Source organism: Methanoregula sp., assembly GCF_050010295.1.
Classification (GTDB): Archaea; Halobacteriota; Methanomicrobia; order Methanomicrobiales; family Methanospirillaceae; genus Methanoregula.
Genome location: NZ_JBEKLH010000004.1, coordinates 115343 through 173013, shown reverse-complemented (window position 1 = coordinate 173013; position 57671 = coordinate 115343). Strand labels below are relative to the sequence as shown.

Below are 57671 nucleotides of genomic sequence, written 5' to 3'. Positions count from 1 at the left end.
GAAGGGACAAAGAAAGGGAGCTTTGTGTTGAACGGCAAAACGATACCGCTCGTATACGCAGACCCGATCGGGAGCGATCCCCTGCTTGCCGATCTCATGATCAAGAACGCGACAAAAGCGCTCGCACTCCTCTGACGTATTTTATGCGCATCCTGGTACTGGACACAATCCATGGAGGAAAGATAATAAGCAAGGCTTTTGCAGCCCGCGGAGACGCGGTGGACCTTGTGGATGTGTACCGTGGAGAAACGGCAGTGGATGAAAAGACTGCCCTTTCAAGAACCTATGACCTTATCGTTGCCCCGGTCCATCTCGACCCCGATCACCCGCTCCTGAAACATGCAACAGTGCCGGTAATCAGCCACCATGAGGCGGTCCGCCAGCTGCTTGGTGACGATATCCCCAGGCCCATGATAGAGATTACCGGTGCCCGGGGAAAGACGACAACCGCCCATGCCCTGGCATCCCTGCTTCCTGGTAAAGGAATCCTGCATACGTCGAACGGGACATTCAGGTTCCCGGAAAAAACCTGGATCTCCCGGTCCAGTATTACGCCCGGTTCGGTACTCGAAGTCGTCCGGTTGGCCAAGGAGATCCATGGGTGGCTGGTTGTGGAGGAATCTCTTGGCGTCACCGGAGCAGGGACCCTTGCCGTTATCACATCAGATGAGGATTATTCTTTTGCAAGCGGGAAGAAATCAGCCGTCAAGGCCAAGCTGGCGTCAACAAAACACTGCCGGCACCTCCTTCTTGCGGAAAATATCCGGGCCGGTTATCAGGATGGTATTGTGCATCTTGAGGACATTGCATCCTGTGATGGAATTGAATGCGTCCTCACATTCGATGGCAAAACCCGGCGGTTCAGTTCACCGCTTCTCGCGCTGCCGGCATATAATGAACCAATACTGCTTGCCGCAGCGGCAGCATTGATGCTTGGACAGGACCCGTCCCCGCTCTCATCGTTCGCCTCTCTGGCCGGGCGGATGTCAGTTTCCTACGAGCAGGACCTGCTGGTGGTGGATAACGCCAACACCGGAACAAATGTTGTGACCACCATTGATGCAGCCCGTTATGCACGGAGCACCTCGGCCAGTGAAGATATGACTCTTGTCATCGGGCAGCAGGAAGGCGACGGTGCGGTATGCGAAGGTTTCGCCCAGGACCAGATTCTTGCGGCTATAGAGGAAATCCGCGCTCAAAGGCTTATCTGGGTCGGAAGGTTCCCGAAGCCGGGCACGGATGAATACAAACGTCTCGCCCCGCTCATAACTGCGCACGCTCAGACGCTTGACGAAGGGTATTCCCTTGCCAGGAAAAAGACCGTGCGGGGATCCATAGTCCTCTCTGTCAAGATGTGGAGATAAGTGATACGGATGAAGTATATGCACCCCCGCCCGAGTTCCATTGTCGCAGCCCTGTATACTGCCCGCGATCTCAATGTCGACGTTGCGATCCTGCACGGTCCATCCGGCTGTTCATTCAAACATGCCCGGCTGCTCGAGGAGGACGGGATGCGGGTTCTGACCACTTCGCTGGCTGACAACGAGTTCATCTTCGGCGGCCAGAAATCCCTCGAGGATGTGCTGCGGTATGCCGAGGATACATTCTCACCCAGCCGGATGGCGGTGGTAGGCACGTGTGTTGCCATGATTATCGGTGAGGATCTCCAGTCCGCAATTGACGGGGCCGGTATCACGACTCCCACCATAGCGGTTGATATTCACGCAGGGTACCTGGAGAATATTGCCGGTGTACTTTCAACGCTTGAAGCAGCCGAACGGGCCGGATGGATATCAGGCGATGAACTCGCCAGGCAGCGTTTCCTGATGGAGAAGGCCAATGAGGTCGAGCGGGTGCGGGGGGCTGCATCGCAACCCTATATCGAAGCGTCCCGGGGGGATCTCAAACATATCGCTGCACGGGAGCTCGTCAGGCTGGCCCGGGGAGGGGCAAAAGGGATTGCCATCATGAACGCGAAAAAGGAGACGGCATATATGTTTGCCGATGAACTGATCGCACTCCACGATGTGTGCCCGGATGCCGACATCACATACCTGGCAAATCTTGAACCACGCGGGCTGCCGAAGACCCGCGGTGACGCAGCGCGGATTGCGGAGGAGCTGGAACAGCGCGGCGTAAAATCCGAGTATATCGGGGCACTCGATGAGTATGGTGCCAATGGTGACGCCCTTGGAAAGCGGATGCGGGAGATCGACCCTGCGTTTGCCCTTATTGCCGGTGTGCCCCATGCAATCCCCCCTGAATACACTGCCGGAATTGAGTGTTTCTCCATCACGAACGGGCCACGGCAGGTCGCACCTCTCCGGAATATCGGGCACCGCCACGTCATGGTCGAGATCGACCTGCACCCGAAGACTCTCGGAGTGCGGGAGATTATCGGGAGCGAGTTCGGGGCTGTCCTGCGGAGCATTGGATGAAAGCTCTCCTCATCACAGGAGACCGGTCCGGCAGTGGCAAGACCAGCATCACGCTTGCCCTCGCAGCTCTCCTTTCGAAAAGCAACATGGTCCAGACCTTCAAGGTAGGGATGGATTATATCGATCCTTCGTATCTTGCTGCAGTATCGCACCGTCCCTGCCGGAACCTTGACAGTTACACCCTTGACCGGCACCAGATACAGGATATTTTCCGGTTCGGGTGCCGGGGTGCGGACATCGCTCTGGTGGAAGGTGTGCGGGGGCTCTATGAAGGTGCCGATGCACTGACCGATACCGGCAGCACAGCGGCAATAGCCAAGGAACTTGACCTGCCGGTAGTTCTTGTCGTGTCGGCGCAGAGCATTACCCGGAGTGCTGCAGCGATCGTCAAAGGGTTCCAGGAGTTCGACCCGGCCATCCGGATCGCGGGGGTCATCCTCAACAATATCAAAGGTGGCTCGCACAGGACAAAAGCGGTCACAGCCATTGAGCACTATTGCAATGTACCCGTTGTCGGGGCGATACCCCGTATGGAAGAGATGCAGCTTGCGATGCGCCACCTTGGCCTTGTGCCGTACCGCGAAGGTTCCGGGCACGGAGATTTCGATGCACGCATAGCCACGATAACCGATATGATAAGCCAGTATGTCGATCTTGAACGACTCCGGTCGCTGATGAAAGAGATCGGATTTGCGGAAAAACCGGCTACCATTTTTGACAGGACCCCGGCACTGGAAGTCAGGATAGGTATCGCGATCGATGAGGCATTCAACTTTTACTATGCGGACCTGTTTGATCTTCTCAGGACCTTTGGCGCTGAAACGGTCCCGTTCAGTCCTGTCCACGACCGGTTACCCGAAGCGGACGGCTATATCCTCGGCGGGGGATATCCGGAACTTTTTACCGGCGAGCTGGAGGCCAACGACAGAATGCGTGAATCAGTCCGGGAAACCTCCCGGAACGGTGTCCCTGTCTATGCCGAATGCGGCGGGCTGATGTATCTTACCGGGCGCATGACCCTGAAAAAAGGATGGCAGGGAGTGGAGAAGGAGCGCGATTCAGAGATGTGCGGGGTGTTTTCCGGGGAGACCCGGATGCCTGCGCGGAGGGTGGTAAGTTATGTCGAAGGGACAAGCGATGCCGATTCCCCGGTGGGAAGTGCGCAGTTCCGGGGGCACGAGTTCCATTATTCCGAAGTCATACTGAAGAAGGATACCCGCTTCTCCTATACGCTCTCCCGCGGCATCGGCATCCGGGACAATCTCGACGGGGCTGTCGTGAACAACACGCTCGGCAGTTATACGCACCTGCACCCGGTTGCAAGTGCCGGGATGTTCCGCCATTTTGTTGGCCTGTGCAAAAAAGTTCGGTGATGAAATTACCTGGCTCCTCATGGTTGGCACACCTGGCTCCTGGTGTCCGTTTTAACCGAACAAAAGAAAAAACTACAAAACCCCCTACACCCCATCAACAGCTATGATCATCTACTATGATGGGAGATACCTGCCGGACGACCAGGCAAAAGTTTCGGTGTTTGATCACGGGTTCCTCTACGGTGATGGCGTTTTCGAAGGGATCCGGGCCTATAACGGAAGGATATTCCGGTTGAAGGAGCACATTGACCGGCTCTATGATTCCGCCCAGACCATCGATCTCCACCCGCCCATCTCCAAGGAGGAGCTGACTGAAGCCATCTGCGAGACCCTGCGCAGGAACATCCTGATGGATGCCTACATCCGCCCGATCATAACCCGGGGCGTCGGGGACCTCGGGCTCGACCCGCGGAAGTGCCCGAAAGCGTCGGTCATTGTCATTGCCGTGACTTGGGGGGCGATGTACGGGGACCTGTACGAGAAGGGCCTCCGGGCCGTCACGGTCTCGATCCGCCGGAACCCGGCGGAGTCCCTGCCCCCGAATGTCAAAAGCCTCAATTATCTCAACAACATCCTTGCGAAGATCGAGGCAAACTACAAAGGAGGGGACGAGGCGATATTCTTCGATACGAACGGGTATATATCCGAAGGTTCCGGAGACAACCTGTATATTGTCAAAAACGGGGAGATCATCACCCCGCCCACGCTCAATAACCTCCGTGGTATTACCCGCATGGTACTGCTGGAGATCTCAAGGTCTCTGGGAATTACCGTCAAAGAACAGAACATCGGTTACTTTGACCTGTATACCGCAGATGAGATGATCTGTACCGGGACCGCAGCTGAAGTTGCACCCATTACCTGGGTTGACGGGCGGACGATAGGCTCCGGCAAGCCCGGCCCGGTGACCCGTCAGCTGATGGCCGCGTTCAAGGCAGTCACGGAAAAAGAAGGGTATCCCATTAATAAGAAATAATTTTTCCGGAATTCCGTTCATTTCAGCAGGGCAATGTGCTCGTACTTGATCTAGTTATTGAATAAGTAATTCGTAATAATGCCGGTTTTTCTTACACGTTCCGGATGGTCCGCGTTATGTTCGTGCTTTTCACGCATTGAACTTTTTTACCGCTCTCAGGAATTCCTGGAGGGAGCTTGTGTGGTTACTTGTATTTCCATAACCTATTTATGACGTTACGTGAAACTACATAGAGCAACGTGTGCTGCTATAGTGTAGACCGGCCAATCATGCGGGCCTTTCACGCCCGCGACTGGGGTTCAAATCCCCATAGCAGCATCCTGTTCTCCGGTTAGAATCCCTAGGGATACCTATTTCCGCAATCTTGGCAATTCGGGCGACGTTGCACCCGGTACTGGGGTGAACCTTACCAGCGGATACTATCCGGAAATTTCAACCGGACCCTGTCCGGATTTTTTTTCGTTTTCCGGATCGCGATCGAAAATCATTTCCGGATCACTCAAACATTGGTTGAAAATTTTCAACCGGACTTTGACTGAAAAATTATGAGCAGACCTTGGTAAAAAATTTTCAATCAAACCTTGCCTGGAAAATTTTGATTGCAATCGTGATCGCGGTTGAAATGGTATTCGGGATCAACCGGACCTTGCTGGATTTATTCCGGCAGGGCTTGCGGTGAAATTGCGATCAGCACCATCCTTAAAAAAGGGGGTTCTTGTACCTGCCCCCTCACCACCTTCTGCACCTTGGGGCGGCCCGAGATCGTCTGACCAAACAGATCTATACAGGCCGGTTTTTCTCTTCGTAAAACATCCCCTTTCCTCATCAGAGGCGAAAATGGGATTTCCCGGAAAACTGCCCCCAAAAACCCCAGAAACAGGCCGGTCGGGGGCCGGGTAAAAATGCCAATCCGGGGTCATTTCGAACCCGGATGGGTAAGTTGGGGGGTGCAGCCCTTCATAGGTGAGGTATCCCGGTTTTGGGAGGACGTTCCGTCCAACGGCCCGATTGAAGCAAAATGAAAAGAATAATTATTCGGTCTGGCCGCGAACAAGGACAACGGTAATGGTACCGTCACTCCCGGAAGAGAGCGCTTTTTGGATCAGTTCTTCGCAGGACGCTTCGAGGTTACTGCCATTCTCCATAATAATATCCTGGATGGTGTCTCTCTTCACATAATCGTATAAGCCGTCCGAGCTCAGTAACAGGAACGAGTCGCGTATGTTCAGTTCAGTAAAATCATTGTCCTTCAGGACCCGCGGTTCGCCGAGTGCATGGGAAACCATTTTTGAAAGCGGGGGGTTTTGTCCGGTCTGCTCCCGCGAATGACTGTCCCGCCCTTTGGTTTCAGGGGAAGCATGGTCTCGTGGGGTTGTAATTCCATCTGAATTGATAATGTAGATACTGCCGTCACCGATATCGAGGGCCGTGCAGTCCAGGTTGTCATCAACCAGGCATGCAACGATCTGCGTACCCATACCCGATCTCTCACGGGACTGTTCGGATTGCCGGTGGATCTCTCTATCTGCATCATGGACCGCATTCTCCAGGATCGTTCTCGGGGATACATCACTTTTGCGGATTGCACGTATCAGCGACGAAATTGCAATATCACTTGCAATCCTTCCTGCAGGATGACCGTCAAGACCATCTGCGACTGCAAACACAGAGAAGTTGCCGATTCTCTCAGCGCAAAATGAGTCCTCGTTCGTGTCCTGGATCCCTCTTTCCGATAGTGCGATGAAGCGGACCGGGGCCATACCATCCGGATGTCACGCGGTAAAATAATCCTTTTGTTGTTGCCAAAAACCGGAGGGACCCAATACCTTTTGGAATTCGTATATAATTTTTTGGTGATAATCAGGAAAAATATTCCACAAGGATAGAGCGGAGTAGCATTATTAAGGATACCGGGTTTGTCCGGAATACCAGGATCCGGCAGTTGGGTCTGTAAGCGCCTGCGCAATGCCTCAATTGGCAGAAAAAAGATTTAGTGAGTCGAAGTCGTTGTAGCGGTAGTATTTACCGTTGTTGTTACCGGGATAGGAATTTTTGTCGGGGTTGGCGTAGGAGTCGGGGTTGGTGACGGTTTGAGGTTTGCCTGGATATCAACGGTCCCTTCCGGTGTATTGGTTGATTTCTGCAGCACCAGGCTGCCATCCTTATAAAGTTCCACCAGAAGGCTGTCGGCCGAACCATCCGATTTCCTGACGGAAGCAACAACCGTTCCCTCGCTCGTGGATATCTGGTATAACTGTTCACCGGAGCCGCCAATCTCGGTCAGGCTTCCGGGCGTTCCCACCGATCCCGCGAAATTATGGGGATACACGACCCGGACCCAGACCCCGGTACTAGGAATTATGACCTGCGGTGTTGATGAAGGGGTCGGGGTTACCACAGCAGATACTGTCGTCGGGACCGGGGATGGTGTGGGTGTTGCAACCGTTGTGGCAACCGTAACGGGCAATGGTGTAGGGGTAACGGCAGGTGTCCCGGTGTTTCCGCCAGCGAGCGGGTGTACAAACAGGAAAACCCCGGCAACTACTGCAATGATAATAATGGCAAGTACCCCTGCCACAAGGTATCTTGAACGCTTCCGTCCCGGCGATGGTACCGGGAGATGCGGAGGTGGTGAGGCTGGTGTTACGGGCGGGGTGACCGGAACTGCAGACGAATCTCCGGTCGCAATTACCGGCCATTTTATGTCAGAGATAGAAGTTTCCGACTGCGTGACCTCCGGAATATGTCCGGCCTGTGGGATCGGATGGTGTTTCGGGATGATGGGAGCAGGTTCTGTACGGGGGACGGAATCTTCGATGAGGGGTTCGATTGAATGAATTACCTGTTCGATAGGCCTTTCCTTTTTATCAGCAGCAGTGCCGAAAACCGGGGGGAGCGGGACCTGGACCTGCGGAACGACCGGGGCCGGAGCCACTTCCTGGGGTATAACCTGGGGAGGGACCGGAACAGGGGCCATTTCAGCAGCGGGAGTTCCCAGATCTGACTCCTGTACGACGGGTGTCCCGCAGCGGTTACAGAAAGCGGATTCCGGGGGTACCCGGTTACCGCAACGGTTGCAGAAGGAGCCTGTTGGCAGCGACGTCGTCTCAATGGGTTTTGGCATGGCAGGTACCGAGTCAACAATCTTTTTCATCGGCCGGGAGATCTCAATCTTCTTTTTTGGTGCCTGGATTGTCGGTGCCCCGCCAACTTCTGATCGTGGCGGGACCATCTCTTCATGTTCCGGTACCTGTTGTGGCTCTACGGACGACGGGGTATCCTGCGGTACCGGATGCTGGAATACCGGTGACAGGTGTTGCTTAAGAATCCCGATCCATTCATCGCACTCCCTCTTTCGTTCCCCACCGCTGGTTTTTGTGAACGTCAGGATCATCTGGCGGGTCGCGCCACTGCTGGTGATGAGCGAGAGTGTGATGGTCGGGTCACGGATAGCATTCTCACCTTCTTCCACATTTCTGAGCGTTGCAAGCAGGATCTCCTGGGGCGGGATCAGGTGTTTTTTGCTGTCAACAAGAATGAGACGTCTGTTCGTCAGTATGGCTTCAAATGATACGGATTTGACCTTGACGTTCTGCGCATTCAAAAGGATTGATTCGTCATGATACAGATCAGGATATGCCATGCAACCACTCTCTCGAATATAATTACGTCACCCGGATACAATAAGTGTTTGTGAAAGTTCGGACCATGGCTTTGAGTCCGCTTCAGAGAATTTCACGCCCGTTCATATAGGGCCGGAGGATATCCGGTACCCCGACCGATCCATCTTCCTGCTGGTAATTCTCCAGGATTGCACGGAGTACCCGCGATGTTGCGATAGCAGTCGAATTGAGGGTGTGGACGTGCCGCTTTGTCTCAAAATCGCTCTTGTCCCGCACCCTGATATTAAGGCGCACGGCTTGGTACGTGGTGCAGTTGCTGCAGGAGACCACTTCCCGGTAGGCCCCTTCACGAGGCATCCATGCCTCAATGTCATATTTCTTCGCAGCAACCGTGCCAATATCGCCGGTACAAATGTTCACGACCCGGTAGGGGAGGCCGAGATTCCGGAATATCTCTTCGGCATTCGCCAGCAGTTCCTCATGGATCTGCCAGGAGTCTTCCGGATTGCAGTACACGAACTGTTCGACTTTGGTGAACTGGTGAACCCTGAAAAGTCCTTTCGTGTCAAGACCGTGCGCCCCGATCTCGCGCCGGAAACACGGGGAGATGCCGGCAAGCTTCAGAGGAAGATCTTTCTCTTCAAAGATCTCGTCCTGGTACATCGCACCGAGGGGGTGTTCGCTGGTAGCGATCAGGTAGGCATCATCGCCGTCGATCTTGTACATGACCTTCTCGAAATCCCCGAGATCGGTAACACCTTCGTAGGATATGCGGTTGATCATGTAAGGAGGAATAACCGGGGTAAATCCTTTCTGTACAAGCAGGTCGATTGCGTAGCGCTGGAGGGCCATATCGAGAAGGACAAGGCTCCCTTTCAGGAAATAAAACCCTGCCCCGCTTGTCTTTGCAGCCCGCTCGAAATCAGCCCAGCCCTGTTCGGCAGCCAGCTGGCCATGGTTTTTGATCTCGAAACTGAACGTTCCCGGGGTCCCGTTCCTACGGATCTCAACATTTTCGGTATCGTCTTTTCCTACGGGAACACTGTCATGTAACATATTGGGGAGGCGCATCAGGTACGAGCGGATTGCCACCCGGATCTCTTCCTGTCCGGTATCATAGTCCCTGATCTTCCGGGGCAGCTCGGCTGCTTCAGCCAGCAGTGCCGTTACCTCACGGCCGGCTTTTTTGCCGGCATTGATATCCCGTGCGATGGTATTCCTCCGCTGGCGGAGTCTGTCAGCCTCGACCTTGAGTTCACGGGACCGGGCATCCTTTGCAAGCAGGTCATCGACCCATGCGATCTTTTCGGGATCGTTTCGTTTCCTGAGATCTGCTTTTACACTATCGGGGCTGGCCCGCACGAACCTGATATCAAGCATGGATAATTCTCCTGTCCTGCTCTCTTGTTCAATAGTATATGCGTTCCATCATAATTAATCGCCTTCTCCGGAATGTCCGGGGCTGGATTTCATGGTACTATGAGAGAACAGACAATAAGGAAAAAGAGATGGCGATGGGTCCGTTGACACGATCTGCAGCGCTGATGGAACTGCGTTTCAATACCATCCCGCGTCTGCACTGCCGACCCAGGTATGAAATAAACGTTCCTTGCCGTGGGGAAGATCACCACTCGACAGCGGTAATTCTGCGGATGATCTCTGCTGCAAATTCTTTTGAGGCTGCCGGGCCGTTCGCCGTTATAATCCTGCCGTCAGTAACCACGGGCTTGTTCACGAGAACGGCACCACCGGTCTTCATCTCCCGGAATGATAACGGGTTTTCATAATACGTGGTTTTTTTCCCTTTCAGGATCCCAGCCCGTGCAAGTACTACCGGGGCGAGGCAGATCGCAGCCACCACCTTTCCTTTCGGAGGGAAATATTTTGCAATCACCCTCAGGACGTCATCTTCCCACAGGTGAACCTGGGAGCCGGATCCGCCAACGATAAGGAGAGCTTCGTATTGTTTCGGATCAACCTCTTCAAAAGATAACGTAGCCGTTGCGCGTGCACCGAGCATGCCAACACAGGATCCCCGACGGGTCGAAGCGATCTCATATTCTATCCCGGCCTGCGTGAGTGCAGCCACAGGCTCGGCCAGCTCCTCATCCCTGAATTTCTCGGGAGCGATGGCGATCAGGATCTTCATGATCAACGGGAGATCTTTTGTTCATATAACTGTATTGGTTTTTTGCTCTGGTGTGAAAAATCATGGAACGTTTTTTGCGGAACCGTTCATTGTCGGGAAACCGTTTTTATTGCGGTCGCACAAACCGGAGAGCCTGCTGATGGTGAAACGCCGGAAGAAAGAGAAGAATGCGACAAGAATTCTGATTATTTCATTTCCGGGGAACCGATGATCCGGTTCGACGAATGCGGACGGAGCGTGGTCCTACTGGTATTATGCAACCGGCAGGTAATGGAAAAACACCGCTTTGATTTTTTCCCCGCATTTACGCTTGTTTCTCGGCTATTTTAGGCTTTTAAATCATTTTTTTGGGTTTTTACTCATTTTATGACAAAATTTAACCCGGAAATCCAAACAAGGCGCGTTGGTACGAAATTATTATAAACGTCCGATGTCTATCCATATGCAGGACGTCATCATTGGTGACTTTCTTCAACTGCCATTCAGATCGAGTGGATCGAATGGGGGGATGACAGACACAATGAACTGAAAAAACACTATAAGAAAGGGTATACCATGGATCTTTTATCGAAGTTTTATTTTAATTACAGCAAGCTCATCAAGACCATCAAGATCTACCTGCTGCTTGCCGGACCAGGCCTCATTGTCATGATCGCGGACAACGACGCCGGTGGGATCACCACGTACGCCGCAACCGGCGCAAAGTTCGGGTACGGCCTCATCTGGTTCCTCGTCCTGCTCGGGCCGGTCGCATATTTTGTACAGGAAATGACGGTACGGCTGGGAGCCGTCACCAAGCATGGGCACGCAGAGGCGATCTTCAGCGCATTCGGCTCGTTCTGGGGATGGTTCTCGCTCCTTGACCTCACCGTTGTCAACTGGCTGACGATGGTCACCGAGTTCATCGGCATGACTGCGGCGCTCAGCATCTTCGGTGTTCCACCCGCCATCACGGTAGGCATAGTCATCCTCGTGATGTTTGGCATCGTTTTGTCTGGGAGGTACTGGACGTGGGAGAAGATTACTATGGCCTTCTGTCTTGTCAATCTCATCTACATACCAGCGGCGATACTCGTCCACCCTTCGGTCCCTGATATCCTCCGGAACGGGATCGTCCCCAACTTCCCGGGAGGGTTCAATGGCGAACTCTTTTTCCTGCTGATGGCAAACATCGGGACTACGATCGCGCCCTGGATGATCTTCTTCCAGCAGAGCGCCGTCGTTGACAAGCAAATGAAGGAGAAGGATATTCCTTGGGGGAAATTCGACACGGTTGTCGGTGCAATCTTTACTGTTCTCGTCGCGGTCTTTATTATTATCGTGACCGGGACCCTGCTCTACGGTATGAACATCGAGAGTGCCGCCCAGGCCGCCCAGGTCATGATGGGAATGCACCCGTGGGTGGGGACGCTCATCGCCATCGGTCTCTTCGATGCCGGGTTCCTGGGAGCAATCTGCATTGCGCTCACCAACTCGTGGGCATTCGGGGAAGTCTTCGGATGGGCGCACTCGCTGAACTACAAAGTCAGAGAGGCTCTCTGGTTCTACGTCTTCTACTTCATCGGCCTTGTCACCGCCGGGGCGGTCGTGCTTATTCCGGGAGCACCGCTGGTGCTGATCACGCTCTTCGTTCAGGTGATCGCGGTGACCCTCCTGCCGGCTGCGCTGGTATTTTTGATCATCCTCCTGAATAACGAGGAGATCATGGGGAAATACAAAAATACCCGCTTCGACAATATAGCGAACATAACAATCGTCGTGTGCATCATCGTCGTGTCTTCACTGTACGGTATCAGCACGCTTTTCCCGAATTTGTTCGGGTAAGGGGAGATGAGAGAATGGAATCAATCGAAAGAGTATTCGGGGAACGGATCGGAAGTATCATCAGTGAATCGACGGGGAAGATCCGCAGCATCAATCAGAAATATGCAACGCCGAAGATCAAACTGACGGGAGGGGCAAAATTTGCGCTCCTCCTCCTCAGGTTCTACCTTATCTTCCTGGTTGTCCTGCTCGCGTACAAGTTCTGGACGATCGTTCACGGGAGTGCATGATGGCGCAGCAGGATAGCGCGAACAGCTCTGCGATGGCAGGAGACCTCGTGATCCTTCTCTCCGATATCCTGAATGTCCCTGTCCTGCGTTCCGGGAAAAAAATCGGTTCGCTCACCGATCTGGTGATCGTAGAGACTGCGAAGATCCCTGAAGTGCGGTCCCTGTACGTCTCCCGGTCGTTCGGCAACCCGAGCCTTCTCATCCCGTGGGAGAATGTCCACACCCTCACCGGGAGGGGGATCGAGGTCATCATCAGCGACCTCAAGCCCTATGAGGCGGAACCAGCCGAGGATGTCATCCTCCTCCGCGACTACGTACTCGACAAGAAGGTCATCGATCTCGAGGAGAACGAGGTGGAGGTGGTGTACGACATCCGGCTCGTCCTCCGGAACAAGAAACTCTATGTCACCGATGTCGATACCGGGAAGGCAGCCCGTCTCCGCAGGCTCGGGTTCGGGTTCCTCGCGAAAGTTCTCTATTCCTCTGTTGATCCCGAGGCAGAGCAGATGATCCCCTGGACATGCATCCAGCCGCTCCCGACCAACATCGGCCGGTTCAAGGGCAACGTCAAGCTGAATGTCTTAAAAGAGAATCTTTCGGAGATCCATCCCGTCGATCTCGCAGACATTCTCGAAGAGGTGGACCACGACCAACGGGTCATGCTCTTCTCAACCCTTGATCATGAGCATGCGACCGATACTCTCGAGGAGATCGAGCCGAAGGTGCAGCGCGAGATCATCTCCTCGCTGTCAACGGAGAAGGTCGTCCAGCTCATCAACGATATGACCCCCGGTCAGGCGGCCGACATCCTCTCGGGCCTGCCGTCGGCGGAGGCCCATGTCATCCTTGACGCCATGAACGCTGAGAGCGCACGGAAGGTCCAGGCTATCATCAACCGGCAGGAAGAGAAGGTCATCCACTATACCACCCAGAAGATCCTGAAATTCCCTCCGGACACAACCGTCGAGTATGTCCAGAATGACTACCCTCGCCACGCCCGGGACAAAGATGTTATCATGTACATCTACGTTGTCGACGAGAACGATCGCCTGATCGGCGTCATCGATTTAAAGGAGCTCCTGCAGGCCGATGACAAGGCATTCCTCCGGGACGTCATGGTCGAGAACGTGATCAGCCTCCCGACCGGCAGCACTCTCAAGGAAGGTGCACAGGAATTTGCGCGGTACGGGTTCCGTGCCCTGCCGGTTGTCGATGAGGAGAACCGTCTCGTTGGTGTAATCCCGTACCGGGACGTCATGAACCTGACCCATCACTTCGTCGAGTGACCGAGAGGTTATCAAACCTCGAGGTGGAGAATGCTTCATCCTTTAAGGATGAAGCAGAGGGATTTGAAAAATCCCTCTTCTCGAAGGTCGCCAGACCTGAGAGAAGAGAAGAATGCATCAGCATTCTTCGACTGATTTCCGAAGGAAATCTTCGACCAGCGAGAGGTTATCTGAAGTCGAAGAACGCGTATGCGTTCTTCTCCTCTCCGAGAGTTGACAAACAAAAGAACCTGATATGTTCGGTCGAAGAACATGATGGTTCTTCTCCTGCTTCGGGTCTGACGACCCTCAGCATTCTCCATCCAGCCCTTCCCCCCGGGAATCTGAGTGGTTCATCAGAACCTCGAAGATGAGAAGAATTCAGAGGAATTTTTCGAATGGCAGGCTCCCCAAAGCAATAGTCTATCTGCCCAAAAATCTTACAACTGGGGCAGGAGATACAGGACGTGAAAATTGCTGTCGGCGGGAAGGGAGGTGTCGGCAAGACGTTCATAGCAGGCGGTCTTGCGGCGTACTTTGCCGGTTCCGGGCGCCGGGTCATCGCAATCGATGCCGATGCGTCTCCCAACCTCGCGCTTACCCTTGGCCTGTCCGCTGATGAGGCCTCCCGTATTATACCGATAGCGGAAAACAAGGACCTGATCCAGGTGAAGACCGGCACCGGTTACTCCGGTGTATTCCGGCTCACGTTCACGGTCGATGATATCATCGGCAGGTATGCAGTCCCGACACCGGCTGGAGTGAATCTTCTTGTCATGGGCACCGTAAAATCCATGGGAGGGGGGTGCACCTGCCCGGCCCATTCCGTGGTGAAGGCACTGATGCGCCATCTTGTAGTCGAGCGGGACGAGATTGTCATCCTTGATATGGAAGCCGGGATCGAACACGTCGGCCGGGGTACTGCAGAGCATGTTGATACCCTCCTTGTTGTCAGCGACGCAAATAAAAGATCGCTGGATGTTGCAGCCACGATCTGCCGGCTTGCGAAGGAATCGGATATTCCCCGCATAGGCCTGGTGGGAAACCGGGTCTCCGATCCCCGCCATGAGACCGCGATCCGGGATTTTGCCGGAAAGTACGACCTCCCTGTGATTGCACTCATCCCCTTTGACCAGGTGATCGCAGACGCCGGTATCTCCGGTGAACCAATTGAACCATCGTCTTCTGTCGCACTTCAGGCAATCGGGGATCTCGCGCGAAACCTGGAGGGAAATTTCAATGAATGACCTATCCCGATATCCGGCTTTGCAGGACGGAGACTGATGCAGACGATCGTCACCATGGGCCGCGGGGGGACCGGAAAGACCACGTTCGTGGCCCTTATGGCGAAGTACCTGACGGAGCAGGGATCGGTCCCGCTGCTCCTTGTCGATGCCGATCCCGACCAGAACCTTGCGGAGATGGTAGGGGTAGATCTTGAAACTTCCGGAAAAAAGACCATAGCTGAACTGCTGACCGAGACATTCATCGCACGGGGTGGCACGACAATCGGCATTCCCCCGTCACGAAGGATCGAAAACCAGATCTGGGAGCAGGGACTCTATGAAGGAAAAAACTTTGATCTCATCTCGGTCGGCACCAAGTGGGTGGAGGGGTGCTATTGCCTGCCGGATGCTGCACTCAAGAATGCCCTTGCCGCGATCACACGCCAGTACCGCTACATCCTCATCGATTCACCCGGGGGGCTCGAGCACCTCAACCGCAAGATTGCACGCGATGTTGATATCATATTCGACGTGATGGGGCCGTCCAGTAAGTCCTTTGCCCATGTACGGCGGGCTCACCGGGTCATCCAGGAAGTAGGGATAACATTCAGGAGGTTCTACGTCGTCGGGGGGTACGGGTTCCCGGCGGAACTCGCTTCACGGGCTTCGGAGGAGACGGGGCTTCCATTCATCGGGAAGATTGCCGATGACCCTGACCTTGCCCGGCAGGTGCTGCTCGGGAAATCGCTGATGGATACACCAGAGGATTCTCCCGCGTACCGGTCGGTTGCGGGGATCGTGGGGAAGGTGCTCGCGGGAGGATAGGATTTTTCAGGAAAAACACGGGGAGGCTGTCGGGAGAATTGTGGGCCTCTTTTACTTTACGGGATTTGGTCCTCCCCCACTATCGATCTTTGTCAGGGGCTTGAACACGGCTATGAAAATTTTACAAAAATCTTTTCCGGAAATTTTTTCAACATTTTCTGAACCGTTTCTCCCAAAAAATATTTACGATGCTCCCCCTCCCCGCTTCGCGGAACCGACCCTAGCATCAGAGAGGGTCGATTGGAGAAGCCATCAGGCTTCGAACGTTTTGCGCGTCAGGCATCGCAGACAGCTATCAGTTTTTCTCACTCCTTCGTCAAGGCGGCTACCGTGACTTTCAATTTTTTTCATCAAAGAATTGCCCTTTCCGACGTAAGCCCGAGGTCGAAGAACCCTGCGGTTTCTTCTCCATAAGATATGTCCTGACGGACATACCTTCTTCTCCAAAAAAGGGGGTTCTTTTCATTTTGTGGTGTCTTAGCCTGTTTTCAAAGAGATCGGCCCGCCAAACGCTGCTAAATAATCCCCCTGATTCTCCGACGTGAAATTGAGGTTAATGAGTCGAAATAGTCCCCTATTTTCTCGAATTATTGCCTCTCCGGAGGGTCGGGGAGGACGCCGGTCAGGAGGTCTCCGACGGAGAGTGAATGATGGGAGAATGCAGGTCCTCTGGTCGATCTTTTGCATGCATATGCTACTCACCCTCACCGTCGATGCCCGACGGGTCCTCCTCATCATACCAGGAGTGCCAGGGACCTGCAAATCATCCGAAATATAACTGTAGTCGAAGACTACGTCTTCTCCAGCTCTTACCTTCCTTCGGAAAGTAATCGCTTCGTAAAATGCCCTGTTTGGCAAAAGGAGCCCGATTTGAAAGACCGATTTTTCGATAGTCGCACTTTTTAGCGAATTACAGCACACCGGTTTTAAAATAAGCACGCATCTTTATCCTTTTTCCAGATTAAGGGCATTTCAGCCTCTGAAAAACGTCTAATTGTTGCCTTTTGGATGAGCGAGTGCTGCCCGATGGGTAGCAGGAGCTTGAGAAGAAGGCTGGAGGCCTTCTTCGAATGATGATCGAAACGATGATTTTCCCTGCTGGAGCCCGTCCGGGGAAATGGCAGGGGGGATCCGGGGCCCGGGATCCACAGGGCTGCGGTGGGAATTATCGGCATGCGCCTCCGCCCAAAACCAGAAGGCCCGACCATTCAGGAAAAAACGAAGAGGACTACGATTCATCTTCAAAATTTTTTCATGAGACCTTCAACCATCTCCATTTTTCACATTCCAACTTTTGTTTTTCATCGTTGCTCTGAAACCGGACGCTGCCAGAAAAATTTCAAAGAGAGGTACGACTCAGCCTCAAAAATTTTCCAATGCCCTCATCCCCTTTCTTATCGCCAGTACTGATCGATCGACCCAACCCTCAACGACCCCGGGCCTCCTTCAATATCGTGAAGCCCGAAGGGCTGAACGAAGAGAAGAAACCAAAGGCTTACCTGTGGTTTCTTCGATTTCGTGAAGCTCGGCATTGTGGCTTCAATTATTTCGAAAGAGCCGAGCGAATAGAAGATCTTATCGGTGTACCGATGTGATGTTCGATAACCTTATCTGACTCATCCCTCAATGTATAAATGAATCTGCCGTGGTGAATCATGTGAGCAGGAAAGGTGTCAATGTCCAGATAAAGGAATTAAATTCCGATTTTGCACACTTCCGGGATCTCAGTATCACCATCGGTGCCATCTCCCGTGAGAAGTGGGAAGAGCCGATGGGCCCGACCCCGTTTCCCTCTCTTACCACCCTCCGCCCTTGGGACCAGATCCTGCTCCGGAAGTACAAACCTTTCTATCTCCCGTTCTGCGACCTCTGCTGTCTCTGCACCTATGGCAAGTGCGATCTCACCGGCACAAAACGCGGGGCATGCGGTATCTCCATGCCGTCCCAGCAGTCCCGGATGGTCCTGATCACCGCCTGTATCGGGGCTGCCACCCATGTCAGCCATTCACGCGACCTCCTCACGTACGTCATCGAACGCTACGGCAGGGACTGCCCGATCAATGTCGGGGATGTGGGCGTGGAAGTCGAAGCCCCCGTGGTCCGGCTTGTCTGTGGGATAAAGCCCGAGACACTGGGCGACCTTGAACCGGTCCTGGACTATTGTGAGAACCAGGTGACCCAGCTCCTGGCCGTCACCCATACCGGTCAGGAAGGAAACAACCTTGATTTTGAATCAAAAGTCCTCCATGCCGGCATGATCGACCAGGTGGGGATGGAAGTAGCCGACATCGCCCAGATATCGGCACTCGGTTTCCCGAAGGCTGATCCGGAAACCAGCCTTACAGATCTTGGTCTGGGGACGGTCGACATCAAAAAACCGGTGATCCTCGTCATCGGGCACAATGTCCCGCCGGCGACCGGGATCATCGATTACCTGAAAACCAATGACCTCACATCGGACGTGGAAGTGACTGGCATCTGCTGCACAGCGCTCGACGTAGCGCGGTACTCCCCGAAGGCAAAGATCATCGGGCCGATCTCCTGGCAGCTCAGATATATCCGGAGCGGAGTTCCTGACGTCATCGTAATTGACGAACAGTGTGTCCGCACGGATACGCTGAGTGAATCGGCACATATCCGGGCCGCCCTGATTGCGACCAGCGAGAAGAACTGTCTCGGGCTTCCCGACCGCACAACCGATCCCGTTGATGACATTGTCGACGGTTTCGTGAGCGGTGACGTGCCTGGCGCTCTCATCCTCGACCCGGAAAAAGTGGGCGAGGTTGCCGTGAAGACCGCCCGCGCAATCGCACCGCGGCGCGAGAAACAGAAGTCCCTTCCCTCGAAGGAGAACCTGGTGGAACTGGCAAAGAAATGCACCCTGTGCATGCTCTGCCGGAGGGCGTGCCCCAACGACCTGCCGGTTGCGCAGGCCGTGAAGGCAGCGGCCGGGGGGAACCTGTCACTGCTGGACGAGCTGTACGATGACTGTCTCGGGTGCGGGAGGTGCGAGCCTGCCTGCACGCAGAAGATAGCGGTACACAGCCTGATCGTGGCCGCTGCAGAACAGAAGACCCTGAAAGAGACCTACTGCATCCGGGCCGGGAGGGGCGCGATCCGCGACGTCGAGATCCGCAAAGTCGGCGGGCCTATCGTCCTTGGCGAAATTCCCGGCGTGGTTGCATTTGTCGGGTGCGCCAACTACCCGAAAGGTTCCCGGGAAGTTGCGGAGATGTGCATGGAATTTGCAAAACGGCGGTACATTGTCTGCACATCCGGTTGCTCCGCGATGTCGGCGGGGATGTACCGGGACGAGGAAGGAAAGACTGCCTACGAGCGGTATTCCGGATCGTTCGAGGCCGGGGGGATCGTAAACGTCGGATCGTGCGTTGCCAACGCCCATATCGCCGGTGCGGCAATCAAGATCGCGAGCATCTTTGCAAAACGCCCGCTGCGGGGAAATTACGAAGAGATCGCCGATTACGTCCACAACCGTGTCGGGGCTGTCGGGGTCGCATGGGGTGCCATGTCGCAGAAAGCTGCGGCGATCGCTGCAGGGTTCTGGCGGCTGGGAATCCCCGTGGTCGTCGGGCCCCATGGCACGAAGTACCGCCGCATGCTCCTGGGGCGTGCGGACAGGGAGGCCGACTGGTACGTGTACGATGCCCGCAGCGGGGAGAAGGTGTATGGCGGCCCGGTGCCCGAACACCTCTTCTTTGCCGCCGAGACCAAGGAGGAGGCGATGGTGATGATCGCAAAACTGACCATGCGCCCGAACGACACCAGCAGGGGGCGGGCCAACAAGCTGGCCAACTACGTCGACCTCCACAAGCGCCTTGTCGGCGGTATCCCTCCCGACATCCACCAGCTTGTCCGGACCCCGGCCGATATCCCCCTCACCATGAAAGATGAGGTACTGAAAGACCTCCACCGCCACGGGTGGAAGGAGCACCCGATCCCCGACCCGACGCTCCTTCCCCGCATGATCCATACCAGGAAGGAGTGATACCGATGCCGATGAACGAATCCTGGCAGACCGCGGAGATCCCCGGACCGAAAAAGGCATCCCTCATCATCAAGCCTGACATTGCGGACGCGATAATCCTGCGGGCAAAACGCCCGATCATGATCGTAGGCCACGGCATCATCGAATATGAAGTCGAGGGGAAAAAACTGATCGACTGCCTCATCGTACTTGCCCGGAAAGCGAAGATGCCGGTCGTTGTCACTGCCAGCACGAGCAGGGAGTTCACTGCCCGAGGGTTCGAACCCGCTGCCCGGATGCCGGCAGTGGATATCGCCAACCGGCTTACGGACCCTGAATGGAAGGGGCTTGACGGGAAAGAGCATTATGACCTTGCAATTTTTGTCGGGCTACCGTATTCCATGGAATGGACGATCCTCTCCGGCCTGAAGCATTTTGCTCCCGGTGTGAAGACCATGACCCTTGACTGCGTGTACCAGCCGAATGCGAGCTGGTCATTCCCGAACAGCACGATAAAAGACTGGGCCGCAAACCTCAAGGGGATCGTGTCAAACCTCGGTGACTGACCGGAGAACAGATCATGTTTGAGACGATCCCCGTTGAAGTGGGCCTGATCCATGAAGGTGAGCGTGTCAGGAAAAATGATCTGCAGGTCGAGCTGGGCGGCCCGTCGGAGAAAGAGAAGTTCGAGATAGTCCGGGTACGCCAGCCGGAAGAGATCGAGGATGGCGCAATCCGTATCATCGGCCCCGATATCAGCGGGATGGAAGAAGGTAAGCACTACCCGATCGGTATCCTCGTCGAGATTGCCGGAAAAAAGGTCGAGCCCGACCTTGAAGGCGTGGTTGAACGCAGGATCCACGAGTACAGCAACTATATCGAAGGGTTCATGCACCTCAACCAGCGGTACGATATCTGGATCCGGCTCTCGAAAAAATCCTTTAAGAAAGGGCTGGACTCGTTCCGGTTTATCGGGCAGGTCATGCACGAGCTCTTCAGGAACGAGCTCCCCATCATCGAAAAAATCCAGATCAGCTTTATCACGGACCCGGAGAAGATCAAACCTCTCTACGAGGAAGCACTCAGGACCTACGAAGCCCGGGACGCCCGTGCACGGGGGCTCTCGGATCAGGACGTGGACACGTTTTACGGGTGTGCACTCTGCCAGTCGTTTGCCCCGACCCATGTCTGTGTCATCACCCCCCAGCGGTACGCGAACTGCGGGGCGATCAGCTGGTTCGACGGGAGGGCTGCTGCCGGCATCGACCCGAAAGGGCCGATCTATGCCATCGAGAAAGGGGAATGCTTGGACCCGGACAAAGGCGAATATACCGGTGTCAATGAGAGTGCCCGGAAGCGGTCGATGGGTGAAGTGAGCCGGATCTACCTTTACTCGGCGTTCGGGTACCCGCATACATCCTGCGGGTGTTTTGAAGGGATCGCTTTTTACATACCGGAGGTCGACGGTTTTGGCATCGTCCTTCGCGGTTTTGGCGCGCTGACGGTAAACGGGCTTGCGTTCTCAACGATGGCGGACTCCACGGCCGGGGGGCGGCAGGTCGAGGGTTTCCACGGTATTTCGATAGAGTATATGCGATCAAAAAAATTCATGCACGCAGACGGCGGTTACGACCGCGTGGTCTGGATGCCGCATGAGACCCGCGAACGGCTCAAAGAGTTCATTCCTGAAGAGGTGTATGAGGCTATTGCCACGGAGAAAGATGTGGCAACCGTCGCAGAACTGAAAACATTCCTGCAGGAACACCACCACCCGGTCGTACAACGATGGGTTGCCGTCCCGGAACCTGAGAGCGGCCCTGTCCGCCAGATGACGGTCATTTCCGGAGCGGACATTCCCCTTACTTCGGGTGGTTTCAGGATCATCCTCAAGAATGCTAGGATCACCGCAGAGAGCGTAATCATCCAGCCTATCAGGCCGCCACATCCATCTGGAGGCGAGCACAGTGCCGAAAAAAAATACTAGACCTGCCCTTGATGCAGAGCAGCTCCTCTCACTTGCCCCTCAGCTCCGGGATCTGCTGAAAGGTGTGCACCAGGTGGAACTGAAAAATTTTTCCATGGAGATCGGGAATCTTGAACTCTTCATCCCCACCTCAGGTTTTGCATCCCCGGCCAACCCTGTCCATTCCGCCGGCCTGTACATACCGGAAAAACCCTCCGAACTGATCAGGGAGTCCTATGCTCCGGCCAGTTTTGAATTTCCCGGCAGGATCCGTGAAGTGACCCTTGGCGCGACGCGGTCCGGGGGAGGGACCCGGGGGAAGTCAATCACCATCGGGGGTGCACAGGCACCTGCCTATTCTGATCGTATCCACCTCCCGGTCCACCCGCCGGCGATCTCACTTGATGTCTTTGACATGAACATCTCCCTGCCAAAGGTCCTGCGCGAGAATGTCTCGGAGGTCATGGAAGACCCCGCTGAATGGGCACGTATGAACGTCAAAAAGTACGGCGCTGACGTGGTGACTATTCACCTCATGAGTACGGATCCCCTGTTCCGCGATGCGTCCCCTCGTTCGGCAGCAAAGACCGTAGAGGAAGTGCTCCAGGCCGTTGACGTGCCTGTCATCGTCGGGGGTTGCGGTGACCCGAAAAAAGATGCCGAGGTCTTTCTGGAGGTAGCCGAGATGGCTGCTGGCGAGCGCCTCCTCCTCAACTCGGTGACCCTCGACATGGTGGAATCAAAGACACTGGACCGGGTCGCCACTGCAGCACGGGACCACGGGCATCTCCTCCTTGCATTCACGGGCCTTGACCTGAACAATGCCAAGGAACTCAACCGCCGCCTGTACGAGTATATTCCTCCCGAACAGATTGTCATGGACCTGACGACCGTGGCGCTGGGCTACGGTCTCGAGTACTCGTTCACTATTCATGAACGTGCGCGGTATGCCGCACTTATGGGAGATCCGGAACTGGCACACCCGGTGATATCGGCCGCAACCAATGCATGGGCGGCACGGGAAGCCTGGATGAAGATGCCGCCGATGTACGGGCCACGGGAACTGAGGGGGCCGGTCTGGGAAACGATCAATGCCCTGACCCTGCTGCTGGCGGGAACCGACCTGTTCATGATGATGCACCCCGCAGCAGTACTGACGCTCAGGGATGTTATTCACCGTCTGGGCACGCCGGGGACCGGGCATGCCGAACAGATAGCCGGCTGGGCCGGGGTGCGGCTATGAACGTGACGGATCCTGCCCCGGAAAAGAAGCAGAGAAAGGGGATCAAAGAGATCAGCCCGATCGATGTCTACAAGCTCCTCCCGAAGACAAACTGCGGGGAATGCGGGGAAGCCAACTGCATGGCTTTTGCCACCCGGCTTGTCAATGGCGAACTGGTCCTTTCCGGCTGCCTCCCCCTCCACTCTGTCGAGTACCACGATGCCTTCGGGGAACTTTCCCGTCTCATGGCGCCCCCGGTCCGTACTGTCACCCTGGGTACCGGTGACCATAGCATCAGCATCGGTGGAAAATATGTGCTCCAGCGCCATGACTTCACGTACCATAATCCTGCACCAATCGCCATCGATGTCAACGATCACATGCCCGAGGCGGAACTTCTCGAGCGGGTCAGGCAGATTGAAGCCTTCTCCTACAATTACATAGGCAGGACACTGGTACTGAACGCGATTGCCATCCGTTCGGTCTCCGGGGATCCCGTGATTTTCGGGGCTGCAGTAAAAAAAGTGGCTGCGGCCAGTCACCTGCCGTTCATACTCTGCTCGCTCGATCCAGCAGTGATGGAGGCCGGCCTCCGGGAGGCCGCGGACCGCCGCCCGCTCATCTACGCTGCCACTGACAAGAACTGGAAACTGATGGCTGATCTGGCCCTTGCCCACAATGCTCCCCTTGCGGTCTTTGCGCCGGGCGATCTCGGTCTCCTCCGGACGCTCGCCAGAACCCTCATGGCCTGTGGTGTCCATGACCTGGTCCTTGACCCCGGAACATTTACCGAAGACGGGCTGTCCGACACCATTGCGAATTTTACTACAATCAGGGCAGCTGCCACAAAAAATTTTGATGAGCTGTTCGGCTTTCCGATCCTTGGCGTCCCGCTCACCGTCTGGACCGGGGAAGAGCTCTCAGAGGACGTGCTCAAATGGCGTGAGGCGACTACCGCGTCCATGCTCCTCTCCCGGTATGCGGACCTGCTCATCATGCACAGTCTTGACGGATGGGTCCTCCTCCCCCAGCTGATCTGGCGTTTCAGCCTTTACACGGACCCGCGAAAGCCGGTCTCGGTCGAAGCAGGAGTAAAGACGTTCGGCAGGCCTGACGATACCTCGCCGGTCCTGATCACGACAAATTATGCTCTCACGTATTTCACCGTGGAATCCGATATCAAGGCCGCCAACCTGGACTGCTATCTCATTGTCGTTGATACCGGAGGGCTCAGTGTCGAGAGTGCCGTTGCCGGGAGGTATTTTACTGCCGATTCGGTACAGAATTCCCTGAAGACCTATGATGTAGCGTCCCTCGTCAGCCATAAGATTCTCATCATACCGGGTCTTGCGGCACGGCTGAGCGGGGAGACTGAAGAATCGACCGGCTGGAGGATCCTTGTCGGCCCCAAGGACTCGTCGGGGATCTCCCAGTTCCTCAGGGACCACTGGCCTCCTGCAGAGTAGCATGAATTTTCGCGGCAAAACGATATCCGCTTCCGGGTCTGCATCCGCAGCCTGCCGGTACGGCTTACGGCAATTCAAGGTAAGGCAATTCAATGGCTGAAATGTACCGTGTCGTTTTCCACCCCCTGAGCAGGATAGTTTCCGTACCTCCTGGTTCGACAGTCCTTGAAGCCATCCGGAACGCTGAGATCCAGTTCGAGAGTATCTGCGGCGGTAAAGGAGAATGCAACAAGTGCAAAGTCATTCTCCTGCAGGGCTCGTGTGATGCCGGCACGCCGGAGAGCACCCGGGGCCTGACTGCCGATGAGATAGCCCGGAACTACTGTCGAGCCTGCCAGACGCACATCACCGGAAACTGCGAGTTTATCATCCCGGTTGAGAGCCGGATCGATGCACCAAAAATTCTCCAGAACCATGCTGAAATCACCTCCGGGTTGTACCCCCTGGTAACAAAACACCGGCTAGCAGTGCCCGGGAATCATCATCATTCGCACGGGCCCCGTTCCCTGAAACTCGAAGGGTATTCCGGCACCCGCCCGCACATGACGCGCGAACAGATGGGCCGGCTGGCGGTTTCGGAGGGAGGGCAGGTCACGGTCGTTGTTACCCGGTCGAACGGGTACCCGGAGGTTCTGGGAATCGAGACAGGAAACACCTCAGCCGAAAATTACGGTATCGCCCTTGACCTTGGGACAACAACGGTTGCCGGGGTTCTTGTCGATTGTGCAACCGGCCGGACCTGCAGCCAGGCATCATCCCTGAACCGTCAGATCACCTATGGCGAGGAGTTGCTCACCCGGATCGCTTTTGCAAAAAAACCCGGCGGGAAAGAAAAACTCCGGGCTGCGGCCGTTGAGAGTATCAATGCGGTCATCGGGCAGCTCCTCTCGTCTGCCGGGGTGAGCGGGGATTCTGTCTATGACCTCTGCATAGGCAGCAATACGGTTATGAACTACCTTCTCTTTGGCCGCGATACGGCAGCCCTTGAGATCGCGAATGCTGATATCTCCCGGAGCCCCTTCCTTGCCCGGGCACAGGACCTCGGGCTCCGGGTAAATCCACTGGCGTATGTGTACTGTCTTCCCAACGTCAGCCGGTTTGTTGGCGGGGATGCCGTGGGAGATGTCATTGCATCGGGGGTGCACCTGTCTCCCGACCTCTCCCTGATGATAGACCTTGGTACAAACGGCGAAGTTGTTCTCGGCAACAGAGACTGGCTGGCTTCTGTCTCATGTGCATCCGGGCCTGCTTTCGAAGGTGCCGGGATCACCTCAGGTATGCGGGCGATGCGGGGAGCGATCGATCATATCGGTATCGACCCTGCCACGTTCAGGGTTTCATGGACAACGATCGGAAATGAGCTTCCCCGGGGGATCTGCGGATCGGGAATCATCGATGCAGCGGCTGCGATGGTGCCCTCGGGTATCGTGGATTTCACCGGCAGGCTTGTGGAGGAGAAGCCTGGCGTGCGCCGTGGTAAGGAAGGTCTCGAATATGTCCTTGTTCCCGGCGAAGAGACAGCAACCGGCCGGGATATCGTGATCACGAAGCAGGACCTTGCCTACCTTATGGACTCAAAAGCCGCAGCATGCGGGGCGATCGGGGTCCTCTTAAAAAAATACCGTATCCCGGTGAGGAGTGTCCGCAATGTGTACTTTGCCGGGGCATTCGGTGCCTATGCAGATCGGAACAAAATTGTGACCTTCGGGATAACCCCCGATTTTCCCAATGCAGAATTCCATGCTATCGGGAATGGTTCCCTCACGGGTGCACGTGCCACCCTGCTGTCCGGGAAAAAACGGCAGGAAGCGATGGATGTTGCGAAGAAGATGGTGTATATCGACCTGCTGGTCGATGCGGATTTTATTGAGGAGTACGCGTCGGCGATCTACATTCCCGGCAAACCTGAATATTTCCCCCGCTGACGGTCATTCGAAGAGCCAGCCGAGGTCCTGAAGTTCTTCAATCTGCGCCAGCTGGACGTTGATATCGGTTTTTTTTGGGATCTCCAGTTTTGCGACGATCTTGTTCGAACCGCCGAACGTATCCAGCGTTGCGCCAAGTGCCACGAGGTCCCGGAGGATCTCGTCCTGCATCTTCTTGCGGTCCCCCTCACCCAGTTCCGCTATGAGCTGGAACTCCGGGTGCTTCAGTATTGCCGTCTTGTTGATGGTGACACCGCTCTGGCTTTCGAGAACGGCATCGAATGCCTCGCGCCGCATTCGCTGGTTCTCCATGTGGGAATAGATGCGGTACCCGCTCTTGATGGAAGAGGCGATCCCGTCGATCTTGGCAACCACCTGCTCCACGATGGTCTCGGGCTGATCCTGTGCATGGGTGATGGCAAAGAGGTGGAAGTCATCAGAATAGATCCACTGGATCTCGGTCGTGTTCGCCTTTTTGTAGATCTGTTCGGTGACGACCCAGTCCCCCCGCCGGAGCGTGAATCCCAGGATCCGGAAGTCAGGTCTCTTTTTTGCGATCACCGGGTAGACCTGGAGATCATCGATAAGGGATACGTTCTTGTCCCGGTATTCGGTGATGACGAGTTCGAAATAGCGGGTCTTCGGGTGAGGGGGTTTGAGGATAACACTGTCGTAGACCTTCCATTTGTATTCCATGACCTGCTGGATCTCGATCTCATCCCCGACATCGATAAGGTACGAATGGCCGATGTGGTGCCTGTCAACCTTCTGGTATTCATGATACACCACATCGATCATGGGATGTCTCGTTAATGCCGTTGTCTCGTAAAAGAACCCTTACGACGATAAATTTCCGGGAAAATTTTCCTTTTCGGGGCTGCTTAATATATATTTTCCTATGCATTTATTTGAGTCCTTTGGTCTGGGTTTCCTCCGTTGGCAGGTATACATGAACCAGAGTGGCTGGCAGGTCCTGCCATACCTGTCAACAAGCTGTTATCTTGTCAAACGTGAAAACATGACCGGCAGGACTGATACACCGGTGCGGGTAAATCCTGATGCATGGGATGAAGAATATTCCCGGAAGGGCAGGCTCTTCGGTGGTTCCGTGTTCACCTTACCGGGTCTCCTCCCGGGCCCGGACGTGCTCGAACTCGGGTGTGGCGATGGCAAGACCCTGTCAGCAATGGTACACCGGGACTGGAAGGTGACCACCTTGGATTTCTCTACCCGGGCAGTTATCCTTGCCCGGGATGCAGCTGGATTATCGGCGAATCTTGTCATCGGGGACGCCCGGGCTATACCGTTCAGGCCGGAAACATTTGACGCAGTCTTTGCTCACCACATCCTCGGGCATATGACACAGGGCGACCGTGAAGAGATCTCCCGTGAGATATTCCGGGTCATCAGGGCGGGCGGGAATCTCTATTTCAACGATTTCTCTACCCGTGATTTCAGGTTTGCGAAAGGCTCTGAAACGGAACCAGGAACGTTCAAGCGGGGAAACGGGATCTGCACGCATTATTTTACCCCCGGTGAAGTGGCCGATCTTTTTTCCCGCCTTGCCGTGGTTTCCGTGGATTACCGGGACTGGAATATGCGTATACGCGGGAGGGACCTGCCACGATCCGAGGTGACCGCAGTGTTCAGGAAATGCCGAACCCCGGAGGGGTGAGGCAGGAGAAGAACCCGAAGAATTCAGATAAATTCTTCGGCTCTTCGAAGTTCTGATGAACCTCTCAGAACCCGGAGCGTTCTTCGACCTGTCGAGGTTCAGCGCCGGGATGCCCACAGACTGCGTAACAGGCAAGTGCGATCAGCGCAGGCGCCCCGTCAAAACCGGGGAGGGGACTTGTCCCGGTTGCCGTAGTCCCGGGAATATACCCGAGAATGGCCGATACCTGGACCGTGCTTCCCGTTGTGACATTGACGGTCTTTGTGACCGGTTCAAAATTATCTTTCTCGAACCGGAAGGTATGTATGCCGGCCGGGATCTCGTCCAGTGTTACTGGTGCATCACCGGCATAAGAGCCATCGATATACACCCGAACTCCAGAGGGTGACGATATCACCCTGGCCGCACCGGTAGTTGGCAGTGTGGATGCAGAAGCTGACTTTGTGGGATCAATTACCGTATGTGAAAAAGCAGGAAGTACATCAACGTTGGTGAATTGCCGGGTGTATGCGTCCGGGAAGGTCACGGTTATCGTTGCCGGAGAAAAGTCGGCGGTGATGACACTGCTGAGTGCGGAATTCTTCAGGGCGATCTCTGCCTTTTTGAAGTTCATAGAAGCGGTTCGGTATTCAGTGCCTTCAGGAACATCGCCGGTATCCGCAAATTTGCTCATGAGGAGAGTTGCAGCTGACTTGTTCATGGAAATGATCTCCGGGGGATCGGAACTGCTGGCAAGTCCTTTTTTGAGCTCGTCCTCCAGAATGGATTGCGGGATGGCATTCTCAAGGATCCCTTCCAGCGTGAAGCGGAAGATTGCCGTGGCATCCCCGGTTTTGCTGATGGTGATATCAAGCGAGTTGGCAGTGAATGCCTGGACCGGTACAGCAACAAGAAATGCAGTACAGAATACGAGCAGCATGGAACGAAGGAAACGTGATGATTCCAGCGACAAGATTATTTCTCCTCCATGGAACCGGGAATTGTGATGTGCTGTATCCAGATCTGTTGTTATTACCGATAAGCGTATCATCGCCGGTCCTGAACCCGGTATCTGCTCGTGCAATCCCGTTACCGGCACGGTTTTTCACTCAAATTAATTAATATAGCGTTGAGGCGCATATTTCAGGCAGCTATGATAGATTCGGTCATAACAATAGTACTTCATCTTGACCAGAACATGACGGCAGTTGTCCATCAATATGGCATGTGGACGTATCTTATCCTGTTCTGTATCATCTTCTTCGAAACCGGGTTTGTCATCATGCCATTTCTTCCCGGGGATTCGATCCTGTTCGTCGCTGGGGCTGCAGCGGCGAGTGGTATTCTCGATCTCCAGTGGCTGCTTATTGCAATTGTCCTTGGTGCGGTCCTCGGCGACACCGTGAACTACTGGATCGGAAATTACATCGGGCTCCACGTGTTTCTCGAACGTTTCCCGAACCTTGTCAAAAAGGAATACGTTGACCGGACCTATGGGTTTTACGAAAAATATGGCGGTACTACCATCTTTATGGCACGGTTCTTTCCCATTATCCGGACGTTTGCACCCTTTCTTGCCGGAGTCGGGTCCATGCAGTACCGGCGGTTCCTGTTCTATAATGTCCTGGGAGGGACCGCATGGACCTTCTTTGTTGTCCTTGCCGGTTATTATCTTGGTGCATTTTCCATCGTGAAAGAAAACATGAGCCTCCTGATTATCGCCGTTCTTGTCGTGACGGCTGCTACGGTTATTGTTATTGCAGCCGGTATTCTGTCAGCCTATCTCCGGAAGGAACCTGCAGTTCAGGAAAAAAACCAATAACCTTTTGGGCGTCGCTAAAAAAATGATGGGCCTTTGTTTTCCGCTCTCTGCCGGCTACTATTTTTGAAATGTTTTCCAGGACGGTCTCCGATCGCAGCTGCAAGGCTGATGGAACGTAACGAAAGGAATTTTCCAGACATCATTCTTTGGTTGTCTGGTAAATGAAAGAGATATCAGAAAAAAAGATTACTTTTTCTGCCGGGCAACGAGTCCCCTGTTATCAACTTTTGTCACTATTGCGATCTTCAGTCCCAGAGGGCGGATGAGTTTTTCAACTGTCTTTTTGTCCAGTTCTGTCACGACAGCGATGGAAGGACCGACAGAGCTCATGCCAATAAATTCCAGTCTCTTTTCCCGGAGCATGCTCATGTAATGATAGATCTCAAAACTGTGGTGCTCCACTTCCGCACGTTTTGACCCACGGAACTCGATCTCCCAGATCACGTCTCCCGCCTTCCTGACGTCCCCCTTCTCGAGTGCAGGGATGAGGTCCATCAGGAAAAGGTACGCCTTGAGTTCCCGGTCACGGTAATCGAGGGTTCGGGCCTTGTTCATCAGGAGGTCGAATTCCTGGGTGCCGGCAGAGGAGATGTCCGTGGGCGGGATGATGATATAGACATTCATGCCTTCAGCAAAGGGGTGGTGGTACACGAGCGAGAGCTCGTCTCCCATCACGGCCATTCCGCCATACGTGCTCACCGCGGGGCCGACCCCGGTCTCAAATCCGAACGCGATGTTACCATCGGCAGTCTCCTCGACATAGTTGTGCCCGATAAGGTGTCGCAACTGGGTGTTTGCCAGGGGCGAGCCGACCGCCTGGTTCAGGGCAGTTGCGACCGCAATCATGACCGTGCTGGTGGAGCCAAGGCCCACATGCTTGTGTTCATGGTCCGTGACTTTGATCCGGAACCCGCCCTTGTACCCCGTGACGTTCCGGAAGACCTCGACAAAGTTCCGGACGATGGGTGCCCGGTTGTAATCGATGACCACCTCTTTTTTCGTGCAGCTGACTTCAGCGGAACAGTAGCACTGTATCGCAAACCCGATTCCTCCCCCTCCCGGGTGGTCCGGTGCAAACCGGTTCATGTCCAGCACGGTCAGGTGGATTCGCGCCGGGGCCTGAACAAAAACCGTTCCTTTCACGGGTTTCAGTGAGTATCTTTTTTTCTCGAGGCCAAGCGTCTTGAGGTTTTTCCCCGGTAGGAACCCCTTGAACTCGTATTCCACAAGGTCGAGATCGCCGCCGCGTATTTTCATGATCGCCATAGAGAACAAATCCTGTTAGGTGCGGTTACGGGAAAATGTTTCCGTTTAATCCGTGCGCAGCGTTCCGGAACCAGATGCACCTCCGTGGTCTCCATGACCAGAATACTTCCGCAAACCTCATCCTCATTTTTTATCTTCCCTTAAATGAGAATCAGGCAAGATTCAATTCCTTACCGATCTGAAAATCGGCAAAAAAATAAAAATGCCCGCAGTCTTATTTCTGCCTGTCATGATCAAAGAAAAGGTCTGGCTTCATTTGTAAAAATGACCTGATAAAATTGACTGTCGATGCATGCGGGCATTGAAATATTGCAATCCTCCGACAAGCCAGCCAAACCACGTCTTGTAAATTTTATATATCTTGACGGGAGATGGATGACTATGGCATTCAGACTGGCGAATATGTGTACAATTCTGCTGTTTTTCCTGCTGGTAGCAGTAGGTTATGCGAGTGCGGCGCCGCCAATCGCTACGATCTCCCAGGGAAATACGATCTTCATCGGGGAGCAGGGACTGGATATTAGGGGAGCGTTAGGAGGTTCAACACAGATCGGGTGGTGGGCATCCGCCGCTGACATTGCGACCAGTTCTCCGAATCAGGTCGTCCCGATCAGCAGTCCGACCAGTTTTTATGTGGATCCCACATCATTCGGATCGTATACCGGTGGCTGGTACCGTCTGGATAATGCCTCGAAGGCAGCGGGGCCTGCATTCACGGTTGCGGATCCCAACCTTGCCGTAAAGGTGAAGGATACCACGGCTTCGATCGATGCAACCAACAGCTGGGTACCACGGGGAGATCTGGTCCAGTTTGAGATAGACACCAACCTGATCGCAATTTCCCAGCGGTCCGTCTCGCCAACCATGCAGCTGTATGTTCAGGCTCCCAATGGTGCCCAGTATAGTGCTCTGGTTAATGGAGGTACTACGACTCCGATAGACAATATTCAGGTCACAACGAGTCCTTTCTTGACTGGTCCGATATGGGATACCGGCAATCCTGTCTATCCTTCCGGCACGTACACGGTCTGGGTGCAATGCGATGTCAACGGCATGAAGGACAACTACGGCGTGATCGGAAAAACCATCAGCAGCCAGGTCACCGTTCTGGATCAGGATCAGAACCCCCGGATTGCAAACAGCGCATATGTAACAAATCCCACCACTCAGATCACGGTTTTACCCACGCATATGACCACAACAATTCCGCCTGCAACCGAACCGATCACGTCCCAGCCTTCAGTTTCCCAGACTACTATCCCGCAACCGACCACTCTTCCGGCCAGCGTAAGCACTCCTGCCCCACAGACTTCCGTAATACCCTCAATAACGGGACAATCAACCCTGCCTCAGCCGACACGGAGTCCGGGGTTCGGTTTCGTTGTCACTGTCGGTGCGGCGATCATCTGTTTTGCGGTATATTCACGGAAAAAATAATTTTTCGGAGAAACAGGCATAAACCGATCGGGATGACTCCGGTACCATAACCCCAAAAAATCTTAATGATCATTATTTGGCAATATCACGGTCAAAGAAGATGTTTTTTCCTGTCGCCGAGAGGGGAACAGCATACGCGACCGTGCATTCCTTATCGAAGAGGCCGAGGTCGAGCGCTGCGGCACCGCCGGAATACATGATCCGGTTGTCAACATTATGGATCTGGGCGGTTTTTACCGCAGAACCGATCGCTATCCCCAGATCGGCCATCCTTACTGCACAGTTCGGGCCCGAGAAGAATGTGTCCTGCTCTTTTAGCGTGGCGTACGCTTCTGCCATGTCGGCGCATGTCAGGAAACCGCACGCCCCGCAGTTGATGCCGGCGGTCAGGTTTCCTTTTCCTCCGATGAGGACACACCCGTCGCATGCGGCAATATTTTTTGAGTCGCGCAGAAAGAAACCGATGTTTTTTGCCTCGCCCAGTTCAGCGAGACGTTTTGCAACAGCCTTGATCTCCTTTCCGGTCAGCACTCTGCACAGGATGGTGTCCACCCCTCTGCCTTTCGGGGCGGTCCTGGCGGCAAGCACCATCAGCTCTGCGACAGTGGCAACAGCGTTCTTTTCAGCATGCATGCCGGAATATGTGCGATGACGACGGGATAAAGGTGCGTAACTGCGCAGGGTTGTTTGAAAAGATTCAGGGCTCTGGAGAGAAATCATAGAATTTAAAAAAAAGATCAGGACTTGTCGGCAACAGCGACTTCTTCCTCAATCGGGGGTGTCGTCCAGACCTTCCAGCAGAAATAGATGATCGAGGCTGCCATCAGCACAACGAGGAGTACGGCACTCCAGATATTTTCTGCAAAGAGCAGGTTTACCGGGATATTCATCGCCATGCGATCATTCACAAAACCGATGCCCAGCGCAATGATAAAGAAGATGATGAACCCGACAACGCACCCAAGGATAATTGCCGCAGCAATCCGCAGCGGGCTGGGTTTTATGGCATTTTCTGTCATGTAATGACAGTTTTCCATCCCGAAATAAAAACTAATCGGTTAGGTGATACGTCCCTGCGGGAAAGAGAAAAGGGCGCATCATTCTGTGCCGGGAGAGACCCGGAATGCGACACCGTCGAACTGTGCGATGGTCCGCTCACCTTCGTAGACCATAACCCGGAATGTTGAGCACCGCCCGTTATCAGCGACCCGTTCTGCAATGGCGACAAGGTCGCCGGTCGCCGGAGCGATGTACTGGATGTGCACCGAGACGGCTACACGGTCGGTCCCTGCGCAGTTTGCGGCGATCCCGAACGCCTGGTCAGCCAGGGCAAAGATTGCACCTCCGTGGGCAACCCCATGGGGATTTTTCTTTTGCCCGCAGTTCATAATGACGCGTGCGTACCCGTCATCCGCCTCCGTAATCTCCATTCTCAGGAGCTGCGCGAACTCGCTCTGGTTAAATGCCGTTATCCGATCGGCGATGGCAGCGGGATCGTGAGCGGGATGGGGATTCGGTATCATGGTGCGCACCGGAGAAATTCTTTCATGATCCGGGAAGCTCATTTGTATTTTTTCTGCGAGTACGAATATTTCTGGGTCTCTCCGCCATCGGCAACGATATACATCCACTCGTACAAGGATTTCACGGTCCCGAATTTTTTGTAGCGCCGCATGGAGAACCCGACTTTGAGCCTGCCATCAAACCGGATAGCCCCCTGGTCTTTCATCCGCATGGCGATCTCGAGGTCATCACCGGCATCGATGCAACGATACCTGCCGGCTTTTTCGAATGCCTCCTTGCGGAACGCGGTATTGCACCCGAGCGTATAATAAAACGTCCTGCTGTAATAGCCGATCCGGGAGAACGTGTTCGCAAGCAGGAGGGAGAACCGGTTGCCGAAGCCCTCCTCGATGGGGTAGATCGGGCCATAGACCTGGACAACCGAGGGGTTTGAAAAATTCTCGCCAATCCGTTGTATCCAGTGGGGCGGAAGGATGCAGTCCGCATCGGTGGTGGCAATGATATCCCCTTTTCCAACGCGAGCTCCGTCATTGCGGGCGCCGCCCACCTTTCTGCTGGTCTGGATGAAGACCCTGTCAGCGTATTTTTCTGCGATCTCGCACGTCCTGTCCTTTGAACCGCCGTCGACGACAATGATCTCGTACCCGCTGCGGGGGACCGTCTGATGGCAGAGAGAGACAAGACACTGGGCGATATTCTCCTCTTCATTAAAAGTCGGGATGATAACCGATATCATTCGGGTAAAAACTCCTGTAGAAATGTGTGTTTTTCTGATGATAAGCGTGATGCAGAAAACCGGTTCAGGGCTTTTTATCCTGTTCAACAAAATCGAAGACAGAGCGGATGACCCCGTCCATGTTCAGGTACTCAAACTGGGCGAAGCGGCCGACAAGCGGGATGCCGGATCGCGAGCAGAACTCCCGGATGGTGGCGATGTTCTTCTGGTACGCGAGGTCATAGACAACGTACGCGAACGGCTGGCGTTCCACGGAAGTGAAGACGATATTCTCCGGGGTGCAGACCTGCATCGATGTGAGCATGGCCGTCACTTCCCGGACAAGTTCATCATCCGGAAGACTGGCGATTCCGTCGCCCGGTTGGCAGGTGATCTCGGCGAGGACGGAACTACAGCCCTGGGGGGCCGCGTGCCGGCTGAAGTTTGACGGGAACGAGACCCGGTTGGTCTTCCCGAGGCTTTTGTCCGGGATATACATCCAGGAAATCCCCGGGATTGTGCCTCTGATGCCGATATTGACGCAGATGAGTGCGTTGTATACCAGTGCCCGGCAGGCATCGGCGACCGGTGCCGGGAGATCCTCAAGGCAGGGCAGCAGGTTCTGGACTGGTATCGTGCAGATGACCCGGTCAGCTTTGACCGTCTCCTTACCATTGCTGATAAGCCAGGCGTTGCCGGCCTTTCTGACTGAGGTCACCAAGAACCCGGTGCGGACAAATTTTTCTACCGGCCGTGCGATTGCCCGGACGAGGGCTTCGATCCCGCCGTCAAGCGGGTACGAGAAGACGGCCTGGTGCGTGTAGCCCTCGGTATCAATCCCGATTGCGGACCTGATAATGTCTTCAACCGGTGGGCGGGGAATCCGTCCGTCCACCCAGTGGAGTGACATTCTTTCCGTGGGATATTTCCAGATCTTCTCGTTGTAGGGCACCATGTAGCACTCAGCGATACCCTGGCCGAAGATGTAATGGATCCACTCCCGGAAATTTTCCGGCTTCTTTGCCTCCCCTTTCTCAACGGCAATCAGGTTCCGGACAAAGCCGTTGATGCAGGCAAACCGGTCCCCCGGTGGCAGCTCGTGCAGCCCGTTCTCGAAGGGGTACTTGACATGCCGGCCTTTGTAGAAGATCTTCGTGTTCCGTTGGTTCCGCTGCTCGTTCCCTTCGATCATACGGCGCATGAACGCGAGGACTTCGGCGTCTCTTGAAAAGATGATGTGGGATCCGCCGGTATCGAACGTGAACCCTGCCTTTGCTTTCGATCGGCAGAGTCCACCATATTCCGGCTCCGCTTCAAGGACGATGATTTCTTCCCCTTTTTCGTGCAGGAGCCGGGCAAGCGTCAGGCCGGAGAGGCCCCCCCCAAGAATTGCTGTCGTCACTGCACATACGTGCGTCGTTTGGGCATATATGATTGAGCGTACCGGGACAAATCGTTATCCGACCGGCCCATAGATTCAGTAATAGTATACGATCGACCGGATCGCCAGCGTACCTGAATATAATCCCGGGAAAATTCCCATTTTTTTATACTATCTTCTACAATACAGAGAACAAAACGATACTGTTATGCTATACCGTGGTGGACTTTTTTTGATACCCTGGAGGGTAGATCAAAGTGGATCTCGTTGTTCAGTTCATTCTTGCAATCCTGCCCATTCTCCTGATCTTTATCGGACTCGTTTTCCTGAAACAGTCAGGAACATTGATGGGCATCGTCGGCTGGCTGTCGACCGTTGTCCTGGCCATCCTGTTCTTCCAGACTTCGCCGGACATCGCGCTGTATGCCTCCTGGAGCGGCGTACTCTCATCGTTTGGCATATCGCTGATGGTACTTTTTACCATCCTGCAGGTGACCATGATGGACGTGACCGGCGCGATTGCCCGGATCACGGCATATATCAAGTCCATCGCGGCCGAGCGGTACGAACAGATCATGATCCTGAACGTAGGGTTCGGGTCGTTCCTGGTTTCGATCGGTGCAACGCCGGTCACGATGCTGCCGCCAATCATGCTCGCACTCGGGTTCTCCCCTCTAGCTGCGGTCGCCCTGCCCTGTCTCGGCTACGACCCGCTCACTTCCTTCTCGCTCCTCGCAGTCCCGATCACGATCCCTGCGTCGGTCTTCAACTTCGACCCCAAGCTCCTCGGCTGCACGATCGCCCTCTTCCTGCCAGTCATTTCGACCGGTATTGCGCTGGGCATGCTCTGGGTTGCCGACGGGTTCGAAGGCGTAAAGAAAGGATTCTCAACGGCGCTGGTTGCGGGCCTGACGCTCGGTTTCTCTGCAATCGTCTTTGTCAATCTCCTCCCGGGCTCTGCCATAGGACTCGTCGGTGTATTCTCGGGTCTTGTAACGATCGCGATCCTCTTCCTCCTGAGGGCAATCCGGGGAAAGCCGATCGGTACAGCCACTCCTGCCGACACTTCTGCAACGGATACCGGCATGCCGCTCTGGAGGGCAGCCTTCCCCTGGATAATGCTCGTAACGTTTGCAATCATCATCAGCATCCCCGTCATCCAGACCGGCCTCTACACATTCCTCGGGCCGATCCAGAAGATCCCTGTCGTGGCCAATAAATTCGTGGACCTGAAGCTCCTGAACCAGGCCTACTTCTGGGTGCTCGTCAGCACCATCATCGCCGCACCGCTCCTGGTCCGGAGCGGCAAAGAGGCAAAGCATATCCTCACTCTCTGGGTAAAGCGTGCCTGGAGCCCGACCCTTGCCGCGATGGTCTTCTTTGCGATCGCCTATGTCATGGACTGGTCCGGCCAATCGGTGATCAACGGGGCCGTGACTTTTGCCCCCGGGGCGAATGCCTTCAACATGAACGTGGTGATCGGGCTGTCGCTTGCCCTCGCCTTCGGCATAGCGTTCCCGCTGTTCAGCCCGACACTGGGCCTCTTTGGAGCCTTCGTCTCCGGCAGCGAGTCGTCCTCAAACGTCATGTTCTACGGCATCCTCAAGAAGTCAACCGATGTCCTGAACCTGAACTTTATCCAGGTCTATGCCGCGCACGCGGTTGCCGGTGGTATTGCTTCGGGGGTGGCCGTGGCGAAGATCATCAACGCGGCAGCGGTCGTGGACAAGCTGGGTATTGAAGGGGAAGTGGTCCGCAAGGTTGCACCGGTCGCGATCGTGCTGACGATCCTGACCGGCGTGATGCTCGTTGTGATGCTGGTCCTCTAATCCCTTTTTCGGTGCATCCCCGCAAACACTATCCATTAATTCCACTTTTTAAAGACATTTCAGTACCGTCTTCGGATAACGTGGTTCGGCCACCGGAGAGGATCGATCCGGATCCTGCCGGAAAAAATTACCAACGTCTCATGGTTTGACAAATGGCAATTACCGGATGGGCACCTGTGCCCATTGATGGACGAGTCTTTTTATTATTCGTGGATCAATCTCCTTTCAAGGTACCTGCATGCCTATGATCTGCCCGCACTGCGGGAAGGAATCAGACGAGGAGTCTCCGCGGTTCTGCAGCGGATGCGGTGCCCGGATGGACGGGAGCACCCCGGCCGGGTATCCGGGGTACGTTACACTTCCCCGGGATCAGAAGAACCCGCTGATCGCGGGAGTCTGCTCATCCGTGCTTCCCGGTCTCGGGCAGGTATACAACGGTGAGACCGCAAAAGGGGTTGTCGTCTTTATTCTTGCCCTCGCGGGGCTGGCGATCCTCCTGATCCCCGGTCTCATCGTGTGGTTCTACGGGATGTACAACGCGTACTCCGTGGCGGGAAAGATGAACACGGGGGAGTTGCCGTTCCGCGAGACACGAACGCTTCACATGGTCTTGTTCATCGTCTTCGCCCTCGTCGTGATCGCTGTCGCGCTCCTGATACTCATCACGATGGTGATAGCGCCCCTGATGAGCCAGTTCGGTTCGCTCGATACCGGTGATTACCGTAAACTGCTCGATACCAACGGATTGGTATGATCGGATGGACCGGTTGATCGGAAGGTACTGAAAATCGGAGTCTACAGGAGAGATGTATTGCTCTCATGCCGGATTGATCCGGGAACGTTTATGAAATGTGATGCATCGGCAGCTTCCTGAATGTAAAAAACCGGGCCATCGGGGAGGGTGGAGAATTTAAAATCAGACAGGCAGACCTGTCATGGTCTTCTGAAAATCTCGTCTGGATATAACCGGCACGGGAAAGTTATGCAGTCGTACGGTTACTCCACCTCTCCTTCAATCGTTACGGTTTTCTCTTCGACCGGAATCGTGACCCCGGTCCTTGCAAGCGCCTTATCCACAACGTACCGCACGCCACTGCAGCAAGGTACTTCCATATGGAGGAGCGTGATCGACTGGATCGTATGCTGGACAAAAATCTCCGCGAGTTTTTTTATATAACCTTCAATGTCCGAATCGAGTTTCGGGCAAAAGATGATCAGGATCCTGCCCTGCAGGAACTCCGCGTGAAAACCGGGGTAGGCGAACGGGACGCAGTCCGCGGAGATGAGGATGTCTGCGTTGTCGAAGTACGGGGCCGCGGGGTTCAGGAGCGCGAGCTGGACCGGCCACTGCCGGAGTTCGGATGTGATCGTCCCGCCAACCGGTTGCCGGGGGCCGGCACGGGAGCCGTCCCGCGGAATACTCCGGGCCGCTGAGCCGGGGCAACCTGCGAAAGGATGCGGGGCGTGCGGCTCGGGATGGCAGATACCTTCCCCGGTCCTGCCGGCCATGGGATGGACCATACCGGGAGGAAGTGTGGATGCCTTCCGGCGCTCCGGAGGAGTGTGATCCGGGAGGGGGATATCGTTCTCGATCAGGTACTCAATTGCCTCGTTGTAAGATGCTGTCCGTCCATGGCCGGCAAGATGTTCGAGGTGGGCTTTGATGACGGACGCTCCCTGCTTCGTGATATTTTCCATCACGGTCTTCTCGTCATACGGTACGGCCTCCCGCTCGACAACCGAGATCGCTCCTTCGGGACAGGTACCGATGCACGCGCCGAGGCCATCACAGAAGAGGTCGCTGACAAGGCGTGCCTTCCCGTCAATCATCTGGAGCGCTCCTTCCGGGCAGTCCGGTATGCACTGCCCGCAGCCCGTGCATTTTTTTTCATCAATGCTGATGATCTTTCGTTTCATGGCCGCGCTCTCCCTTGGATATTATCCGACCACGGTATCAAGCTTGTGCACGGGAACATTTCCAAAAACAGAACTACCGTAGTAACTCACATGGCTGGCAGGAGCCGGATCAGGCATTGTAGCACAGGATAAAGACCGGGTTGGTGCAATACGGGTCCATGGCTGCCGTTTCAGAATTGCAATCCGCATTATCACTGGGCTCGATAAAATTTTAAAAAAATACAACCAAAATACATTTATCAATTTAAATAAAAATCAAAATGAGGATACCCTAGTACAATCTGGTGGGTTGATGCAACGGAACAAAGGACAATATTTCTCCGAAGAAGAAAAAGAATTTGTTATTCTTCTCATAAAGCTCGGGATGAATAAAAACGCTGCAAGCCTGCTGGTATTCCTTGCGGGTACATCCCTGATAACGTTCCGGGAAATTGAGAGCGGGACTGATTTATGCGAGTCTGAAATAAGCATAGCGATGAAGTACCTGAATGACCAGGGCTGGATCAGAACGTGTCCCTCCGAAAAAAAGGGTCGGCTGAAAAAAGTCTACGGGCTGACAAAACCTGTTGCGGATATCGTACAGGACATTGAGAATATGAAGAAAGTAGAAATGAAGGATCAGCTTGCCCGTGTCAGAAAATTACGGGTTTACCTTGGATAAGATCTTGTTTTCCGGGTATCCTGGATCTTTTTATGGTATCATGAATCCCTGCGTGAGAGAGAAAATGGTAGGGAGCACCTGTACCCCCATTCCCTCAATTATCCCCACGATCCGGTGAGCCATCACCGGGTCCACAGTCCAGAAACGGAAGCCCCGCGGGATATCCGTTCCCCGCATCAGGTCCGCCAGCCTCAATGGCGCTTGCCTTATCGGTAATTGTTTCCTGTAATGGTTTCATGATAATTTTCTCCGTGTCATGATCTCGTTGTTCTCCTGCTGATCTTCGTCCTGTTCTCACACCGGGGGACCATACGATGATGATGAGACTCCATCAGCTCCCAATCCAATCCATGCAAGAACCGGAATAAGGGCGATCTTATGGAATATGTTGGGATCTTCTATGTTTTTCTTGGCGCCAATAATGGTTTTCCGTGCAATTGATCGGATCTCCTCCCAGTTCCATGAGTCTTCAGGTATGGGTCCATGGTATTTTCTTTCTGATACAATCATGGAAGCTGACGATTGTCATCTGCTCGGGAGTTCAATCGGGCAAGTTTAATTTTACTTTTACTTTTTATTCTCATGAAATCTGCATACGTCATCTTTCCCGAAGGTTTTCCTATTATTGTGTCAAAGGGATCCATCTTATAACAGGTCACATCACTCTGGACAGCGCTGTTGAATTCAAAAAAACTTTTTGCTTTTTTATTTCGGTTGGGAACTTGTATCTCAATTTTTCCGCAACCTCTTTTTTTTGCTTTTCTCAGGCAAAATTCAAACATTGCCCGCCCAATCCCAAGACCCCTGAACTTATCCAAAACAAATATTTCATCTACAGAAAGGCTGGGTAATGCGATAAAAACCGAATATGACATGGTAATAATTACATAAGCCACCCAATCCACTCCTATTTTTCCTAAATACGCTTCGTATTTAGAATCTTTTGAAAATGCCTCCTCTTTCAGTCTATTTATTATTGAAGTATCAAGACACCGGGTTCTCTCTGATCCGATAAATTTTGTACGAAGATCAATTAAATTATCAAAATTTTCTTTGCTGAGTTTTTCGAGGTATAGTCGGATTTCTTGTTGCATCAGAAGGATGTTTCCTTCTATATATTATAAATATTTCTAATTACAATAATATCATATGCGAATAGCATCGGCAAAGTTTAAGGACGGTTCTTATGCTATTCATTCTGATCAGGAAAAGATGCACCAGATACGAGTACCAACAAACAATCTTGACAAAAAAGAGAGTTGAAAAGTTTATGAAGATGATTCATGCGATTATACGGCCGGACAAACTCGATATGATAAAAAAAGCCCTTGAGGAGAAGGGTTTTGTTGCCATGAGTATCCTTGAGATAACCGGCAGAGGAGAACAAAAAGGTATCACACTCGAATACCGGGGAGAAATGGTTGAAGTTGATACCTTGCCTAAGATCATGCTTATGATGGTCGTAAATGATCAGGATGTCGATACAATTATCTCAATCATCCGTGCCACCGGAAGGACAGGAAAGTTCGGAGACGGGAAAATATTTGTCCTACCGGTTGAGATGATGGCGAAAGTTCGCACTGATGAGACGTGGAGATAATTTGAATGAAGTCTTCAACCAAAAAGTGACTATCCATTAGTGTTCATTTTCTTTTGTCCAGGGTATTATTGATCTTTTTGTCAGGAAAATTTGAAAAGTTCACCTAATCATCAAACTGATTCTTCTTGGCTAGGGTATTCACTCGAGACACTTTGTGTTTTATTGGTCAAATGGGAATGTTTATAATATTAAGAAGGAAATATCCTTCCATGTACAATTTCATGATCGGGTTAAGGAGGATCTGATTCGATGGATCAATCACAAAGCAGTAACCAACCGACGGTTGGCCAGCCTACCGGAACGATGAAACGCACGCTGAACCTGACCTCGCTTCTGGTGAACGCCATGGCGCTTATTGCCCCTGGAGCATTCCTCTGGACCACCTTCCAGATACAGGCAGCGCAGACAAACGGTGGTATAACAACTGCCGGCGAGATGTGGACGGGCTTGGTGGCCGCTCTCATTCTTGCCTTCTTAACAGCAATTTCCTATGCTGAGCTGGCAAATATCTATCCCAAAGCCGGTTCCGGTTCTTCCTATTATTACGCTGAAGCCGCTTTCCTTGAAAAAGAAAAGGCTGGGCACCGTAAATGGGCGCGGGTTGCCAAATTTTTAGTTGGCTGGATATCCCATCTCTACTACTGGATTTATCCAGGTATTATGGTGGCCTTTTCGGCTATCCTGATCGTCTATATTTTCGGTCTGTTTGGGATCACCTTAGCAGTGTGGCAGCAGATTCTCGTAGCCATCCTGTTTGCGGTCCTGAACGGCTACATCGCTTATCGCGGGATTTCTGGTTCGACCATGACCGCGATTATCATCAACGCCATCCAGCTGGCGGCGCTCATCGCTTTTGCAATACTGGCGATCCTGTACCGGCACGCGCATCCGGATCTGGCGTATGTACAAACCGCTTCTTCCATTCTTATTCCGCACAACTTCACCAACCTGCTCTTCCAGTCGACCATTGCCATCCTGTTATTGGTCGGCTTCGAGTCGGTAACATCGCTGGGTTCTGAAGCGCTCCGGCCAAAGCAGGACATCAAACGGGCAATCCTTCTCTCCCTTATCATTCAGGGCATATTCGCTTATTTATTCGAATATTTTGCCGCCATCTATTTTGTCGGCCCGCAACTGACCGGCACCGATACGACGGGAGCTGCAGTTTCCGGCTGGGGGGCAGCAGCGGCATCCGGAGCTCCCATCGGTGACATAGTACGGGTTATCGGTGACCAGATGCTTGGAGGTACCGGGTTCATCCTTGTGATTATATTTGCTGCGACGGTGGTGCTGGCACTGATTGGTACTACCCTGGCCTGCCTGAACACCGGCGTCCGCATCACCTATGCCATGGGCAAGGAAAAAGAGGTGCCCACCCTGCTGGGTGTCCTGCATGGAAAGTACGACACCCCGCACTATGGCATCTGGATTCTCGTGGCGGTATCTGCCGCACTCGGCGCGTATGGGGTACTGAATGTGGATAACCTGACCCAGATCACGCTGGCATCCAACACAGGCACCTTCCTTCTCTATGGCCTGACCAATCTGATTGCCCTGTGGGCGTTCTTCCACCGTCCTGATTCCAGTATCCTGAAACACAAGCTGGTCCCCTTACTGGGTTTCCTGGCGAATTTTATTATGTTCGGGGCAGTTATCTGGCTCGGTATCAGTGCCGGGGGAAACACGGCAAACGATGCAATTATTGCGCTCGCAATGGTTGCCGTCTGGCTTGTGGCCGGGTCAGCCTGGTTCATTCATAACTCGAAGAAAGAGGGTCTCCCGGTACTGACCACGAATATGCCCCAGGCAAATGGATTGGATAAAGAGTAATGGCAGAAGATTGACCCCTTCATAGATAACATGAACCAAAAATGCCAGAGGTAAGCAAGTGATGAAAAAGTGCCCGTATCCGGGCCCTCTCACTTTTAATTGTTGACAGGAACGTGTGGTCATTATGAAAGAAAATTCCATATCGCAACTGAAAGAGAAGGCGCCAAACCTGGTCGGAGTGATTGTGAAGTGGCGGGCCATCACCCACCAGGGTTTGATGCGATCGCAGAACGAGGATGCCCATTGGGTCGCCCATTCGGTCGAAGTAAAAACAGAGACTGAGTCGACCTCGCGGTATCTCTTCGCAGTTGCTGATGGGCTTGGCGGGCACCGCGGCGGAGCCATTGCCAGCAGAATGGCCCTGAAATCTGTTAAAGATGAATTTCATACATGGCATGGTGGGGAGGCTGACCGTCTGGTTGGCCGTGCTTTGCAGCAGGCAAACCAGAACGTGTTCAGCAAGGCTCAACTGGACCCTGAATTATTCCATAAAATGCAGACCACATTAACGGTTGTCGCATTGGATCAGGATTCGTTAACCATTGGCCATGTCGGGGACTGCCGGCTTTACCGAGTGAGAGATGGCCGCATCGGGTTATTGACCCGGGATCATACCATGGCGAATGATCTGCTTACCCTGCACTTGATCTCCACAGAACAGGCGTCTCAACATCCGGGGCGCCACCAGCTTACCCGTTCTGTTGGCGGCGAGCCATTCATGAATGCAGATATAATACGCGAACGACCGCTACCCGGTGACATTTATCTCCTCTGCAGTGACGGATTGTGGTCAGAACTCACCGAGGAGGAAATTCTGGTCACAATACATGAAAATGATATCAGTTCAGCGTGTGAAAAAATGGTCCGGTTTGCGTTAAGGGGTGGAGCACCGGATAATATAACCGCCATTATGTTTCGGATAGAAGCGATAGGCCCCCAAGCTGCACCGCGGTTTTCCTGGAAGAGAATCCTGGGAAGACAATAACTCATACAATATCATGTACTAGCATCGTTACTTAAGATAATAAAGGAATAAAAATAATTTCTGATAGTATCATCTGCTTTGGTTTCCCCGGACTCCATGGATTAATCTCTGCAAACGGGGAAGTGAGGTACCGTAATGTATAAAACAGGCGACGTGGTCTGCGATTATAAAATAATAGGATTACTCGCCCAGGGAGGATTCAGCCAGATCTACAAGGCAAGCGCTCCCGATGGTAAGCTGGTAATACTTAAATTTCCTGAGGCATCCCTGCTTGGCGATCTGGCAACATATGAGCGTTTTCGTCGGGAGGTTTCTATCGGGCAGAAGTTAAACCATCCTGCAATCCCAAAAGCGATCACCTTTAAGGAAGGAACTGACTGCGTCGTCCTTGTCCTGGAATATATCGAAGGTCCATCACTCCGCACCTATATAAGCGAAAATGCACCGTTACCCCTCAACGAAGTTCTCTCTCTTGCAGACCAGCTCGCTGATACAATCGATTATCTTCATGCTCACGGGGTTTATCATCGTGACCTGAAACCAGAAAATGTTGTTGTCGGACCTGATGGTAAAATTCATATCCTCGACTTTGGGAGCGCATTGCTTGAAGGTTCAAGGCGTGTAACGTGGCGGTGGGCATCAAATACCTTTGGAACACCGGATTATATGGCACCTGAACAGATCCAGGGAAAACGCGGGGATTCCCGTACTGATGTGTACGCACTGGGAATGATTGTCTATGAAATGTTTACGGGCACTCTCCCATTTCACGGGGATAATGCCCTTTCTGTCATGAACCAGCACCTCACGGCAATTCCTGCCTCGCCCCGCATGTTCCAGCCATCAATTCCACCGGGCATAGAGGCCGTAGTGCTCAAGTCGATACGCCGCAATTCAGACGAGCGCTATCAATCCGCTAACGCGTTCCGGTACGATTTACAGCATTTTGCAGAGCTCGATTTGTCGCAATTCAACCTGGAACCGGAACCGGCAGCCGGAGGATTGCTCACCAACCGCCAGATATGGCTGCGAAGCATTCTGATCTTTATCGCTTTTCTGGCAGTTTCAGCATGCATCGTACTGGTCGTCTACCTGATGCGGCACCGGTAAAGAACTTGCCGTTTACCGGAAAATCATCAACTGATGGGTTCTGATAAGTTATCGGTTTATGACCGATTTTTTTCGTGAAAATGATCTCCGGATCTATACCATTAGCTCTGAATGAATGCCATGAAAATGGAAATTCCTGTGATGTATGTTTTCATCATGTATATTTGCATCTCCAGGTGCGTATTCGTTGCCATGAAAAACCCATTGTTATCCCTCATACTTGTCTGAACTTCGGTTTCTTACCTCTGGTGAATATTCACGTTCTCCAGAGCCAATAAATCCAAAAAATTGATGGAAGGAATATTCCTTCCTACTATAAGTTATAAATATTTGCACATTCCATGTTTGTATGTAAAAGGAGGTACAATGAAAAAGCACACCCCTGAAGTGAAGGGTAGTGGTGTCCAACTGGCCACTATCATTCTTCTGCCGGCGAGGCCCGGTGCTCATCGGAACAGCATCGATTTCGCCGGCTCTGGTCCGGATACAAAATCCACCGGTCTACCCCCGGGCGGAATGACTAAGGTAAGAGTACCAGAACTCAACCGGATCTCCGGCTCTGACACGTTCACCCACTCTCAATCCTTTGGTCCCGAACCGGTAGTTGGGTTTGGCGGATAACAAGGAATGAAGTCCTGATCATCTGCGATATCGCGGTGACAGTAAAGAATGAGTTCCTTCCGGATCAGAACATCGGAAGATTTTGAAAAAAGATTTGCAGGCATTACAGAAAGAGGCGCATAAAATGAAACGACAAGTGGCAATTTACGGAAAAGGCGGTATCGGCAAATCTACGACAACCCAGAACACGGTTGCGGCGCTCGCAGAGGCGGGAAAACATGTCATGGTCGTCGGGTGCGACCCGAAAGCGGACTCGACCCGGCTCCTCCTGCACGGCCTGTGTCAGAAAACCGTTCTCGATACCCTGAGAGATGAAGGCGACGACATTGAGCTTGAAAAGATCCTGAAAACCGGTTTCGGGAATACCCGTTGCGTGGAGTCCGGCGGCCCGGAACCCGGTGTCGGCTGCGCGGGCCGAGGCATCATCACGTCCATCAACCTGCTCGAGCAGCTCGGGGCCTATACCGATGACCTCAACTACGTCTTCTATGATGTGCTCGGGGATGTCGTCTGCGGAGGGTTCGCAATGCCGATTCGTGAGGGGAAGGCAGAGGAGATCTACATCGTCGCATCCGGCGAACTGATGGCGCTCTACGCGGCAAATAACATCGCAAAGGGCATCCAGAAATACGCGACGAACGGCAAGGTAAGGCTCGGCGGCATCATCTGCAACAGCCGGAAAGTTGACAACGAACGCCCGCTGCTCGAAGCATTTGCCAGGGAACTTGGATCCCAGCTCATCTACTTTGTCCCGCGTGACAACCTCGTCCAGCGTGCCGAGATTCACAAGAAGACGGTCATCGACTTCGACCCGACTTCCGACCAGGCAAACGAGTACCGGAACCTGGCGAAGGCCATTGACGAAAACAAGTTGTTCATCATCCCAAAACCGATGAAACAGGAACGTCTGGAGGAACTCATGATGCAGCACGGCTTCCTCGACGCAATGTGAGCTCGAAACATCACAGGAATCTTACATAAAATGACGGCGGAAGTGAAGCAATGTTATTGATACGTGCAATTGTACGACCGGAGAAGAAAGACGACGTGCTCGGCGAGCTCTCCTCAGCAGGATTTAATGCTGCGACGATGGTTGATGTCGTGGGCCGCGGCAAGCAGAAAGGCATCAAGATCGGCGGCATGGTCTATGACGAGATCCCGAAGACCCTCATCCTCGTTGCAATCCAGGACGCGGACAAGGACAAGGTCATCGGGATAATATTAAAGACCGCAAAGACCGGCAGCGAGGGGACATTCGGCGACGGGAAAATATTCGTTTCAACCATCGAAGAGGTCTACACGATCTCGAAAGGCGCGCCCATCCTCTAGGAGGCGACTGCTCATGAAAGAAATTATGGCAGTAGTCCGGATGAAAAAAACCGGCGCCACGAAAAAAGCCCTCGTCGAAGCCGGGGTAGCCGGGTTCACCGCGGTGAAAGTCTCCGGCAGGGGCAGGCTCGTCACCGACCCGGCGCGGATCAAAGAGTGCAGGGAGAAACTCCTCTCGATGAGTACCGACGACTTTAGCGGGTCACGGGACACCGAGCAGCTCGTCACGAGTTTCCTCGACGGCTCGCGGTTCTTCCCGCGCCGGCTCTTCACGGTCCTCGCGCACGATGACGACGTGCTACGGATCGTAGAAGCAATTACGAGCGCAAACCGGACCGATCACGGTATCGGGGACGGGGCCATCTTCGTGATGCCTATCCTCGACGCGGTGCGGGTCCGCACCGGCGAATCGGGAGAAGCGGCAATCTGGTAAGGAGGCATCTGGAATGACCGATATTGAAGGAACGATAGACGAGATGCTGGCTCCGTACCCGGATACGGTGAAGAAAAACCGGAAGAAACATCTCGTCGTCAAAAACGAAGCGGCAGGATCATGCCCACAAATCGAGGCGAACACCCGGACCATCCCCGGCATCATCTCGCAGCGCGGCTGCGCATATGCCGGCTGCAAAGGCGTGGTCGTCGGGCCGATCAAGGACATGGTGACCATCACCCATGGCCCGGTCGGCTGTGGGTATTACAGCTGGGGGACGCGCCGGAACAAAGCGAGGGCGGACGAAACGACGCCCAAAGACAAGATCTACTCCCAGCTCTGCTTCACGACTGACATGCAGGAGCCGGACATCGTCTTCGGCGGCGAGAAAAAGCTCGCAAAGATGATAGACGAAGTCGTTGCGGTATTCCACCCGCGGGCCATCAACATCTGCGCCACGTGCCCGGTAGGGCTCATCGGCGATGACATCGGTGCGGTCGCAAAAGCGGCGGAAGAACGGCACGGCATCCAGGTCCTCTCGTACAACTGCGAGGGATACAAGGGGGTCAGCCAGTCAGCCGGCCACCACATCGCGAACAACAACATCATGGAGAAGGTCATCGGCACCGGGACCGTTCGGAAACCCGGGAAATACGTCATCAACATCCTCGGCGAGTACAACATCGGCGGCGATGGCTGGGAACTGGAGCGGGTCCTCATGGAAATCGGGTACACTGTCAATTGTGTCCTCACCGGGGACTCAAGCTATGTCAACATCAGGAACCTGCACCTTGCGGATCTCAACCTCGTCCAGTGCCACCGTTCGATCAATTATATCGCCGAGATGATGGAGACGAAATACGGTACGCCGTGGCTCAAGGTGAATTTCATCGGGATCGAGGCAACGAACCAGTCGCTGCGGCAGCTGGCAAAATGCTTTGGGGATCCGGAACTGGAGAAAAAAACCGAGCTTGTCATCGAGCGGGAGACCACACGGGTCGCTACTGCCCTCGAACACTACCGGAAGTTCTGCACCGGCAAAAAAGCGTTTACCTTTGTCGGGGGTTCACGGAGCCACCACTACCATTTCCTGCTCAAGGAACTCGGCATGGAAGTCGTCGTTGCTGGCTACGAATTCGCCCACCGCGACGATTACGAAGGCAGGCAGATCATCCCCACGATCAAGACGGATGCCGATTCCAAGAATATCCCAGAGCTCCACCTTTCCCCCGATGGAAAACTTTACCGGGAGGCTCACGAGCACCTCGGCATATCAAAAGAACAATTCGACGCGCTCAGAAAAGAAATACCCATCGGTTATTACGAGGGGATGTATCCTTCCATGAAAGCAGGAGAGGTCATGATCGACGACTGCAACCACCACGAGATCGAAGAGCTTGTTGCGCGGTTCAAACCCGACCTGATCTTTTCCGGTGTCCGGGACAAATATATCGCCCACAAACTGGGAGTCGCCTCAAAACAGCTCCACTCGTACGACTACAGCGGACCGTATGCTGGCTATAATGGCGCCATCAACTTCGCGCGCGATGTAACAAACGCGCTGATGACCCCGGCCTGGAACCTGATCATCCCGCCGTGGGAGAAAACCGGAAATTCAGGGAGTGAAAACAATGCTTGAATGTATCCCGGAGACCCTGATCGCCCGCTCGACCGGAAAAATTAACCCGGCAAAAACCTGCCAGCCCATTGGCGCAATGTACGCGGCGCTCGGCATCCATCGTTGCCTTCCGCACAGCCACGGCTCGCAGGGCTGCTGTGCCTACCACAGGATGCACCTAGCGCGGCACTTCCGCGAACCGGTGCTTGCCTCATCGAGCTCGTTCACCGAAGGCGCCTCGGTCTTTGGCGGGGCTGCAAACCTGAAAACCTCGATCAAAAACGTATTCCAGATCTACAACCCCGAGATCATGGCAGTCCACACGACCTGCCTCTCGGAGACGATAGGCGACGACCTCCCCAATATCCTCAAGCAGTCCGAGATCCCGGAAGGAATGGTCGTCATCCACGTCAACACCCCGAGCTACCAGGGCTCGCACATCACCGGGTTCTCCGGTATGGTCAAAGCGATGGTCTCGTACCTCGCGGTATCTGACGGCGGCGAGAAAAAAGACCAGCTCAACGTGATCCCCGGGTTCGTCAACCCGGGCGACATGCGGGAGATCCGGCGGATCGTCTCGGAACTTGGCGTGAAAACGATCATGTTCCCGGACACCTCGAACGTGCTCGATGCGCCCCTGACCAGCACGTACGACATGTACCCGGAAGGCGGGGTGACTATCGCGGAGATCCGAGATTCTGCAAACTCCTCGGCAACGATCGCGCTCGGAGCGTTCGCTTCGAACGATGCCGCCGACCTCCTGCAGGAGAAATTCGGTGTTACGGGTATCCCGCTCAAACTCCCCATCGGTCTGAAAGCCACGGATGAATTCATCGTGGCAGTCAAGGACTGGTTCGGTGTCGACGTTCCCGTATCGCTTGCAACGGAACGTGGGCAGGTGGTCGACACCCTGATCGATACCAACATCCACTACCAGGGAAAGACCGTGGCAATCTTCGGCGACCCCGACCATGTCATCGCCATGACCGAGTTCGTCCTGACGATGGGCATGGCCCCGAAATATATCCTGACGGGGACGCCCGGCAAACGGTTTGATACGGAGATCCAGAAACTGCTCAAAGAAGCGAAAATCGAAGGGAGCAGGGTAAAAGCGGAAGGTGACCTTCTCGAACTCCACCAGTGGATCCGGGAAGACCCCGTCGACCTGCTCATCGGCACGACCTACGGGAAGTATATTGCGAGAAAAGAAGACATCCCTCTCGTCAGGTTCGGGTTCCCGGTCCTCGACCGGGCCGTCCACCCGCTGATGCCGGTCGTCGGGTACCGCGGGTGCCTGCGTTTAATCGAGCAGATCAGCAATGCGCTGCTCGACCGCCGTGACCGTGACTGCCTCGACGAAGACTACGAACTCGTGCTGTAAAGGATTTCACAAAAATGGAGGAAACCATGGAGGACCTTTGTGCGGTGCCGGCAGCCCCCAATGCCTGCATCAGCGAACGCCAGAACTCCATTGCGAGAGGCGGGAAGAACAAGACAGGCATCCACTGTACTGACGACAGCCTCGCGGGTTCGGTGAGCCAGCGGGCCTGCGTCTTCTGCGGGGCCCGGGTCGTCCTGAACCCGGTCACGGATGCGGTTCACCTCGTCCACGGCCCAATCGGGTGTGCTACCTACACGTGGGACATACGGGGGAGCCTGTCGAGCGGTCCGGAGATGTACCGAAACAGCTTCTCGACCGACATGAAGGAGCACGATGTGGTCTTTGGCGGCGAGAAAAAACTCATTGCCTGCATCGAAGAGATCGTGGAGAAATACCACCCCCCGGTAATTTTCGTGTACGCGACATGCGTCTCCGGTATGATCGGCGACGACATCATTGCGGTGAGCAAATCTGCATCGGCCCGGTACGGCATCGACGTCGTCCCGGTAGAATCAAGCGGATTCATCTCCGGCAATAAAGTGGTCGGCTACCGGGCTGCGGCCGAGGCGCTGATGAAACTCATCACGCCAAGAGACGGGGAGACCGTGAAGAAGACGAGAAAACTCAACTTCCTTGGCGAGTACAACCTCGGCGGCGAGACCTGGCTTATCAGGAACTATCTCGCGGAGATGGGGATTGAGATCAACGTCGCCTTCACCGGCGATTCAACAGTCGCGGCGCTGAAACAGGCGCCCGGCGCCTGCCTCAACATCGTGCAGTGCACCGGGTCGATGCACTGGATGGCAGCAAACCTCAAGAGAAAATTCGGCACCCCGTTCATGTCCGTCAACTTCTTTGGTGCGGAGAACACCGTCGACAGCCTCCGGCGGATAGCGGCGTTCTACGACGACCCGGCAATCACCTGCCGCACCGAGGCCCACATCGCGCGGGAAACGGAACGCATCAGGCCCGTTATCCAGCGGTACAGAAAGAAACTCGCCGGCAAACGGGCGGCAATCTACGTGGGCGGCGCGTACAAAGCGGTCGCCATCATCCGGCAGCTCCGGGAGCTCGGGATGGAGATCGTCATCACCGGCACTCAGACCGGCAAGCAAGAGGAGTACGACGATATCAGCGGGATGCTTGACAAGAACGCGGTTGTCATCGACGATGCAAACCCCGCGGAGCTCGAGAAGTTCCTCATCGAAAAGCGCGTCGATGTGATGGCCGGTGGGGTCAAAGAACGCGTGCTCGCATACAAACTCGGTATCGGGTTTGTTGACCACAACCATGACCGGAAAGAGTGCCTCACCGGGTTTGAGGGGGCAGTCACCTTTGCGCACGAGGTATATGTCACCACCTGCTCCCCGGTCTGGAAACAACTGAAACGGACCCTTCCACCGGAGGTGCATTAATGGACGGGACTCACCAACCAGGCCGGGCGCGGCAGGTGAATGAGAACCAGTGCCAAATGTGCATGCCACTCGGCGGCGTGATCGCCTTCAAAGGGATCGAGAACGCTATGGTAATCTCGCACGGCTCGCAGGGCTGCAGCACCTACATGCGGCTTGCAAACGTTGAGCATTTCAACGAGCCGGTCGACATTGCCTCGTCGGGCCTGAACGAGAAACAGACCATCTATGGAGGCGAGGCGAACCTGAAAAAAGCGATCGATAATGTCCTCCGGGTCTACCAGCCAAACGTGCTCGGGGTCCTGACCACCTGCCTCTCGGAGACAATGGGAGAGGACCTCGACCGCATCATAGCATCGTACGCGAAAGAACGGAACCTTGACGGTGTGGACATTATCCCGGTCCCGACCCCGAGCTATAGCGGGAGTCACACCGAAGGGTTCTGGGCGGCGACCCGGGCAGTCATCGCCCGCTACGCCCGGCTCACGGAAAAACACCACCGGATCAACGTGATTATCCCCCATGTCAGCCCCGCAGACATCCGCGAGATCAAACGCATCCTCGGCATGATGGGGGTTGAGTACACGCTGGTGCCTGATTATTCCGTAACACTCGACCGCCCCTATGGGGGTCGGTACCAGAAAGTCCCGCCGGGAGGGACCCGGACGGAAGACATCGCGCGGATGCCCGGCGCCCCCGTTACCATCCAGTTCGGGCTCACCTGTCCGGACGCCCTCTCGCCGGGCCGGCTCCTCGAAGAGCAGTTCGGCGTCCCGCTCGTCAACCTGCCCCTACCCGTTGGTGTTGATGCGGTTGACCGGTTCATCGACACGCTGCGGGAACTGATCTGCGGCCCGGTGCCGGACCAGCTCGCGCTCGAACGGGGCTGGCTCCTCGACGCGATGGCCGACTCGCACAAGTACAATGCGGAGGGACGGCCGGTCATCTACGGCGAACCCGAGCTCGTGTACGCCCTCACCCGGACCTGCACAGAGAATGGGGCGCCGCCGGTCGTCATCGCGAGCGGGACGAAGAACAGTAATCTTGCCGGACTGCTCGTGCCGGTCCTCGCAGACGCCGAGGAGACACCAGTCCTCCTTCTGGAAACAGATTTTGCCACCATCGAAGAGGCGGCAGCATCCGCCGGTGTGAACATCGCGGTCGGTCACTCGGGCGGGAAGATCCTGACCGAGCGGCAGGGCATCCCCGTATTAAGAGTGGGCTTCCCGGTCCATGACCGGACTGGTGGGCAGCGTATCCTCTCGGTCGGGTACACGGGTACGCTTTCGTTCCTCGACCGGTTCACCAACACGCTGCTCGAAACGAAATACGCGTCCTACCGGACAGAGATCAAAGAAAAAATGTTAATAAGGAGTTGCTGACATGCAGAAACCCGTGAAACACATATTCGTATGCACGAGCTCACGCCCAAACGGGACGCAGAAAGGGGGCTGTCACAATAAGACCGGTGTCGACGTTATGCAGAAGTTCATAGAAGAGATCGAAGAACGCGGCACCGGCGGCGAGGTCTTCCTCACCAACACCTGCTGCTTCGGCATCTGCGAGAAAGGGCCGGTCGTGGCCGTGTACCCGGACAATGTCTGGTACGGCTCCGTCACCCGGGATGATGTTGCCGAGATCCTCGATTCGCATATCGGAGGCGGAAAGCCGGTCGAGCGGCTGCTGCTGTAACAAAAAGGTGATGAAACCGTGTGCATCCAGGAAATAGCTGCCATCATTGGCGCGGACGGCGCATCCATCCCCATGAACGAACCGGGGAATATGGTCGTGTACCGCCGGGTCCTCGGCTCGTGGGTGAAGGACCGGAAGATGGCGTTTGCCCTCTCACCGGAACAGGGCCTCCACGACCTGCGCGGGAAAATGGATGAGGTCAAGAGATTCCTCCGCGACTGCCGGATCGTCGTCGCTCGGACAGCAAGCGGCGCCCTCTTCTTCGAACTTGAGAAGGCCCGGTGCTCGGTCTGGGAGATCAAGGGGACACCGGCTGAATTCCTCGACAGCGTCTGGCACGATGAGAAGGCAGAGCAGGCCGCCGCGTGCCTGCCGGCCGATGCCTCCATCCCGGCACCTACCGAGACCTCGCCTGGCCACTTCACGATTTCGATTAAGGATATCCAGGGCAAACGCCCGGAGGTCTCGAGCAAGCAGATCCTGCAGGAGTTTGTCCGGAAAGGGGCTTTTCTGCAGCTGGAGGTCTTCTGCGACCACCTTCCCCCGTGGATCGAAGCGGATGCGGAGCGGTGCGGCTATGCTGTAGCGACAGAGCAGCTCGCGAAGAACGAAGTAAAAGTCCGGCTTACGAAGAGTGCGAGAGGAGGGTGCTGAAGAACTGGGTGAGGAGACAAAAAATCCAGCTGCCCGGATGTCGTACCCCCGGAGTCAATGCACGCCTCTCATCTCTATTGACTGTACCATTGCAGGACCTGAAGAGTCATGTCACAATCAGAATAAAAAAATTTCAGCCGGGGATCGATCCCCTGCCCTTTTGATCACTTCACATTCCTAGGGTTTGGTCACTCCGGATTATGCCAGTGCCGCCACCGTATCACCCCTCACGGTTACGACCTGAAACCCGTATTCATAACCTATCGGTCGCCCATTAGCGTCCCACCTCCGGCCACCTGTGATCCGCGGGGATCGGACAGAATTTGTCCCCCGTTTTGGCGAATTTGTCCTCCAGACACCCCCGGTCAAACGAAACCCTGCAAGGCCTTGTTTTCGGCCATCCCTTGAACAGGGGTCTTCTCCATCGGAGAAGACGGGGAAGGTATCCCCGCCGGGGGAGTTGCTCTTCCGCCGCTCATTCCCTCGCTCCGGGATCATCCTTTCCTGTACAAGAGAGCGGCAGCCCATCCCGGCCGATCTCCACTAGGCCGGCCTCCTCCACGCGGAAGTAACGCAGTGAGCCTTTCTTCGAGTACGCCCAGAACTCCCGGACAACCGGGCCGATTCCCGGGAATCTGGAGATCTGCCGGATCAGTCCCCGGAACTCCGCTTCGAGTTCGGCCGGGGTGCGCCGGAACGGATTCGCCCTCCGGATCGCGACGAAGATCACCTTCCCGTCACCGGAGATCACGAAGTCCGCGGGGTACTCCCCGTCACGGACGAACTGCATGACCTGTCCCCGTGCCCGGGCTATGGGAAGCACGTCCCTGAGACCCCCCGGCCGGCGGCCGTCCCCGGGTCATGCGGAACCACCCTCCCTGCTGCCGCACGCTACGAAAACGCCGGGACGCGGGACACCCTTTCGCCGTTCACGTTTGATCGATCGTGAGCGGATACCGATATGGTAATAGTGCCGGCCGGTATTCCGGACAATGATCGGCTCATGGCCGTAATCCCGACCCCCCGGACCATCGTCCCGGCAGCGATTCGCCCTGCTTCGTGCAAGGAAGAGCCTGGTTAAGTGATCCGTACTATCAGTGGTGAACAGAGAACGCTGCATTGTGATGAGAAGGAGAGCGATATTTTTTGTTAAATATTAGTCTGATATATATTGTTCTGTGATGTATCCTTGCGGTTATATGATATATTTTCAAAATGTCAGCATTCAGGTTCGCTCGCGCTGGCCCGCCGCTGCCCGACCAAAAAAAAAATTATTTCCCGCTCGTCACCGTCTTTGACCCGCGGAGGATCCCGATCGTTCCGGTCCGGACAAACTCCTTGATCCCGTACTGGCGCAGCAGTTTCTCCAGTGCGTCGATCTTGTCCTTGTCCCCTATCACCTGGAGGATCAGGGTCTTTGCCCCGACATCGACAATGGATGCCCGGAAGATGGAAGCGATCTGCATGATCTCTGCACGGGAGGTCCCCAGTTCAGCCGTCACCTTAATCAGGGCAAGCTCCCGCTCCACCCGCTCGCTGTCCGTCAGGTCGGAGACCTTGATCACGTCGATGAGCTTGTTGAGCTGCTTCATCACCTGCTCGATCTTTTCGTCGTCACCGATGACCACGATGGTGATCCGGCTCATGTCCGGTTCCTCGCACGGCCCGACCGCAAGGCTCTCGATATTGAACCCGCGCCGGGAGAAGAGCCCGGTGACCCGGGAGAGCACACCGGCCCGGTTCTCGACAAGGATGGATAAGGTATGCGGTTTCATGATCGGGGGTGCCCTCCTATCATCTCGTTGATCGCAGCACCAGCCGGGACCATCGGGAAGACATTCTCTTCGCGCTCGATCCTGAAGTCCATTACGAACGGCCCGTCACAGTCAAGGGAGGCCTGCAGTGCCGGGAGTACCTCGTCCGGAGATTCGACCCTTGTCCCTTCGATGCCGTAGGCATTGGCGATCTTCACGAAGTCGACCGGCGGGAGCTCGGTGAACGAATACCGGTGGTCATAGAAGAGTTCCTGCCACTGCCGGACCATGCCAAGATACATGTTGTTCAGGATGAGGACCTTCACCGGGATCCTGTTGGATGCAATGGTACCAAACTCCTGGATATTCATCTGGATACTGCCATCGCCGGCAATATCAAAGACCGGTACATCCGGGCGGGCAAAATGCGCCCCCATCGCGGCAGGGAGCCCGTAGCCCATGGTGCCAAGACCTCCCGAGGTTATCCAGGTGCGCGGGTTGTGGAAACAGAAGTGCTGTGCAGTCCACATCTGGTTCTGCCCGACTTCAGATACGA

The 57671-nt window shown here is 54.5% G+C and carries 54 protein-coding genes, 1 tRNA gene and 1 pseudogene (2 of these 56 running past the window's edge); 37 read left to right on the top strand and 19 right to left on the bottom strand.

Features of this window, described 5'->3' with window-relative positions; genetic code table 11:
* The 6 genes from cfbA to ABSB80_RS06780 form a co-directional block, all read left to right on the top strand.
* On the top strand, positions 1–135 hold the 3' portion of the coding sequence (gene cfbA / locus ABSB80_RS06805) for a sirohydrochlorin nickelochelatase (protein WP_428369465.1). It extends 267 nt beyond the left edge of the window; 135 of the gene's 402 nt are visible here — the last part of the coding sequence; the start codon falls outside the window, past its left edge; its stop codon occupies positions 133–135.
* 8 nt (positions 136–143) lie between these two features.
* Positions 144–1364, top strand: a complete 1221-nt coding sequence (cfbE, locus tag ABSB80_RS06800) for a coenzyme F430 synthase (RefSeq protein ID WP_428369463.1) — start codon at positions 144–146, stop codon at positions 1362–1364.
* A gap of 9 nt (positions 1365–1373) precedes the next feature.
* On the top strand, positions 1374–2438 hold the full coding sequence (gene cfbD / locus ABSB80_RS06795) for a Ni-sirohydrochlorin a,c-diamide reductive cyclase catalytic subunit (RefSeq protein ID WP_428369461.1): 1065 nt from the start codon (positions 1374–1376) through the stop codon (positions 2436–2438).
* Positions 2435–3811, top strand: a complete 1377-nt coding sequence (gene cfbB, locus ABSB80_RS06790) for a Ni-sirohydrochlorin a,c-diamide synthase (RefSeq protein WP_428369459.1) — start codon at positions 2435–2437, stop codon at positions 3809–3811. The genes cfbD and cfbB overlap by 4 nt, the downstream gene beginning before the upstream one ends.
* Before the next feature lie 103 nt (positions 3812–3914).
* Positions 3915–4787, top strand: a complete 873-nt coding sequence (gene ilvE / locus ABSB80_RS06785) for a branched-chain-amino-acid transaminase (RefSeq protein WP_428369457.1) — start codon at positions 3915–3917, stop codon at positions 4785–4787.
* Between the two features lie 243 nt (positions 4788–5030).
* Positions 5031–5105: transfer RNA gene (locus ABSB80_RS06780), tRNA-Glu, on the top strand.
* Positions 5106–5818: 713 nt separating this feature from the next.
* Here ABSB80_RS06780 and ABSB80_RS06775 read toward each other — a convergent pair.
* From ABSB80_RS06775 to ABSB80_RS06760, 4 genes are all read right to left on the bottom strand, one after another.
* Positions 5819–6547: a PP2C family protein-serine/threonine phosphatase gene (locus ABSB80_RS06775; protein WP_428369455.1), complete on the bottom strand. Its 729-nt coding sequence runs from the start codon at positions 6545–6547 to the stop codon at positions 5819–5821.
* Between the two features lie 230 nt (positions 6548–6777).
* Entirely contained in the window at positions 6778–8430 is a 1653-nt protein-coding gene (locus tag ABSB80_RS06770) for a zinc ribbon domain-containing protein (protein WP_428369453.1), read from the bottom strand.
* Between the two features lie 82 nt (positions 8431–8512).
* On the bottom strand, positions 8513–9790 hold the full coding sequence (gene serS, locus ABSB80_RS06765) for a serine--tRNA ligase (RefSeq protein ID WP_428369451.1): 1278 nt from the start codon (positions 9788–9790) through the stop codon (positions 8513–8515).
* A 244-nt stretch (positions 9791–10034) separates the two neighbouring features.
* On the bottom strand, positions 10035–10559 hold the full coding sequence (locus tag ABSB80_RS06760) for a DJ-1/PfpI family protein (protein ID WP_428369449.1): 525 nt from the start codon (positions 10557–10559) through the stop codon (positions 10035–10037).
* A gap of 555 nt (positions 10560–11114) precedes the next feature.
* Here ABSB80_RS06760 and ABSB80_RS06755 point away from each other — a divergent pair.
* From ABSB80_RS06755 to ABSB80_RS06700, 12 genes are all read left to right on the top strand, one after another.
* A complete protein-coding gene (locus ABSB80_RS06755; RefSeq protein ID WP_428369447.1) occupies positions 11115–12383 on the top strand; it encodes an NRAMP family divalent metal transporter in 1269 nt (422 codons plus the stop codon).
* 14 nt (positions 12384–12397) lie between these two features.
* On the top strand, positions 12398–12613 hold the full coding sequence (locus ABSB80_RS06750; protein ID WP_428369445.1) for a hypothetical protein: 216 nt from the start codon (positions 12398–12400) through the stop codon (positions 12611–12613).
* Positions 12613–13899, top strand: a complete 1287-nt coding sequence (locus ABSB80_RS06745) for a magnesium transporter MgtE N-terminal domain-containing protein (protein WP_428369443.1) — start codon at positions 12613–12615, stop codon at positions 13897–13899. The genes ABSB80_RS06750 and ABSB80_RS06745 overlap by 1 nt, the downstream gene beginning before the upstream one ends.
* On the top strand, positions 13896–14252 hold the full coding sequence (locus ABSB80_RS06740) for a hypothetical protein (protein ID WP_428369441.1): 357 nt from the start codon (positions 13896–13898) through the stop codon (positions 14250–14252). The genes ABSB80_RS06745 and ABSB80_RS06740 overlap by 4 nt, the downstream gene beginning before the upstream one ends.
* Positions 14253–14345: 93 nt before the next feature.
* On the top strand, positions 14346–15125 hold the full coding sequence (locus ABSB80_RS06735; protein ID WP_428369439.1) for an ATP-binding protein: 780 nt from the start codon (positions 14346–14348) through the stop codon (positions 15123–15125).
* Between the two features lie 36 nt (positions 15126–15161).
* Positions 15162–15929 (top strand): ATP-binding protein, encoded by a 768-nt coding sequence (locus tag ABSB80_RS06730; RefSeq protein ID WP_428369437.1) that lies wholly within the window; start codon positions 15162–15164, stop codon positions 15927–15929.
* Between the two features lie 1657 nt (positions 15930–17586).
* Positions 17587–19935 (top strand): CO dehydrogenase/acetyl-CoA synthase complex subunit alpha, encoded by a 2349-nt coding sequence (cdhA, locus tag ABSB80_RS06725; RefSeq protein WP_428369435.1) that lies wholly within the window; start codon positions 17587–17589, stop codon positions 19933–19935.
* 5 nt (positions 19936–19940) lie between these two features.
* Entirely contained in the window at positions 19941–20480 is a 540-nt protein-coding gene (gene cdhB, locus ABSB80_RS06720) for a CO dehydrogenase/acetyl-CoA synthase complex subunit epsilon (protein ID WP_428369433.1), read from the top strand.
* Positions 20481–20494: 14 nt separating this feature from the next.
* Positions 20495–21898 (top strand): CO dehydrogenase/CO-methylating acetyl-CoA synthase complex subunit beta, encoded by a 1404-nt coding sequence (cdhC, locus tag ABSB80_RS06715; RefSeq protein WP_428369431.1) that lies wholly within the window; start codon positions 20495–20497, stop codon positions 21896–21898.
* Entirely contained in the window at positions 21879–23120 is a 1242-nt protein-coding gene (gene cdhD / locus ABSB80_RS06710) for a CO dehydrogenase/acetyl-CoA synthase subunit delta (protein ID WP_428369429.1), read from the top strand. Before cdhC ends, cdhD begins: the two co-directional genes overlap by 20 nt.
* Positions 23117–24565, top strand: coding sequence for an acetyl-CoA decarbonylase/synthase complex subunit gamma (acsC, locus tag ABSB80_RS06705; RefSeq protein ID WP_428369427.1), 1449 nt, complete (start codon positions 23117–23119; stop codon positions 24563–24565). Before cdhD ends, acsC begins: the two co-directional genes overlap by 4 nt.
* Before the next feature lie 92 nt (positions 24566–24657).
* Positions 24658–26490: an ASKHA domain-containing protein gene (locus ABSB80_RS06700; protein WP_428369425.1), complete on the top strand. Its 1833-nt coding sequence runs from the start codon at positions 24658–24660 to the stop codon at positions 26488–26490.
* A gap of 3 nt (positions 26491–26493) precedes the next feature.
* Here ABSB80_RS06700 and ABSB80_RS06695 read toward each other — a convergent pair whose 3' ends face one another.
* Positions 26494–27288, bottom strand: a complete 795-nt coding sequence (locus ABSB80_RS06695) for a hypothetical protein (RefSeq protein ID WP_428369423.1) — start codon at positions 27286–27288, stop codon at positions 26494–26496.
* A 151-nt stretch (positions 27289–27439) separates the two neighbouring features.
* Between ABSB80_RS06695 and ABSB80_RS06690 the strand changes: the two genes are divergently transcribed.
* Entirely contained in the window at positions 27440–28165 is a 726-nt protein-coding gene (locus ABSB80_RS06690; RefSeq protein WP_428369421.1) for a class I SAM-dependent methyltransferase, read from the top strand.
* Positions 28166–28229: 64 nt separating this feature from the next.
* Here ABSB80_RS06690 and ABSB80_RS06685 read toward each other — a convergent pair whose 3' ends face one another.
* Positions 28230–29084 carry a PEGA domain-containing protein gene (locus ABSB80_RS06685; RefSeq protein ID WP_428369419.1) on the bottom strand — a complete coding sequence of 285 codons (855 nt, stop codon included), beginning with the start codon at positions 29082–29084 and terminating at the stop codon, positions 28230–28232.
* Between the two features lie 213 nt (positions 29085–29297).
* On the opposite strand from ABSB80_RS06685, the gene ABSB80_RS06680 reads away from it, so the two are divergent.
* Positions 29298–29966 (top strand): VTT domain-containing protein, encoded by a 669-nt coding sequence (locus ABSB80_RS06680; RefSeq protein ID WP_428369417.1) that lies wholly within the window; start codon positions 29298–29300, stop codon positions 29964–29966.
* Positions 29967–30152: 186 nt separating this feature from the next.
* Here ABSB80_RS06680 and ABSB80_RS06675 read toward each other — a convergent pair whose 3' ends face one another.
* Positions 30153–31232, bottom strand: coding sequence for a GHMP family kinase ATP-binding protein (locus tag ABSB80_RS06675; protein WP_428369415.1), 1080 nt, complete (start codon positions 31230–31232; stop codon positions 30153–30155).
* Between the two features lie 381 nt (positions 31233–31613).
* Here ABSB80_RS06675 and ABSB80_RS06670 point away from each other — a divergent pair, with 381 nt between their 5' ends.
* Complete coding sequence (locus tag ABSB80_RS06670) at positions 31614–32669, top strand: DUF3821 domain-containing protein (protein WP_428369413.1); 1056 nt, start codon at positions 31614–31616, stop codon at positions 32667–32669.
* A 72-nt stretch (positions 32670–32741) separates the two neighbouring features.
* On the opposite strand, the gene ABSB80_RS06665 is transcribed toward ABSB80_RS06670, so the two are convergent.
* The 5 genes from ABSB80_RS06665 to ABSB80_RS06645 all read right to left on the bottom strand — a co-directional run bounded on the left by ABSB80_RS06665 (position 32742) and on the right by ABSB80_RS06645 (position 36310).
* Positions 32742–33302: a ferredoxin domain-containing protein gene (locus ABSB80_RS06665; RefSeq protein WP_428369411.1), complete on the bottom strand. Its 561-nt coding sequence runs from the start codon at positions 33300–33302 to the stop codon at positions 32742–32744.
* A 104-nt stretch (positions 33303–33406) separates the two neighbouring features.
* The gene (locus ABSB80_RS06660; protein WP_428369409.1) at positions 33407–33688 is read right to left on the bottom strand and encodes a hypothetical protein; all 282 of its coding nucleotides are present in this window, start codon (positions 33686–33688) and stop codon (positions 33407–33409) included.
* A 78-nt stretch (positions 33689–33766) separates the two neighbouring features.
* Positions 33767–34192 (bottom strand): PaaI family thioesterase, encoded by a 426-nt coding sequence (locus ABSB80_RS06655; RefSeq protein ID WP_428369407.1) that lies wholly within the window; start codon positions 34190–34192, stop codon positions 33767–33769.
* A gap of 38 nt (positions 34193–34230) precedes the next feature.
* Positions 34231–34929 (bottom strand): glycosyltransferase family 2 protein, encoded by a 699-nt coding sequence (locus ABSB80_RS06650; RefSeq protein WP_428369405.1) that lies wholly within the window; start codon positions 34927–34929, stop codon positions 34231–34233.
* Between the two features lie 64 nt (positions 34930–34993).
* Positions 34994–36310, bottom strand: coding sequence for a protoporphyrinogen/coproporphyrinogen oxidase (locus ABSB80_RS06645; protein WP_428369403.1), 1317 nt, complete (start codon positions 36308–36310; stop codon positions 34994–34996).
* A gap of 236 nt (positions 36311–36546) precedes the next feature.
* Here ABSB80_RS06645 and ABSB80_RS06640 point away from each other — a divergent pair, with 236 nt between their 5' ends.
* Both ABSB80_RS06640 and ABSB80_RS06635 read left to right on the top strand, forming a co-directional pair.
* On the top strand, positions 36547–38118 hold the full coding sequence (locus tag ABSB80_RS06640; RefSeq protein ID WP_428369401.1) for an L-lactate permease: 1572 nt from the start codon (positions 36547–36549) through the stop codon (positions 38116–38118).
* 238 nt (positions 38119–38356) lie between these two features.
* Positions 38357–38872 carry a zinc ribbon domain-containing protein gene (locus ABSB80_RS06635; protein ID WP_428369399.1) on the top strand — a complete coding sequence of 172 codons (516 nt, stop codon included), beginning with the start codon at positions 38357–38359 and terminating at the stop codon, positions 38870–38872.
* A gap of 242 nt (positions 38873–39114) precedes the next feature.
* On the opposite strand, the gene ABSB80_RS06630 is transcribed toward ABSB80_RS06635, so the two are convergent.
* Complete coding sequence (locus ABSB80_RS06630; protein ID WP_428369397.1) at positions 39115–40035, bottom strand: ATP-binding protein; 921 nt, start codon at positions 40033–40035, stop codon at positions 39115–39117.
* A gap of 292 nt (positions 40036–40327) precedes the next feature.
* Here ABSB80_RS06630 and ABSB80_RS06625 point away from each other — a divergent pair, with 292 nt between their 5' ends.
* Positions 40328–40696, top strand: a complete 369-nt coding sequence (locus ABSB80_RS06625; protein ID WP_428369396.1) for an ArsR family transcriptional regulator — start codon at positions 40328–40330, stop codon at positions 40694–40696.
* Positions 40697–40990: 294 nt separating this feature from the next.
* Here ABSB80_RS06625 and ABSB80_RS06620 read toward each other — a convergent pair whose 3' ends face one another.
* Together ABSB80_RS06620 and ABSB80_RS06615 are read right to left on the bottom strand one after the other, a co-directional pair.
* The gene (locus ABSB80_RS06620; protein ID WP_428369394.1) at positions 40991–41206 is read right to left on the bottom strand and encodes a hypothetical protein; all 216 of its coding nucleotides are present in this window, start codon (positions 41204–41206) and stop codon (positions 40991–40993) included.
* Positions 41203–41790: a GNAT family N-acetyltransferase gene (locus tag ABSB80_RS06615; protein WP_428369392.1), complete on the bottom strand. Its 588-nt coding sequence runs from the start codon at positions 41788–41790 to the stop codon at positions 41203–41205. The genes ABSB80_RS06620 and ABSB80_RS06615 overlap by 4 nt, the downstream gene beginning before the upstream one ends.
* 176 nt (positions 41791–41966) lie before the next feature.
* Between ABSB80_RS06615 and ABSB80_RS06610 the strand changes: the two genes are divergently transcribed.
* From ABSB80_RS06610 to ABSB80_RS06550, 13 genes and pseudogenes are all read left to right on the top strand, one after another.
* Entirely contained in the window at positions 41967–42296 is a 330-nt protein-coding gene (locus tag ABSB80_RS06610; protein WP_428369390.1) for a P-II family nitrogen regulator, read from the top strand.
* A gap of 249 nt (positions 42297–42545) precedes the next feature.
* The gene (locus ABSB80_RS06605; RefSeq protein WP_428369388.1) at positions 42546–44126 is read left to right on the top strand and encodes an APC family permease; all 1581 of its coding nucleotides are present in this window, start codon (positions 42546–42548) and stop codon (positions 44124–44126) included.
* A gap of 124 nt (positions 44127–44250) precedes the next feature.
* The gene (locus tag ABSB80_RS06600; protein ID WP_428369386.1) at positions 44251–45111 is read left to right on the top strand and encodes a PP2C family protein-serine/threonine phosphatase; all 861 of its coding nucleotides are present in this window, start codon (positions 44251–44253) and stop codon (positions 45109–45111) included.
* A gap of 135 nt (positions 45112–45246) precedes the next feature.
* Positions 45247–46221 (top strand): serine/threonine protein kinase, encoded by a 975-nt coding sequence (locus ABSB80_RS06595; protein WP_428369384.1) that lies wholly within the window; start codon positions 45247–45249, stop codon positions 46219–46221.
* A 697-nt stretch (positions 46222–46918) separates the two neighbouring features.
* Positions 46919–47794: pseudogene (gene nifH / locus ABSB80_RS06590) on the top strand (nitrogenase iron protein); the annotation flags it as partial.
* 50 nt (positions 47795–47844) lie between these two features.
* Positions 47845–48171, top strand: coding sequence for a P-II family nitrogen regulator (locus ABSB80_RS06585; protein ID WP_428369382.1), 327 nt, complete (start codon positions 47845–47847; stop codon positions 48169–48171).
* Positions 48172–48184: 13 nt separating this feature from the next.
* Positions 48185–48604, top strand: a complete 420-nt coding sequence (locus ABSB80_RS06580; protein WP_428369380.1) for a P-II family nitrogen regulator — start codon at positions 48185–48187, stop codon at positions 48602–48604.
* A 13-nt stretch (positions 48605–48617) separates the two neighbouring features.
* On the top strand, positions 48618–50243 hold the full coding sequence (nifD, locus tag ABSB80_RS06575; protein WP_428369378.1) for a nitrogenase molybdenum-iron protein alpha chain: 1626 nt from the start codon (positions 48618–48620) through the stop codon (positions 50241–50243).
* Positions 50236–51603 (top strand): nitrogenase molybdenum-iron protein subunit beta, encoded by a 1368-nt coding sequence (nifK, locus tag ABSB80_RS06570; protein ID WP_428369376.1) that lies wholly within the window; start codon positions 50236–50238, stop codon positions 51601–51603. The genes nifD and nifK overlap by 8 nt, the downstream gene beginning before the upstream one ends.
* Positions 51604–51629: 26 nt before the next feature.
* Positions 51630–53018, top strand: coding sequence for a nitrogenase iron-molybdenum cofactor biosynthesis protein NifE (gene nifE, locus ABSB80_RS06565; RefSeq protein WP_428369374.1), 1389 nt, complete (start codon positions 51630–51632; stop codon positions 53016–53018).
* Positions 53018–54397: a nitrogenase component 1 gene (locus ABSB80_RS06560; RefSeq protein WP_428369372.1), complete on the top strand. Its 1380-nt coding sequence runs from the start codon at positions 53018–53020 to the stop codon at positions 54395–54397. Before nifE ends, ABSB80_RS06560 begins: the two co-directional genes overlap by 1 nt.
* 1 nt (position 54398) lies before the next feature.
* Entirely contained in the window at positions 54399–54707 is a 309-nt protein-coding gene (locus ABSB80_RS06555; RefSeq protein WP_428369370.1) for an NAD(P)H-dependent oxidoreductase subunit E, read from the top strand.
* Between the two features lie 18 nt (positions 54708–54725).
* Positions 54726–55361, top strand: coding sequence for a Fe-only nitrogenase accessory AnfO family protein (locus tag ABSB80_RS06550; protein ID WP_428369368.1), 636 nt, complete (start codon positions 54726–54728; stop codon positions 55359–55361).
* Positions 55362–55836: 475 nt separating this feature from the next.
* Here ABSB80_RS06550 and ABSB80_RS06545 read toward each other — a convergent pair whose 3' ends face one another.
* The 4 genes from ABSB80_RS06545 to ilvB form a co-directional block, all read right to left on the bottom strand.
* Positions 55837–56184, bottom strand: coding sequence for a hypothetical protein (locus ABSB80_RS06545; protein WP_428369366.1), 348 nt, complete (start codon positions 56182–56184; stop codon positions 55837–55839).
* 36 nt (positions 56185–56220) lie between these two features.
* Positions 56221–56481 carry a hypothetical protein gene (locus ABSB80_RS06540; protein ID WP_428369364.1) on the bottom strand — a complete coding sequence of 87 codons (261 nt, stop codon included), beginning with the start codon at positions 56479–56481 and terminating at the stop codon, positions 56221–56223.
* A 151-nt stretch (positions 56482–56632) separates the two neighbouring features.
* Positions 56633–57136 (bottom strand): acetolactate synthase small subunit, encoded by a 504-nt coding sequence (ilvN, locus tag ABSB80_RS06535; RefSeq protein WP_428369362.1) that lies wholly within the window; start codon positions 57134–57136, stop codon positions 56633–56635.
* A protein-coding gene (ilvB, locus tag ABSB80_RS06530) for a biosynthetic-type acetolactate synthase large subunit (protein ID WP_428369360.1) crosses the window boundary here: on the bottom strand, positions 57133–57671 show its final stretch. The gene runs 1138 nt beyond the window's last position; only the last 539 of its 1677 coding nucleotides appear in the window; its start codon lies beyond the right edge, outside the window; its stop codon occupies positions 57133–57135. Before ilvB ends, ilvN begins: the two co-directional genes overlap by 4 nt.

Bases quoted from the DNA above. Each gene is read 5' to 3' on its own strand.
- cfbE (WP_428369463.1), top strand. From the start codon at position 144: ATGCGCATCCTGGTACTGGACACAATCCATGGAGGAAAGATAATAAGC.
- cfbD (WP_428369461.1), top strand. From the start codon at position 1,374: ATGAAGTATATGCACCCCCGCCCGAGTTCCATTGTCGCAGCCCTGTAT.
- cfbB (WP_428369459.1), top strand. From the start codon at position 2,435: ATGAAAGCTCTCCTCATCACAGGAGACCGGTCCGGCAGTGGCAAGACC.
- ilvE (WP_428369457.1), top strand. From the start codon at position 3,915: ATGATCATCTACTATGATGGGAGATACCTGCCGGACGACCAGGCAAAA.
- ABSB80_RS06775 (WP_428369455.1), bottom strand. From the start codon at position 6,547: ATGGCCCCGGTCCGCTTCATCGCACTATCGGAAAGAGGGATCCAGGAC.
- ABSB80_RS06770 (WP_428369453.1), bottom strand. From the start codon at position 8,430: ATGGCATATCCTGATCTGTATCATGACGAATCAATCCTTTTGAATGCG.
- serS (WP_428369451.1), bottom strand. From the start codon at position 9,790: ATGCTTGATATCAGGTTCGTGCGGGCCAGCCCCGATAGTGTAAAAGCA.
- ABSB80_RS06760 (WP_428369449.1), bottom strand. From the start codon at position 10,559: ATGAAGATCCTGATCGCCATCGCTCCCGAGAAATTCAGGGATGAGGAG.
- ABSB80_RS06755 (WP_428369447.1), top strand. From the start codon at position 11,115: ATGGATCTTTTATCGAAGTTTTATTTTAATTACAGCAAGCTCATCAAG.
- ABSB80_RS06750 (WP_428369445.1), top strand. From the start codon at position 12,398: ATGGAATCAATCGAAAGAGTATTCGGGGAACGGATCGGAAGTATCATC.
- ABSB80_RS06745 (WP_428369443.1), top strand. From the start codon at position 12,613: ATGGCGCAGCAGGATAGCGCGAACAGCTCTGCGATGGCAGGAGACCTC.
- ABSB80_RS06730 (WP_428369437.1), top strand. From the start codon at position 15,162: ATGCAGACGATCGTCACCATGGGCCGCGGGGGGACCGGAAAGACCACG.
- cdhB (WP_428369433.1), top strand. From the start codon at position 19,941: ATGCCGATGAACGAATCCTGGCAGACCGCGGAGATCCCCGGACCGAAA.
- cdhC (WP_428369431.1), top strand. From the start codon at position 20,495: ATGTTTGAGACGATCCCCGTTGAAGTGGGCCTGATCCATGAAGGTGAG.
- acsC (WP_428369427.1), top strand. From the start codon at position 23,117: ATGAACGTGACGGATCCTGCCCCGGAAAAGAAGCAGAGAAAGGGGATC.
- ABSB80_RS06700 (WP_428369425.1), top strand. From the start codon at position 24,658: ATGGCTGAAATGTACCGTGTCGTTTTCCACCCCCTGAGCAGGATAGTT.
- ABSB80_RS06695 (WP_428369423.1), bottom strand. From the start codon at position 27,288: ATGATCGATGTGGTGTATCATGAATACCAGAAGGTTGACAGGCACCAC.
- ABSB80_RS06690 (WP_428369421.1), top strand. From the start codon at position 27,440: ATGAACCAGAGTGGCTGGCAGGTCCTGCCATACCTGTCAACAAGCTGT.
- ABSB80_RS06685 (WP_428369419.1), bottom strand. From the start codon at position 29,084: ATGCTGCTCGTATTCTGTACTGCATTTCTTGTTGCTGTACCGGTCCAG.
- ABSB80_RS06680 (WP_428369417.1), top strand. From the start codon at position 29,298: ATGATAGATTCGGTCATAACAATAGTACTTCATCTTGACCAGAACATG.
- ABSB80_RS06675 (WP_428369415.1), bottom strand. From the start codon at position 31,232: ATGGCGATCATGAAAATACGCGGCGGCGATCTCGACCTTGTGGAATAC.
- ABSB80_RS06670 (WP_428369413.1), top strand. From the start codon at position 31,614: ATGGCATTCAGACTGGCGAATATGTGTACAATTCTGCTGTTTTTCCTG.
- ABSB80_RS06665 (WP_428369411.1), bottom strand. From the start codon at position 33,302: ATGCATGCTGAAAAGAACGCTGTTGCCACTGTCGCAGAGCTGATGGTG.
- ABSB80_RS06660 (WP_428369409.1), bottom strand. From the start codon at position 33,688: ATGACAGAAAATGCCATAAAACCCAGCCCGCTGCGGATTGCTGCGGCA.
- ABSB80_RS06655 (WP_428369407.1), bottom strand. From the start codon at position 34,192: ATGATACCGAATCCCCATCCCGCTCACGATCCCGCTGCCATCGCCGAT.
- ABSB80_RS06650 (WP_428369405.1), bottom strand. From the start codon at position 34,929: ATGATATCGGTTATCATCCCGACTTTTAATGAAGAGGAGAATATCGCC.
- ABSB80_RS06635 (WP_428369399.1), top strand. From the start codon at position 38,357: ATGCCTATGATCTGCCCGCACTGCGGGAAGGAATCAGACGAGGAGTCT.
- ABSB80_RS06630 (WP_428369397.1), bottom strand. From the start codon at position 40,035: ATGAAACGAAAGATCATCAGCATTGATGAAAAAAAATGCACGGGCTGC.
- ABSB80_RS06625 (WP_428369396.1), top strand. From the start codon at position 40,328: ATGCAACGGAACAAAGGACAATATTTCTCCGAAGAAGAAAAAGAATTT.
- ABSB80_RS06620 (WP_428369394.1), bottom strand. From the start codon at position 41,206: ATGATTGTATCAGAAAGAAAATACCATGGACCCATACCTGAAGACTCA.
- ABSB80_RS06615 (WP_428369392.1), bottom strand. From the start codon at position 41,790: ATGCAACAAGAAATCCGACTATACCTCGAAAAACTCAGCAAAGAAAAT.
- ABSB80_RS06610 (WP_428369390.1), top strand. From the start codon at position 41,967: ATGAAGATGATTCATGCGATTATACGGCCGGACAAACTCGATATGATA.
- ABSB80_RS06605 (WP_428369388.1), top strand. From the start codon at position 42,546: ATGGATCAATCACAAAGCAGTAACCAACCGACGGTTGGCCAGCCTACC.
- ABSB80_RS06600 (WP_428369386.1), top strand. From the start codon at position 44,251: ATGAAAGAAAATTCCATATCGCAACTGAAAGAGAAGGCGCCAAACCTG.
- ABSB80_RS06595 (WP_428369384.1), top strand. From the start codon at position 45,247: ATGTATAAAACAGGCGACGTGGTCTGCGATTATAAAATAATAGGATTA.
- ABSB80_RS06585 (WP_428369382.1), top strand. From the start codon at position 47,845: ATGTTATTGATACGTGCAATTGTACGACCGGAGAAGAAAGACGACGTG.
- ABSB80_RS06580 (WP_428369380.1), top strand. From the start codon at position 48,185: ATGAAAGAAATTATGGCAGTAGTCCGGATGAAAAAAACCGGCGCCACG.
- nifD (WP_428369378.1), top strand. From the start codon at position 48,618: ATGACCGATATTGAAGGAACGATAGACGAGATGCTGGCTCCGTACCCG.
- nifK (WP_428369376.1), top strand. From the start codon at position 50,236: ATGCTTGAATGTATCCCGGAGACCCTGATCGCCCGCTCGACCGGAAAA.
- nifE (WP_428369374.1), top strand. From the start codon at position 51,630: ATGGAGGACCTTTGTGCGGTGCCGGCAGCCCCCAATGCCTGCATCAGC.
- ABSB80_RS06560 (WP_428369372.1), top strand. From the start codon at position 53,018: ATGGACGGGACTCACCAACCAGGCCGGGCGCGGCAGGTGAATGAGAAC.
- ABSB80_RS06555 (WP_428369370.1), top strand. From the start codon at position 54,399: ATGCAGAAACCCGTGAAACACATATTCGTATGCACGAGCTCACGCCCA.
- ABSB80_RS06540 (WP_428369364.1), bottom strand. From the start codon at position 56,481: ATGCAGCGTTCTCTGTTCACCACTGATAGTACGGATCACTTAACCAGG.
- ilvN (WP_428369362.1), bottom strand. From the start codon at position 57,136: ATGAAACCGCATACCTTATCCATCCTTGTCGAGAACCGGGCCGGTGTG.